We start from the raw sequence: 56531 nt of genomic DNA on the forward strand, positions 1-56531 counted from the left end.
TTCAAATCCAAATTGTCAAAGAACTGAACACAGAAGCGTTCACCCCGTTTCCGGGAACCGCAGACAACTAAACCGTTCGCTCTTGCGAGCTCCTCGCGGCTCAGTCGTTTTCGGCTGACCCGACAGCGCTTGGCGCCGTGTTTCCGTGGCGCCGCCGTCGATGGAGCGGTTTATAGCCAGACCCCTCAGAGGAGTCAACACAGATTGTCAAAAAAGATTCACAAGGCAGGAACCCCGCAGAAACGCTCAGGTTCACGCGGGCTGCCCCTGTGATTTGCGCCCCTTTTCCCCACAAGCCGGCTTAAAAAAATGCGGGCCGCCTGAAAAAGATATTCCCGTCCGCCTGCCAGCCCCGCCATCCGGCCGCAGGAGACGCGGGAAAGGCGCCTTCACACTGGCTCTGTCCCCCATCTATATATGGGCCAGCCATATTCATGCCTGAAACCGCGCTTATCGACCGCTTCACCCTCAGGTACGGGAACAACAGTGATATGGCAAAGCGCCTGCGCCGTTGACCTTTGCGGCGGCAGGCTGCATTTTCCGTCAGGTTCCGGATGGTTCCGGCCGGCGGAGGTTTCCGTGCAGTGCGTGGCCTTGCAAGGACAATGCGGGGCAGGACGACATGAACAGACAAGGCAACTGATGCATCTGGGCCCCTTTCAGTCTCACGCTCTTCCAGCGGTTGAACTTGGCACCATGCCGCCGCTCGTTGTCTATGACGAGCGGAACGCCTTGCCGGACCGCCGCAAGGTGAGCCTGCGCTGGCTGACCGGGACTGTTCTGACGGGCGTGACGTCGATCGTGTTGATGGGCGGCGCATTGGTAGCAGCCCTCGATGGACAATACCGCGTTGCCGCCGCGACCGCCCACACGCCCAGCCCTGAAATTCTGAACACCGCTGGCGCCGGGACGAAAGGGGACCGGATCAGCAAGGCCGCAGCCCAGTTCACCAGCAAGCGCATCATTCCGTTGAATGTCGTGACGCGCAGCGGTGATCAGGAACACATCAAGGCCAGACCATATACCTTTGTGAACACCACCCTGACCACCCGGCGCCTCACCGATGTGGAGGGCCGCATCCCGGCCTTCAATCCGCTGCAGATGTTTGCCGATCAGAAGCCGCTGGATGAGCGGACGGTCAGCGATGCGGTCTATTCCGCCAAATCGGAAGGTGAATTCACGCTGGCCCAGAGTGACTTTCCGGTCAACAGCCCGCTGATCGACACGGCCCTCACCCCTTCCGAGACGGAAGTGGAGCGGCAGGTCCGGGTTTCAGCCCAGTTTCTGAGCGAAAGCGGCATCCAGATCGCCTCGCGGACCATCGTTGACCCGGACCGTTTCGACTTCAACCTCGCCCGCCAGCCCGACTTTGCCCGGCTGTCCGTCCGGATCACCCAGGAAAACGTCTCCTTCGTTTCCAAGCAGGCGGGCACAGCCCCGGTGGCCGGCTTTGACGAGCGGATCATTCCGGTCGAGCAGGACATGGCCTTCAAGGACATTCTCCTCGACAATCAGGCATCTGATCCGGAGGCCGAGGCCATTCTGGCCGCCTTCCGCTTTGGCGCAGGCATTGTGGACCTGGCGCCGGGCGACAGGCTGCGTCTGGCGCTTGGCGCCGATCCGGCGGATCCAACAATCCCGCGCGTGGAGCGGGTCAGCATCTATAGCGAGAACCGGCACAAGGCGACCGTCGCCCGCTCCGACAACGGCATCTATGTGACCGCCAATGAGCCGGCCGGAGACTTGCTGGACGCCTTTGCCGAGGCTGACCGCAGCACCTTCAGCGGCAGCACCGGCGGCCCTTCGGTGTCGCTCTATGAAAGTGTCTATCAGACCGCGCTTGAGCAGCAGATCCCGGAAGACCTGATCAAGGAACTGATCGGCGCCTTCTCCTACGATGTGGATTTCAACGGCCGCGTCCAGCCGGGTGACTCGCTGGAAGTGTTCTATGGCGGCGGCGATGACGAGACTGGCGGGAACGGCGAGATCCTTTATGCCTCGCTGCACACCGGCTCCGCCGAGCGGCGGCTGTACCGCTTCCGCGCCCCGGACGACGGTTCGGTTGACTACTATGACGAGGAAGGCCGCAGCGCGAAGAAATTCCTGATGCGCAAGCCGCTCTCCGGCGGCACCTTCCGCTCGGGCTTCGGCATGCGCCAGCATCCGGTTTACGGCTTTGGCAAGATGCACACGGGCGTTGACTGGTCCGCCCCGCGCGGCACGCCGATCATGGCCTCCGGCAACGGCACCATCATCAAGGCCGGCTGGGAATCCGGCTATGGCAAGCGGGTGGAGCTGCGCCACGCCAATGGCTATGTCACCACCTACAATCACATGAACGACTTCGGCCCCGGCATCAAGGAAGGCGGGCGCGTCACACAGGGCCAGATCATCGGCTATGTGGGCTCCACCGGCCTCTCCACCGGACCGCACCTTCACTATGAGGTGCTGGTGAACAACAACTTCGTCGATCCGATGCGCATCCGCCTGCCGCGCGGCCGGGTGCTGGATGGCGACATGCTGGCGAATTTCGAGCAGGAGCGCACCCGTATCGACGCCCTGCTGGATCGCGGGCAGAAGCCTTCGCGCTTTGCGGCTGCATCCGCCTCAGAAACGGTGCGCTGACGCGGCAGCCTATTAAAAGGGCATCTTAAGGAAATTCACGGGAAAGATCACAATAACTTAGTAACATTATAATATAAATTGTCAACCTTATCTTGAAATTCAGCGTCATTAATTAAATGATCTGGAATCATACCGTGACAATTAATCAAAAAAAACTCGTAAATATCATCAGGAACTACATAATGCATCTCCAAGACTGACTGAGGCCCCGCAATCCAAGTAAGGCAGCCTTTCGAACGCATAGAAATTATAGTTGAATTATCGTAACTGCCCTTAAGCGTCCTCCTTCCTAGCTGACACATCTTATACAAGACACAAATCTCTTCCAAATTTAAAGATAAAACAGCCTTCTTTACAAATCCCCTTCGCCTTCTTTTATTAATAAAACGGCGAAATGAACCTATAGCAAAAAATAAAAAATCAGATGAAAGCCTTGCTATAGCCACCAAAAACATACAAAATACTATAAAACTATTTTCATTGGATAACTTCAATTGCGCCAAACCCACATGCTCAAGTGGAAAAAATAATAATAAAGCGCAAAAAAGAACCACGACTATCGCAGCATGTGGAGTTTTGACGTAAGCGAAGATAGTCGAAAAATCAGGCATGTTTTAGACCTTGAACCCGATAAAAGTATCATCCAGACTATTTTAGATAGAAACGTAAAATTTTTTCAAGAAATACTAGTCATAAATATTCAGTGATTTCGTATTCAGGAAAAATGCGACCCAACTCCTCATCGCCAGAATTCACGTTGCCAACTTGTCAAGCTAGCAAACATACCCGCCGGATCGCTCCGGCGGGTCCTTTTTTCATGACCTGGCGTTTTCAAGACTGGCGGCGCATCAGGCCGCCGCAGATTCGCCGGACGCCGGACCCGTGGCGAAGATCAGCCGGTCCGTTCCGGCGCTGACCGCCACGTGGTCGCCGTCCTTGACCGTGCCGGAGAGGATTTTCTCTGCCAGCGGGTCCTGCACATCCTTCTGGATCACCCGCTTCAGCGGCCGGGCGCCATAGGCGGCGTCATAGCCCTTCTGCGACAGCCAGCCGATGGCGCTGTCGTCCAGATCCAGCGTGATCTTGCGGTCGGCAAGCAAGGCCCGCAGCCGCTCCAGCTGGATCGAAACGATGGAAGCCATCTGGTTGCGCTGCAGCCGGTGGAAGAGCACGATCTCGTCCAGGCGGTTGAGGAATTCGGGCCGGAAATGGCCGCGCACCACACCCATCACCTCATCGCGTACCTTGTCCGTATCCTCGCCCTCCGGCTGGTTGACCAGATATTCGGCACCCAGATTCGAGGTCATGATGATCAGCGTGTTGCGGAAGTCCACGGTGCGGCCCTGACCATCGGTCAGGCGGCCGTCATCGAGCACCTGCAGAAGCACGTTGAACACATCCGTATGGGCCTTCTCGATCTCGTCGAAGAGCACGACCTGATAGGGCCGGCGGCGCACCGCCTCCGTCAGGGCCCCGCCCTCCTCATAGCCGACATAGCCCGGAGGCGCGCCGATGAGGCGGGAGACCGAATGCTTCTCCATGTATTCCGACATGTCGAGGCGGACCATCGCCGTGTCGTCATCGAAGAGGAAGGAAGCCAGCGCCTTGGTCAGCTCCGTCTTGCCCACGCCCGTGGGTCCGAGGAACATGAAGGAGCCGATCGGCCGGTTCGGATCCTGCAGCCCGGCGCGGGCGCGGCGGACGGCGGTGGAAACCGCATGGATCGCCTCGGCCTGGCCGATCACCCGGCCCGCCAGCACGTCTTCCATGCGCAAGAGCTTGTCACGCTCGCCTTCCAGCATCTTGTCGACCGGAATGCCCGTCCACTTGGAGACGACCTGCGCGATGTGGCTGGAGGTCACCGCCTCATCCAGCATCGCCCCCTTGGCACTGGCACCGGCCATATCGGCGAGCTTGCGCTCCAGTTCCGGAATGACGCCATAGGCCAGCTCGCCGGCCCGGGCAAGATTGCCCTGCCGCTGTGCCTTTTCCAGCTCGCTGCGGGCGCCGTCCAGCTGTTCCTTCAGCTTCTGCTCAAGGTTCAGCTTGTCCTTCTCGCCCTGCCAGCGCTGGGTGAGCGCATCGGATTCTTCCTCAAGCGACGTCAGCTCCTTCTCAAGCCGGACCAGACGGTCCTGCGCGGCCGGATCGCTCTCCTTCTTCAGCGCCTCACGCTCGATCTTGAGCTGGATGATGCGCCGGTCGAGCTCGTCAAGCTCCTCGGGCTTGGAATCCACCTGCATCCTGAGGCGGCTGGCCGCCTCGTCCATCAGGTCGATGGCCTTGTCCGGCAGGAACCGGTCGGTGATGTAGCGGTTCGACAGGGTTGCGGCGGAGACGATGGCCGAATCGGTGATGCGCACACCGTGATGCAGCTCATATTTCTCCTTGATGCCGCGCAGGATGGAGATGGTGTCCTCCACCGTCGGCTCGCTGACGAAAACCGGCTGGAACCGGCGGGCCAATGCCGCGTCCTTTTCCACGTGCTTGCGGTATTCGTCGAGCGTGGTTGCACCAACGCAATGCAGCTCACCGCGGGCAAGGGCCGGCTTCAGCAGGTTGGAGGCGTCCATCGCCCCGTCCGCCTTGCCTGCGCCGACCAGCGTGTGCATTTCGTCGATGAACAGAATGATGCCCCCCGCCGCCGTCTCGACTTCGGAGAGAACTGCCTTCAGGCGCTCCTCGAACTCGCCGCGGTATTTGGCACCGGCAATCAGCGATCCCATGTCGAGGGCGAGAAGCTGCTTGTCCTTCAGGCTTTCCGGCACATCGCCGTTGACGATGCGCAGGGCAAGGCCCTCGGCAATGGCCGTCTTGCCGACGCCCGGCTCACCGATCAGAACCGGATTGTTCTTGGTGCGGCGGGAGAGAACCTGAATGGTGCGGCGGATTTCCTCGTCGCGGCCGATCACCGGATCAAGCTTGCCGTCTCGGGCGGCCTGCGTCAGGTCACGGGCATATTTCTTCAGCGCATCATACTGGCTTTCGGCACTGGCAGAGGTGGCCGTGCGGCCCTTGCGCAGGGCATTGATCGCCTGGTTGAGGTTGGCCGGGGACACGCCCGCCTTGGCCAGCAGCTTGCCGGCCTCGCTGTCATTGTCCATGGCCAGAGCCAGCAGCATGCGCTCGACGGTGACGAAGCTGTCGCCCGCCTTGTCGGCCACCTTCTCGGCCTGCTCGAAGAAACGCGCCATGGCGGGAGACAGATAAAGCTGCCCCGAACCGCCGGAGACTTTCGGCAGACGGGAAATCGCCTGCTCGACGGCGATGCGGACATCCTGGGACGAGCCGCCCGCACGGTCGATCAGACCGGCGGCCATGCCTTCCGGATCATCGATCAGCACCTTGAGCAGATGTTCGGGGAGGAACTGCTGATGCCCCTGCCCCAGCGCAAAGGTCTGCGCAGACTGGATGAAGCCGCGCGCCCGTTCGGTGTATTTTTCCATATTCATTCGCAAAACTCCTTTCCGCCTGACCACCCGTAGCATGGCCGACGTGCTGGACTGCGGGCCCCATTCGGCAGGCAGCCTCGGCCTTGCGGCCGCAAGCTGCCCCAGCGGGCACCCGCGCCATCACTCGGATGGCAAGGCTCATATAGTGTTGCAAATTGACAACAAAAGGGGGTGTCCGGCAACTCCGGAAGGATCCTGATCCCCGGAGCTTTCGCGGGGCTCACCCTGCGCAGCCAGGCGCAAAGAGAAGATGGGCCGGCAAGCGCAAAGAGAAAGGGCGCCCCGAAGACCGGAGCGCCCTTTCGTATCTTTCTGTACCCTGCGGCCTGATCAGGCGTCGCTGGAAGTGGTTTCTTCCACATCCTTGGTGCGGCGCGGACGCGGCGTGCGCCGGGCGCGGGGCTTGGGCTCCTCACCGGCTTCCACCGGAGCGGCAGCCTCGGCCGGAGCCGGGGCAGGCGCGGCGGCGGCCTCTTCAGCCGGAGTTTCCTCGCCCTCACGGCGCTGGCCACGGCCACGGGTACCGCGCAGGCGGCGGCGCGGACGGCCATCCTCACCGTCTTCACCTTCGGCTCCGGGATAAACCGCAGCTTCCGTCTGAACCGGCTCGTCATGGACCGGACGGCTGATATGCCCCCCGTTCAGGCCCGGAACCGGCATGTGCTCGATGAAGGGCTGCGGCTCATCGGCCGCAACATATTCAACCGGGCGCGGTGCGCGTTCCTGGCGGTCGTCGCGGTCGCGGCGCTCATACCGGTCCTGACGGTTGCTGCGTTCGGAACGCTCCTGACGCATCGGGCGGTCACCCCGTTCGGGGCGCTCAGCACGCTCCTGACGGTCACCCCGGTCCTGACGGTCCCTGTCCTGGCGTTCGCCACGGTCCTGACGCCCGGGACGGTCCTGCCGCTCCATGCGCTCAGGACGTTCGGAACGTTCGGGCCGCTCCGGCTGGTCCTGACGGTCGGAACGCTCGTTGATCTCGGCGCCGTCGGCACCCTGATCCTCGCCATCCTCCTCGTCATAGCCGTTGTCGAACCGCAGGCCGCCGCTTGCCGCCATGTTGGGCTGAGCCGCCGCAACGATGCGGTAATAGTGCTCGGCATGCTGGAAATAGTTTTCCGACATGATCCGGTCACCGGCTGCCTGTGCGTCGCGGGCCAGCTGCTGGTACTTCTCGGCGATGTGCAGAGCCGTACCCCTGATCTTCACGTCCGGGCCGTTCGATTCAAACGTCCGGGTCAGCGGATTCGGTCCCTTACGGCCCCGGTTGTTCCGCATACGCTGCTTGTTTTGATTTCCTGGTCTCATCCTGCCGTTAACTCTTAAGGAACGGCGGCCGGCAAGGCCGGCCAATCAAAAGCGCGTCTGTATTCCCTGCGCTGGGGTTCCGGCTTTACCCGGCTCCAGTGAAGGGAGCATGACCGGCTGTGAACAATGAACCGCCACGACAGCCTCACCCGGCGAAGGGCAACGCAATCGTCATATTCTGCGACAGACCGACAGTCCGATTAATCAGAAAATGTTCGGTTTCCAAAACGCGTTGCGATCGTTCGGCCCATAATCCCTGCGTGGGCTGGATCGCCGATATGGCGAGAAACTCGCCCCGACCGCGTTATCCCGGCTTCGGCAAAGTGAAACTAGCCGGTTCGCGTCAGATTTCCAAGCCTTTTTTCAAGGATGTCCGCAGTCAACCCGATGCCGGCTTAATGCCCGTCACCACACGGTCATTTCCGCCGAGATCCTGAATGATTTCAAGATCCTGAAATCCGGCCTCAGCCATCAGGCCACAAACGGCCCCGCCCTGGTCAAAGCCAATCTCGAAGCCGAGCCGCCCGCCGGGGCGCAGCGCAGCCAGCGCTTGCGGCACGATTGCACGGTAAGCAACAAGCCCGTCAGGCCCGCCATCAAGCGCCAGGACCGGGTCATGCTTGCGCACATCTTCATCGAGCCCGGCGATCACATCCGAGGCGATATAGGGCGGATTGCTGACGATCCAGTCGAAGACAGGCGCAAGACTTTCCCCATAACTTGCCTGCGCAAAGCAAAGCCTGTCTTCCAGCCCGTGGCGCCCCGCATTGGCCCGCGCTGTCTCCAGTGCACCGCGTGACAGATCAATGGCCAGGCCACGTGCCTGCGGCAGCTCGTTGAGCAAGGCCAGAATGATGGCGCCCGTCCCCGTGCCGATGTCGGCAATCAGCGGACTGGAGAAGCCGCCAGTCCGCGCCAGCATCGCCTCCACCAGAATTTCCGTGTCGGGACGCGGCTCCAGCGTATCCGGGGAGAGGGCGAGATCCAGACCGAAGAACTGCCGCTCGCCCAGAATGCGGCCCACAGGCTCCCGCGCCTCGCGCCGCTGCGCATAGTGGCGGGCCAGCGCAGCCACAGCCCCGCTCACCGGATCATCACCGCGCAGCACCACATCACCAGGAGACAGGCCAGCGGCAGCGGCCACCAGCAGCCGGGCATCCAGCTCCGGCGAGGCAAGGCCTGCCTTGCGGAACCTGTCGCGCAGCGCGCGGTAAAGCGCCCCGAGAGTTAGCCCCTCCCCTGCCCCGGACATGGGATCAGCCCTCCTCGGCCGCCATCAGCGTTGCCTGATGATCGACGGTCAGCGCTTCCACCAGCTCGTTCAGCGCTTCGCCCGCCAGCACCTGCTCCAGCTTGTAGAGCGTCAGGCCGATGCGGTGATCGGTGACCCGGCCTTGCGGGAAATTATAGGTGCGGATGCGCTCCGACCGGTCGCCGGAGCCCACCTGCAGGCGCCGCGCCTCGGAACGCTCGTTCGCTGCCTTGTCGCGCTGCGCATCATAAATGCGGGCGCGCAGCAGCTGCAGGGCTCTCGCCCGGTTCTTGTGCTGGGAGCGTTCGTCCTGCACCGCCACCACAATCCCGGTGGGAAGATGGGTAATGCGCACGGCCGAATCGGTGGTGTTGACATGCTGGCCGCCCGCACCCGAGGCCCGGTAGGTGTCGATCTTCAGGTCCGATTCCTGCACATTCACATCCACCTCTTCGGCCTGCGGCAGCACGGCAACCGTCGCGGCAGAAGTATGAATGCGCCCGCCCGATTCGGTTTCAGGCACGCGCTGCACCCGGTGCACGCCTGATTCGAACTTGAGCCGGGCGAACACATTCTCGCCCGTGACGGAGGCGATCACTTCCTTGAAGCCGCCTGCCTCGCCTTCGCTGGCCGACAGCACCTCCACCTTCCAGCCCTGCAGCGCGGCATAGCGCTGGTACATGCGGAACAGGTCACCGGCAAAAAGCGCTGCCTCATCCCCGCCCGTTCCGGCCCGCACTTCCAGAATGGCGTCGTTCTTGTCGGCGCTGTCCTTGGGCAGAAGGCCGATGCGCACGGCCTGCGTCAGCTCCTCCACCTTCTGCGTCAGCTCATCGCGCTCCAGCTCAGCCAGTTCCCGCATTTCCCGGTCACTGCCCGCCTCGGCGATCAGCACCTCGGCCCCGGCCAGATCTTCTTCCGCCTTGCGCAGGGCCTGCACGGCGCGCACCAGCGGCTCCAGCTCGGCATATTCGCGCGACAAACGCACATATTCCCCCGCATCCGGACCGCAGGACATGCGGTGTTCGAGTTCGGCAAAGCGGTTCAGCAGTGTGTCGAGTTTTGCTTGCGCCAGCATGAGCGCATGTCTCCAGAGCCACGGGAGAAAGGGCCCTCCCGGCAGTAAACAGGATGAACGGCAGGCGCGGCGCTACAGCGCCACGTCCTGCTCTTCGGCAAAGCGCCGCAGGAAGGCACGGATTTCGTGATCCGGATGGCCATGATCAAGGCGCGGCAGCAGGCGTGCCGACAGGCGCCCCGCATCAAGGCTGCGCAGCATCGCCTTCACCGGGCCCAGCGAGGCCGGCGACATGGACAGGGACCGGTAGCCGATCCCGATCAGGGCCATGGCTTCCAATGGCTTGCCGGCGATCTCCCCGCAGAGCGTCACCGGCACATGGTGCCGCCCGGCCACATCCACGATCTGCTTCAGCGCCCGCAGGAAGCCGGGGCCGAGCGTGTCATAGCGGTCGGCAACACGGGTGTTGCCCCGGTCCACGGCACAGAAGAACTGGAACAGGTCGTTGGAGCCAATGGAGGCAAAGTCCACCGCCTGGAACAGTTCTTCCAGCTGGAACAGCAGCGAGGGCACCTCGATCATCACGCCGAGGCGGATGGAATCGGGCACGTCATGGCCATGGCGGCGGGCGTGTTTCAGCTCGCGCTCCACCAGTTCCTTCGCCCGGTGGAACTCGGAGACTTCCGAAACCATCGGGAACATGAGCTTCAGCTCGCGGCCTGCGGCTGCGCGCAGCAGCGCACGCACCTGGGTGCGCAGCAGGCCCGGCCGGTCAAGGCCGAGGCGCAGGGCGCGCCAGCCCATGGCCGGGTTCTCTTCCTGGATCGAGCGCAGATAGGGCAGCACCTTGTCGCCGCCGATATCGAGCGAGCGGAAAGTGACAGGCTTGCCATCCGCCGCATCCAGCACCTGCGTGTACTGGGCCTGCTGATCGGACAGGCGCGGGAAGGACGAAGCCACCATGAACTGCAGTTCGGTGCGGAACAGGCCAACCCCCACCGCCCCCGATTCGGTCAGATGCGGCAGATCGACCAGAAGGCCCGCATTCATCTGCAGCGCGATTTCCACCCCGTCCTTGGTGACGGAGGGCTTGTTGCGCAACCGGCGGAACTGGGCCTGACGGCGGGCGCGGAAGCGCACCTTTTCCGCATAGGCATCCTGCACGTCCGAAGCGGGGCGCAGATGCACCTCGCCGGTGCCGCCATCAACGATGATGGCATCGCCCGCATCCGCAAGGCTGACGATATCCTGCACCTGGCCGACAGCGGGAATGCCGAGAGCCCTCGCCACGATGGTGACGTGACTAGTCGGACCGCCCTCCTCCAGCACCACGCCGCGAATCCGGTCGCGGTCATAGTCGAGAAGCTCGGCGGCGCCCATGTTGCGGGCAACGATGATGGCATCCTGCGGCAGGCTGCCGGCGCCACCGCTGTGCTGGCGGCCCATGAGTTCGCGGATCAGCCGGTGCGCCAGATCGTCGAGGTCATGCAGGCGCTCGCGCAGATAAGGGTCCGTCTGGCGCAGCATGCGGGCGCGCATGTCGCTCTGCACCTTTTCCACGGCGGCTTCCGCCGTCAGGCCGTTGCGGATCGCCTCTTCGATCTTGCGGATCCAGCCCCGGTCATAGGCGAACATGCGATAGGCTTCGAGCACATCCCTGTGCTCACCCGTCTGCGCAAAGTCACCGGAGGCCAGCAAGCTGTCGATGGACAGGCGCAACCGGTCGATCGCGCCCTCAAGGCGGCCCGTCTCGTGGTCAGTATCCTCGGCAATGAGATTGGTGACGACGACCCGCGGCTCATGCAGAACCACGTGGCCGAGCCCCACACCCTCCGCCAGCCCGACGGCCGAAAAGCGGAAGGGACGGGAGAGGTCCAGCCCCGTGCCGGGCTTGGCGATGGCTTCCAGTTCGCCGGCAGCGACCATTTCCGCGATGACCATCGCGGTGGTCTGCAGTGCCTCGACCTCGTCCTCGTAATAGGTGCGGTGCGACTTGTTCTGCACCACCAGAACGCCGAGCGTGCGCCCGGCGCGCAGGACCGGCACACCCAGGAAGGAGTTATAGGCCTCTTCACCGGTTTCCGGCAGATAGGCGAAGGCGGGATGCGCCCGCGCATTGGGAAGATTGAGCGGCCGCGCTTCGGCGGCAATCAGGCCGACGAGGCCCTGCCCGACGCGCAGCGACGCCTGGTGCACGGCCTCGCGGTTGAGGCCTTCGGTGGCATAAAGCTCCAGAACGCCGTCAGCACGCAGAATATAGACGGAGCAGACCTCGGCGACCACATTCGCCGCGATCAGGACCACGATCTTGTCGAGCCGCTCCTGCGCGTTGATCGGCTCCGCCATGACTTCGCGAAGCCTGCGGAGCAACAGGCGCGGACCGGCCAGGTTGCTGCGCATGGGTCAGCTCCGTTCCTGTCGGCGCGGGCAGGCAGACACGGTCATCGCATCTGCCCGGCCCAGGCTGGTTATTACCCGTCCAAACCGTATAGCGAATGGAGAGTCCGGACCGCAAGTTCCGTGTAGGCGGAATCGATCAGCACCGAGATCTTGATTTCGGAAGTGGTGATCGCACGGATGTTGATGCCCTTCTCCGCAAGGCCGCGGAAACACTCGGCTGCAACGCCCGCGTGCGAGCGCATGCCGATGCCGATCACCGACACCTTCACCACATCGCGGGCGCCTTCCAGAGCACCGAAACCGAGTTCGGCGCGCCTGGCTTCCAGCGTGCTCATGGCCCGGTCGTATTCTGATTCGGGCACCGTGAAGGTGATGTCCGTCGTCTTGCCGTCCGGCGAGATGTTCTGGACGATCATGTCCACGTTGATGTTGGCGTCGGCCAGCGGGCCGAACACGGCACCGGCAACACCCGGCTTGTCGGGCACGTTGCGGATGGAGATCTGGGCTTCGTCCTTGGCAAAGGCGATGCCGGTCACGACTTGCTGTTCCACGAGTTCGTCCTCGTCGCAGATGAGAGTTCCGGGGGGAAGACCGTCCTTGCCCTCCTGCGGGGCATCGGGATCGTCAAAGCTTGAACGCACGAAGGTACGCACGCCATGCACCATGGCCATTTCGACCGAGCGCACCTGCAGCACCTTGGCGCCGAGCGAAGCCATTTCGAGCATTTCCTCGAAGGCGACGCGGTCAAGGCGGCGGGCTTTCGGCACGATGCGCGGATCGGTGGTGTAGACCCCGTCCACGTCCGTGTAGATGTCGCAGCGGTCGGCCTGAATGGCGGCGGCAATGGCCACGGCCGAAGTGTCGGAGCCGCCACGGCCCAGCGTGGAGATGCGGTTGTCCGGGGCAATGCCCTGGAAACCGGCCACCACGGCCACCTGGCCCTGTTTCAGCCGCTCCACCATGAAGGCGCCATCAATGCCCGCAATGCGGGCCGCGCCATGCGAGCCATCGGTCCGGATCGGGATCTGCCAGCCCTGCCAGGAGCGGGCATTGACGCCCATTTCCTGCAGCACGATGGCCAGAAGCCCCGAGGTAACCTGCTCGCCGGAGGCGACAACGGCATCATATTCGCGCGCGTCATGCATGGGAGCGGCTTCACGGCACCAGGCGACCAGCTGATTGGTCTGCCCGGCCATGGCCGACACGACGACGGCAACTTCATGGCCGGCGTCAACTTCCCGTTTCACATGGCGGGCTACATTGCGAATGCGTTCGATATTCGCGACGGACGTGCCGCCGAACTTCATAACCAGTCGGGCCATCGTGGTTTTTGTCTTCCCGTCGAGAGCCATATGGGCGCGAGCGCGCCCGGCGGATCGGCCGCAATCCATACAGCCACAACGCCGCATCTGCAACAGGGAGCCTTGACAAAGCGGCCCTGACGCGAAAGGTCACACCTCAGAGCGCAAGCCCCGCGCAAGACCTCATCCGGGAAGGACAGTCATGAGCACCGAGACCACGAGGGACCAGGCCGCAACCGGCAGCACCGTCGATGAGCGGGAAGTGGCCCGTTTTTCCGCCATGGCCGCCGAATGGTGGGACCCGGCCGGCAAGTTCAAGCCGCTGCACAAGTTCAATCCGGTGCGCCTTGCCTATATCAAGGAACAGGTCTGCGCCCGCTTCGGCCGCGACCCCAAGGCCAGTGACGCCTTCAAGGGCCTGCGCTTCCTCGACATCGGCTGCGGCGGCGGGCTCTTGAGCGAGCCCATGGCCCGTCTTGGCGCCGAAGTGGTGGGCGCCGACCCGTCGACGGTCAATATCGAGATCGCGAAGCTCCACGCAGCCCAGTCCGGCCTTGCCATCGACTACCGCGCCTCGACCGCCGAGGAACTGGCGGCAGCGGGCGAGACCTTTGACGTGGTGCTGAACATGGAAGTGGTGGAGCACGTCGCCGATGTGCCGCTGTTCCTCACCGAGGTGTCGCGCATGGTCCGCCCCGGCGGGCTGATGTTCGTGGCCACCATCAACCGCACCCTCAAGGCCTATGCGCTGGCCATCGTCGGCGCCGAATATGTGCTGCGCTGGCTGCCGAAAGGCACCCACTCCTACGAAAAGCTGGTCCGCCCGGAGGAAATCGAGCGCCCGGTGACCGCCGCTGGCCTCACGGTGACCGACCGCTGCGGCGTCACCTTCAACCCGCTCACCGACAGCTGGAACCGCTCGCGCGACATGGACGTGAACTACATGCTCCTCGCCAGCCGCTGAAGCAGCCACCCGGGACAGAGAAACGGTCAGATCAGGAAAACGGAATAGTGTCACGTGACGCTATTCCGTTTTCACCAAAAGCGTCACGCCTCTATTCTGCAGGCCATTCAGACATTTACCCGAGCACAGCCTGTCATGACGCCGGACCTGATCGCCGCCTTTATTCTTTACGCCTTCGTCTCCTCCATCACGCCGGGGCCGAACAACACCATGCTGCTGGCCTCGGGTGTGAACTTCGGCCTCAGGGCCTCCCTGCCGCATATTCTCGGCATCAATATCGGCTTCTCGATTCTGGTGCTGTCCTGCGGGCTGGGCATAGGCGCACTCTTCGAACTATGGCCCGCCCTCCATGACGTGCTGAAATATGCCGGTGCGCTTTACATGGCCTGGCTCGCCTGGAAGATCGCCCGCTCCGGCGCGCCGCAGACTGCGGGCGCCAAGCCGAAGCCTTTCACATTCCTGCAGGCGGCCGCCTTCCAGTGGGTCAATCCGAAGGCCTGGATCATGGCCATCGGCGCCATCGCTGCCTACACACCCGCAGACGGCTTCTTCACCAACGTGCTGATCATCACCCTGCTCTACAGCCTCACTGGCGGCCCCAGTTCTCTCGCCTGGGCGGCGGCGGGCACGCTGCTGCGCGGTTTCCTAGCGAACCCGAAGCGGCTGCAGGTCTTCAACATCGCCATGGCACTGCTGCTTCTGGCATCGCTTTATCCGGTCATGATCGATGCCGCGCAGGGCATTGGCCTGATGCTGCACTGACATCCTGCTTCTGCCGTCCATTGACTGTGGAAACAGCAACCATATGATCCTGGTCAATGCTTGAGACAGCGGATGCTCAAGATTGGCGGCATGACCAGTGACATGACCCTTGCAGGCTTCATCGGTGCCGTCTGTGTACTGCTGTTGACCCCCGGCCCGACCAACACGCTCATGAGCATTGCCGGAGCAAGCGCGGGCATGCGAAGGGTCGTGTCTCTGCTTCCGGCGGAGATACTGGGCTACCTCCTCACCATCGTTCCGCTCACCCTGCTCGGTTCAAGCCTGTTTGCCGCCTGGCCACAAGCGGCAACAGCCGTGAAGTTTCTGGCCGGCCTCTGGATCATGATACTCGCCCTGCGCCTCTGGCGTCTGCCGGACCCGGAATCAGCGAAGGGGCGTGTCACGCAGGGGCAGGTGTTCATCACCACCCTGTTGAACCCCAAAGCCCTGATCTTCGGCCTTGTCCTGATTCCCGGACCGCCGGATGCACGGTTTCTTCCCTACCTGACGGTCTTCTGCAGCCTCGTCATATCGATTGCCCTGCTTTGGGGCTTTGCTGGACGGCTGACGCAGACAGGGGCCGCTTCCGGACAAAAGCGGCTGCAGGTTTTTCAGCGGGCGGCAGCGCTCTGGCTCATGTTCATCTCGCTCTCGCTGATTGCCCGCACATTGACAGCCTGACACACCTCGCAGAGAAAGACTTCTGACTGGACACGTCAACACCAGCGGGAGATCCCCACGCATGACCGAGGCTGTCGTCTTCATTCCGGGCCTGCTCTGCACCGAGCTGCTGTTTGCCGCACAGATCGCCGCCTTCTCGGACCGGCCGATCCTCATCGGCGATCACCGGGAAGCGGACAGCATCAACACCATCGCGGAGGGCATTCTGGCAGCAGCACCTGAGCGCTTTGCCCTCGCCGGGCTTTCCATGGGCGGCTACATCGCCATGGAGATCATGCGCAAGGCGCCGGAGAAGGTGACGCGCCTGGCCCTGCTGGACACCAGCGCCCGGCCCGACATGCCGGAGCAGGGCGAGCGCCGCCGCGTTCTGATGCAGATGGCGCAGTCCGGCAAATTCGCCAAGGTGCCGCATCTGCTCTATCCGGGGCTGGTGGATGCCTCGCGCGCCGAAGATGAAACGCTGAAGGCCGTGGTGGTGGAAATGGCGGAAGACACGGGGCCCGAGGCTTTCGTGCGCCAGCAGACTGCCATCATGGCCCGGATCGACTCCCGCCCCTTCCTCGGCCAGATCGCCTGCCCCACGCTGGTTCTGGCAGGGGAAGGCGACACGCTGACTCCGCCCGCAATCGCCCGTGAGATCCACGAGGCCATCCCCGGCAGCAGCCTCAGCCTGATTGCCGGGGCCGGGCACCTCTCCACGCTGGAGGCCCCCGGCGCCGTCACCGCAGAGCTGCAGGCCTGGATGCGTGCCTGAGAGGTCAGGCCGGCCGCGTCACACTGCCGCAGGATTTGAGGGCCAATGCCGCAATCCCGCCGCAGACCGGGCATTTTCTTATGAGGCAGATCAAAACGGTTGTCACATTCCCTTGCTAACCTAGCGGCACGTGTGCATGCTGAGGTCTCACCCGCGGTAATTGCCAGCAGCATGCAGGCTACGGCCTGACAGACCGCAAGCAGCGGCAAGGCAGGCGTCTATCCTCTGAAGACGCGCAATCGACATCTGTGGGAGGTCGACATGACAAAAAACCGGATTGAACATGACACCGCCGGAAACGGCACCATGGGGCTCACCGCACCGTGGATGAATGTGGCATCCAGCAATTGGGCCAATAACTGGTCATGGGCCGAACGCTCTGACAAGCTGGGCGAACACACGCTCAGCGCCCTGGAAACCGCCAGCCGTCAGATGCTGGAAGGCAGCGAGAAGGCTTTCACCGGCCACATGGACTTCGTGAACCAGCGGCTCAAGGCAGATCTCGCCTGCTTCCGCTCGCTCGTGGCCTGCAAGGAACCGGCAGAAACCGCCAAGACCCTGCAGGGCTTCTTCCGTGACATGTGGCACGACTACGAAGCCCAGGCGCAGAAGACGCTGGAGCTGTTGCAGACCAGCCTCGCCGAAACCTCGAAGGCCGGGGATCTGGTCGTCGATACGGCGGCAGAGGTGGTCGAAGACATGGCCCAGCAGACCATGGAAGCGGCCTCCAAGGCCATGGAACCGGCCAACAGCAACGGCAGTGGCGAAACGGCAGCCCGCAAGGCCGCCCCGCGCGCAAAGCCGGCTGCCAGCGCCTGATCAGGCTCCATCCAACAACAGCCGGGCCACCCGTTCAAGCTGGCCCGGCTGCTGGCATGGACTGAGCGAAGGCAGCAATCAGTTGCGGTCTTCCGGCAGCACCGGAAGCGGGAGGATGCTGATGCCCTCTTCCAGCAGGGCCTGGGCATCATCCGGGCTGGTTTCGCCGTAAATGCTGCGATGATCCGCCTCGCCATAGTGCATCTTGCGGGCCTCATCGGCAAAGGACTGGCCCACATAATCGGCATTCGAGACGATCTGCTGGCGCAGTTCCCGGATCTTCTCAAGCAGCTCGGCGTGGCGCGAATCCGAGGCGATCATGGCCGAAGTTGCCCCGGCCCCGGCGGGCGCTGCAGGCGCGTCAACGGCTGCCGCCGCTTCCGCGCCGCCGCTGACAGGAGCAAGGCTCTCCCGCCGCTCCGAGGTGCTGACGGCAGGCGCCATCAGCGCCTTGGTCACCGCATCGGATCCGCAGGCCGGACAGCTCATCAGTCCTTGCGCCGTCTGGCGCTCGAAATCTCCGGAATTGCGGAACCAGCCCTCGAACTCATGGGCATTGTCGCAGCGGAGCGTGTAACGGATCACGCCTCAATCTCCTTGCCGGTCTGCGTCAGGGTGAAATCCCGCTCGTTGGCGATGGCGGGAATGCGCTGACGCGCCTTCTGCGTTTCTTCTGTGTCGATACGGGCGGTCACAAAGCCCGGTTCATCATGGTCAAGTTCCGCGATCACCGCGCCCCAGGGATTGACGATCAGGCTGTGGCCATAGGTCTCGCGCCCGTCCTCATGCTTGCCGCCCTGAGCGCTGGAGATGACGAAGGCGCCATTCTCGATCGCCCGCGCCCGCTGCAGCACATGCCAGTGCGCTTCGCCGGTCTGGCGGGTGAAGGCGGCCGGCATGGTCAGCACCTCGGCTCCGGCGCGCGCCTGCGCCCGGAACAGGGCCGGAAAGCGCACGTCATAGCACACGGCCATGCCGAGCCGTGCAATGGGCAGGTCCGCCACAAGGCTCTCGCAGCCGGGCCGGTAGGTGGCAGATTCCCGCCAGCTTTCGCCGTTGGGCAAATCCACGTCGAACATGTGGATCTTGTCGTATCTCGCCTTCAGGCTGCCATCGGGGCCAATGAGAAAGCCACGGTTTGCCGCCTTGCCCGGCTCCAGCAGAATGGCGAGCGAGCCAATATGCAGCCAGATGCCAAGCTCTGCGGCCAGCGCCCGGAACCGGGCCAGCGACGGATCGTCCGCCTCCACCCGGATCTTGGCCATCAGTTCCTCGCGGCTGCGCTCCAGCAGATTGGTCATCTCCGGCGTTTGCACATAGTCCGCCCCCGCTGCGGCCGCCTCGCGGATCAGCGCTTCGGCAGCGGCACTATTGGCAGCAACGTCCCGGCTGGAGCGAAGCTGTACGCAGGCGGCGGTAAAGATGGCCATCTGTCACAAGCTCCGGATCAGGCGGCGAGCATGGGATCGAGCTTGCCCGCCCGGTCCAGATCATGCAGGTCGTCACAGCCGCCCACATGCACCCCGCCGATGAAAATCTGCGGGAAGGTGCTGCGGCCATTGGCCTTGGCAATCATCTCGGCCCTGAGACCCGGATCAAAACTGGCGTCATGCTCGGTATAGACAACGCCCTTGCTGTCCAGAAGGCGCTTGGCCGCAGAACAGTAGCCGCACATCTGCCGGGTGTAGATGATGACTTCAACCACGTTTCAACTCCTTATGGGCAGCTCACCGCCCCTCAGGCCACTGACAGCCCTCACAATCGTCATCCCGGACGCAGCGAAGCGGAGATCCGGGACCGGAGAGCCAAGGCCTTCCGGCTGCAGCTCCCTGAAACAGCATATGCCCCGGCTCACCAGTCCCGGCTCAAGGCCGGGATGACGATGGAGGGGCATCAGCCTGTCAAGAATGCTCACAGACAGTCAAACTGCGCTTACCGGCTTATATCTGCCGGAACTTGCGCCGGACAAGCCCTGAAAATGGCCGTGGCCGGAGGGAAACCAGTCAGTCTGCAGTGAGCGAGGGATCGGCGATGGCGAAGGTGAGCACGTCCACCTGCCGCGCGCCGGCCCGCAGCAGCACCCGCGTGCAGGCCTCAACCGTTGATCCCGTTGTCAGAACATCATCCACCAGCACCACCGGCCGCCCGCTGATCTTCATCACCGCTTCCGGCCGGAGCGCAAAGGCACCGCGCACATTGCGGCTGCGCTCATCCGCATGCAGGCCCACCTGCTGGCGGGTACGGCGCCGCCGCTCCAGCATCAGCGGTTCAAAGCCCACACCCTTGATGCGCGCCACCTCCTGCCCCAGCAAGGCCGCCTGATTGAACCGCCGCTGCCAAAGGCGCGTGCGGTGGAGAGGCACGGGCAGAACCAGCGTGTCAGGCTGGAACAACTCACGCCCGGCAGCTGCCATCAGCCGCCCCATGGGGGCTGCCACCTCACGCCGCCCGCCGAATTTGAGCGCCAGCACCAAGTCCCGCGCCGGGCCGCCATAGAGGGTGGCAGCACGGGCCCGGTTGAAGAGGGGCGGCGAGGCGATGGCGCGGGCACTCAGTCCCTCCGGCCCCAGATCAAACGAGAGCGGCGTGCCATAGCGGGCGCACCAGGGCGCCTCGATGAAGGGCATCTGCCCCCAGCAGGAAGGACAAACGGCATCAGGCTCGGCAGCAGGGGCATCGCAGGTGAGGCAGCGCGGCGGCAGCAGAAAATCGAGCCCGGCGCGCCAGATCCGGCGCAATCCGCCCATCGAGCGGCGGCGCCAGTCAAGGCTGTGTAGGCCTGCATCCGGTTCCTGAAGCATCTGCCGCCTCTTGCAACCCGTGGTTCACGTCACCCTAGCAGCTTTTGACGGAAGCGGAAGGCTGGGCCTATAAGGCAGCATGCCCGGCACCCGGAAGGCACCCACATGACCCGCATCGATCTCATCGACCGTTCCCTCTTCGCCCAGCGGCGCAGCCGTGCCCTTGAGCGCCGGGCGGAAGGTGCCGACTTCCTGCTGGCCGCTGTCGCCGAAGATCTGGCGGACAGGATTGCGGCAGTGACGCGCGAATTCGGCACGGCGGTGGATCTGGGCGGCCACACCGGGCGGATTGCTGAGATCCTGCGCCAAAGCGGCAAGGCGGAGACGGTGCTGCGCGGTGACCTGTTCCTGCCCGACCCTGCCCTGCCTGCCCCGGACTTTGTCTGCGATGACGCGCTTTTGCCCTTGAGGGATGCGTCCGTGGGGCTGATCGTCTCGGCGCTCAGCCTGCAACTCGTCAACGACCTGCCGGGTGCGCTGATCCAGATCCGCCGGGCCTTGCGCCCGGACGGGCTGTTTCTGGGGGCGCTGCTGGGCGGGGATACCTTGAGCGAGTTGCGCGACTGCCTGATGCGGGCGGAGCTGGACGTGACCGGCGGCGCCGCACCCAGGGTCGTGCCCTTTGCCGACACGCGGGATCTTGGCGCCCTGCTGCAGCGCGCAGGCTTTGCCCTGCCGGTCACGGACACGGACAAGCTGACGGTGCGCTACGACAATATCTTCGCGCTGATGCGGGATCTGAAGATGATGGGCGCCACATCGGCGCTGAACGAGCGCAGCCGCAAGCCCCTGTCACGGGCCGTGTTTCTGAAGGCGGCAGAACTCTATGCAGCAGATTACAGCGATCCGGACGGGCGCATCCGCGCAACATTTCAGGTGATGTATCTGTCCGGCTGGGCGCCCCATGAAAGCCAGCAGAAGCCGCTGAAGCCGGGTTCCGCGAAGGCACGGCTGGCCGATGCGCTGAAAGTGCCGGAAGATAAAAGCGGGGCCTGATCAGCCGCCGCGCAGGGCCGTGCTGATGATGGAGAAGGCGGTACCGATATCCTGGCCAATGGACAGGAGGGTCGCCATGATCGCTGCGGAGATGAAGGCCACCATCAGGCCGTATTCCACGGCCGTTGCACCTTTCACGTCGTCCCGGAAGCGGGCCGCCAGATCAAGGCCGATCTGAACGCGCTTCCTGGCGGGGGCACCAAACATGCCTGCCGGATTTTCGTCCAGTCGCATTGCAACTCCTAACCAGCCAGATACGCGGCTGTTTGCCTGTCGGTCTACATCAGGCGCCGACCAACCCGATCAGATGGGGGATCAGCGGCTCATCGGCCGGTGGCATGGGGAATTCCCTGAGCTTGCCTGCCCGCACCCATTTCAGGGTCTGCCCTTCCTGGGCTGCGGGAGTTCCTTGCCATCGCCGACAAACATACAATGGCATGAGGAGGTGAAAATCTTCATAAGCGTGGCTGGCAAAGGTCAGAGGGGCTAGGCACTCTTCCTTAACGCTGATTCCAAGTTCCTCGGAAAGCTCGCGGATCAGGCAGGCTTCCGGCCTTTCTCCAGCTTCCACCTTGCCTCCGGGGAATTCCCAGAGCCCTGCCATGGACTTCCCCTCGGGCCGCTGCGCGATCAGGATACGCCCGTCCGCGTCAATGAGAGCACAGGCAACGACAAGAACCATCCGCATGGCATGTTCCAATTTTAGACAGTTTTGAGCGGGCTCTTAAAAATCTCAGAGCCCGCCCGGAAGAAAGTTTGACGGTTCAGCTGCGGTAATCGCCGTTGATCTCGACATAGGCCTTGGTCAGATCGCAAGTCCACACGGTGGCGGAGCCCTCGCCCAGACCAATCTCTGTGCGGATGACGATATGCTCGCGCTCCATCACGGCGGAAGCGGCCGCCTCCGAGTAATCCGGATCCCGTTCGCCATTGACGGCCACACGCACATCGCCGAACCAGATGGCCAGACGGTCACGGTCCGCCGGCTCACCTGCCTTGCCGACAGCCATGACGACACGGCCCCAGTTGGCATCCTCACCGGCAATGGCGGTCTTCACCAGCGGCGAGTTGGCGATGGACAGGGCAATGCGCTTGGCCGACGCATCGGACGAGGCACCCTCGACGCGCACTTCCACGAACTTGCGGGCGCCTTCGCCATCCCGGACGATCTGGTGGGCCAGATCCTGCATCACCTCGCCCAGTGCCTGACGGAAAGGCTCCAGACGCGGATCGGAAGCCTCAGTCACGCGCACAGCACCGCGTTCGGTTGCCTTGCCGGTGGCAAACAGCAGGGCCGTGTCGGAGGTGGAGGTGTCGCTGTCCACGGTGATGGCATTGAAGCTGCCGCCGACGGCGCCGGAGATCAGCTCCTGCAGCACAGGAGCTGCAACCGGAGCATCGGTGAAGAGGAAGGACAGCATGGTCGCCATGTCCGGGGCGATCATGCCCGCACCCTTGGCAATGCCGTTCAGCGTCACCGGCACACCGCCCAGATCCACCGTGCGGGTGGACACCTTCGGATAGGTGTCGGTGGTCATGATCGCCTTGGCCGTATCGAGCCAGGAACCGGCAACGGCATCAGACACCAGCCCGTCAACGACACCGGAGAACTTGTCCGCAGGCAGCGGTTCGCCGATCACGCCGGTGGAGGCGAGATAGATCTCGCCCTGGGCACAGCCGACCGCCTTGCTGACGATGTCCGCCGAAAGCTCGACCGCTGCCTTGCCCTTCTTGCCGGTGAAGGCATTGGCATTGCCGGAGTTGACCAGCAGCGCCCGGGCCTTGCCGGAAGGCAGATTGGCGCGGCACCAGTCCACCGGGGCGGAGGGGCAGAGCGAGCGGGTGAAGACACCGGCCACTTCCGTGCCCTCATCCATCAGCACAAGGAGCACATCCGTGCGGCCCTTGTACTTGATGCCGGCAGCCGCCGTGGCAAAACGCACGCCTTCGATGACGGGCATCTCAGGGTAGGACTTGGGGGCAAGCGGGGAAACTTCTGTCGACATGACGGCCTCTGGCACTCAAATGCAATGAGCCGCAGCCTTGCCCGATGGAAGGGGGGTGCGCAAGACCCATGACACCCCCTGAAACAGGAAATCCCCCGGCGGGGTGCCGGGGGATCCCTGTCAGACTGGAAGCGCTTTGACTTCCGAACCTTCTATCTTACTGCGCGGCGGGCTTTGCAGCCTCCCCAGCCGGGGCATCGGCAGCAGCATCCTGCTTGATGATTTCCACCGGATTTGCGGCCTTCAGCTCTTCGATCAGCGTTGCATAACGCTCACGCATCAGCATCTGGCGCAGGCCGTCGGAGACCTCTTCCAGCGACGGAGCGCTCTGGATGCGCTTGTCTTCGGATTTGATGATGTGCCAGCCGAACTGGCTCTCAACCGGCTCCTTGGTGTATTCACCCGGCTGCAGGGCAAAGGCAGCCGCCTCGAACTCCGGCACCATGCGGCCCTTGGTGAAATAGTCGAGGTCACCGCCATTGGCAGCCGAACCGTCGCTGGAATTGGCCTTGGCCAGCTCGGCAAAGTCGGCGCCGCCGTCCAGCTCCTTGATCAGCTTCTCGGCGTCTTCCTTGGAGGAAACGAGGATATGGCGGGCACGGACTTCTTCTTCGCCCTGGAAATCCTTGAATTCCTTGTCATAGGCCGCCTTGAGGTCGTCCTCGGTGATGGCGGCATCCAGCTTCTGCGCCACATAGGCATTGCGCAGGGCCTGCGTGGTCATGAAGCGGACCTGGCGCTGGAAGTCCTCATCCTTCTCAAGGCCTTCCTTCTTCGCCGCATCGGACAGAAGCGTCATGTCGATCATCACGTCCGTGAGAATCTGGCGCCACTGGGCCGGCGGGAAGCGCTGCAGCTGCGGGCCAAGGTCACGGGCGGCAAAGGCGATATCGGCTTCGGTGATTTCCGTGCTGCCGACCTTGGCAACAACGTCACCCGGTTCGGCCGCAGACAGGGCCGTGGCACCGAGGCTGAGCGCCGTTGCGGCGATCAGGACCGGGCGCAGGGGGCGGCTCATGAAAGAACGGAACATGTGGAGTCCTTAGGGTCAGAATTTGAACAGCTCTGCACCGCATGAGCGCGAGCTGCCGCAACCTTGCTGAAAGCGGCGGCGTTGACAAGCATCCTACCCCCTCTTATCTGTCGAACGTCCCGCGCCACCTTCAAGGGCGGGGCATCCATGGAACGGCAGCTTCGCAGCCCGCACGCGGGCAGGCAGGCGGACCGTGTACCGGAAATGAGATTTTTTTGAGGGCCGGCGACAGGGGCCTTGCACCTGATGCCGCCCGTCACTTGGAAGGACCGCCACATGGCCGGCCTTGGCGCATTAGCACGTAAGATTTTTGGCTCTCCGAGCGACCGCAAGATCAAGGCCATGAAGGCGAAGGTTGCGGCCATCAATGCTCTCGAAGCCGAAGTACAGGCATTGTCGGATGACGCGCTGCGCGCGCGCACCCAGACCTTCCGCGAGCAGCTGGCCAAAGGCGCCACGCTGGACGACATTCTGGCCCCTGCCTTCGCCACCGTGCGCGAGGCGGCCCGCCGCGCCCTCGGGCAGCGGCACTATGACGTCCAGCTGATCGGCGGCCTTGTCCTCAACTCCGGACAGATCTCCGAGATGCGCACCGGTGAAGGCAAGACGCTGGTCGCCACCGCGCCGGTCTACCTCAACGCTCTTGCTGGCAAGGGCGTTCACGTGGTCACCGTGAACGACTATCTGGCCCAGCGCGACGCCCAGATGATGGGCAAGGTCTACGGCTTCCTGGGCCTCAGCACAGGCGTCATCGTGCATGGCCTGTCCGATGAGGAGCGCCGCGCCGCCTATGCCGCCGACGTGACCTACGGCACCAACAACGAATTCGGCTTCGACTATCTGCGCGACAACATGAAGTACGAGCGCGCTTCGATGGTTCAGCGCGGCCACAACTTCGCCATCGTCGATGAAGTGGACTCGATCCTCATCGACGAGGCGCGCACGCCGCTGATCATCTCCGGCCCGCTGGAAGACCGCTCGGACTTCTACAACACGGTCGATGCCTTCATTCCGGCCCTGACGCCGGAAGATTACGAGATCGACGAGAAGCAGCGCTCGGCCACGTTCACCGAAAGCGGCAACGAAAAGCTGGAAAGCCTGCTGGGTGCAGCCAACCTGCTGCGCAGCGAGTCGCTTTATGACGTGGAAAACGTCAGCGCCGTGCATCACCTGCAGCAGGCGCTGAAGGCCCACAAGCTGTTCCAGCGCGACAAGGACTACATCGTCCGCAACGGCGAAGTGGTGATCATCGACGAATTCACCGGCCGCATGATGCCGGGCCGCCGTTATTCGGAAGGCCTGCATCAGGCGCTGGAAGCGAAGGAAAAGGTCCGCATCCAGCCGGAGAACCAGACCCTCGCCTCGATCACCTTCCAGAATTATTTCCGCATGTATGACAAGCTGGCCGGCATGACCGGTACGGCTGCGACCGAAGCGGACGAGTTCCAGGACATCTACGGGCTGGAAGTGGTCGAGATCCCGACCAACATGCCGGTCAAGCGCGTCGATGACGACGACGAGGTCTACCGGACCGCGGACGAGAAGTTCAACGCCATCGTGGCACTGATCGACGACTGCAAGTCCCGCCAGCAGCCGGTTCTGGTCGGCACCACCTCGATCGAAAAGTCGGAAATGCTGGCCGAACGCCTGCGCCAGCACGGCTACCGGCAGGTGGATGTGACCGATCCCAACGCCTTTGCGCCGCTGCAGAACGGCGATCAGGGCGGCAAGGAAGACAAGGTCTTCGCGGTGCTGAACGCCCGCTACCACGAGCAGGAAGCCTTCATCATCTCCCAGGCCGGTCTGCCCGGTGCCGTGACCATCGCCACCAACATGGCCGGCCGCGGCACGGACATCCAGCTTGGCGGCAATCCGGACATGCGCATCGAGCGCGAACTGGCGGACATGGAAGCCGGCCCCGAGCGTGATGCGCGCGTGGCCGCGATCCGCGCCGAAATCGAGGTCCTGAAGCAGAAGGCACTGACGGCCGGCGGTCTTTACGTCATCGGCACCGAACGCCACGAGAGCCGGCGCATCGACAACCAGTTGCGCGGCCGTTCGGGCCGTCAGGGCGACCCCGGCCATTCCAAGTTCTTCCTGTCGCTGCAGGACGACCTGATGCGCATCTTCGGTTCCGACCGGATGGACTCCATGCTGCAGAAGCTGGGCCTGAAGGACGGCGAGGCCATCATCCATCCCTGGATCAACCGGGCGCTGGCCAAGGCCCAGCAGAAGGTGGAAGCGCGCAACTTCGACATCCGCAAGAACCTGCTGAAGTTCGATGACGTGATGAACGACCAGCGCAAGGTGGTGTTCGAACAGCGCATCGACCTGATGGATGGCGAGGACCTCGGCCAGACCGTGACCGACATGCGTCACGAGATGATCGACAATCTCGTCTCGCGGCATATCCCCGAACGCGCCTATCCCGAACAGTGGGATACGGAAGGCCTGACTAAGGAAGTGCAGACCCTCCTCAACCTTGACCTGCCGATCGTCGACTGGGCCAAGGAAGAGGGCATTGCCGATGAGGAAGTGCGCGAGCGCCTCATGAAGGCCGCCGACGCCGTCATGGAAGACAAGCTCGGCCGTTTCGGCCAGCAGATCATGAGCCAGGTGGAAAAGGCCATCCTGCTGCAGACGCTGGACAATCTCTGGCGCGAGCATCTGGCGAACCTCGATCATCTGCGTTCGGTCATCGGCTTCCGCGGCTATGCCCAGCGTGACCCGCTGCAGGAATACAAGACCGAAGCCTTCAACCTGTTCGAGACCATGCTGACCCAGCTGCGCCAGATCACCACCTCCCAGCTGATGCGGGTGGAACTGGTGACCCAGCAGGCGCCGCAAATGCCGGAAGAGCCGCGCGAGATGCATCCCCATCACCTTGACCCGGTGACGGGCGAGGACGAGATGGCCGATGAGCGGCCGTCGGGCGGTTTTGCTGCCACCGGCATTGCCCGCGACCCGAATGATCCCGCGACCTGGGGCAAGGTCGGCCGCAACGAGGTCTGCCCCTGCGGCTCGGGCAAGAAGTACAAGCACTGCCACGGCGTGCTGAGCTGACAAGAAGCAGATGCCTCCGGCCCGGCCGGGGGCATTTTTCCTGACGGGCCGCCCAGCGGCGTGACCCCGTCCAGAATCCGAATGTGGGATGCCTTCACCATGGACTTCCCGCCCTCAGCGGCCAGCCAGTCCGTCTATCTGGAGCGGCGTGCCGCCCGGCGCCCCTCCCGCCCGCTCTTGTCCATCGTTGTACCCGTCTACAACGAAGCCGAAGTGCTGGATATTTTCCTCACCGAAACTCAGGCAGCCCTTGCCGGCCTTCCCGCGGTGAGCGAATTCATCTTCATTGATGATGGCAGCAGCGACGATACGGCCCGCATCATCTGCCGCCATCTGTCGGAGGGCCTTCCCGGGAAGCTGATCGGCCTGTCGCGCAATTTCGGCAAGGAAGCTGCCCTCACCGCAGGTCTTGACCACGCCAAGGGTGACATTCTCGTCATTCTCGACGCTGACTTGCAGGATCCGCCCGGCCTCATCCCCGAAATGCTGGAACTCTGGAAGCAAGGCTATGACGTGATCTATGGCCTCAGGGTGGACCGGTCGCAGGACACCCTGATGAAGCGCAGCACGGCCAGCATGTTCTACCGGCTCTTCGACCGGCTGACGAATATCCACATGCCGGCCAATGCGGGAGACTTCCGCCTGATCGACCGCAGCGTGGCAGAGTCCCTAGGGCGCCTGCCGGAGCGCAGCCGCTTCATGAAAGGCCTTTTTGCCTGGGTTGGCCATCCCACCACCTTCCTGCCCTACGAGCGCCCGCCGCGGCGGGCCGGGGAAGGCAAGTGGAACTACTGGAAGCTCTGGAACTTCGCCCTTGACGGCCTTGCCAGCTTCACCAGCGTGCCCCTGCGGGTCTGGCTCTATTGCGGCGGGCTCATCGCAACAGCGGCATTTGCCTATGCCATGGTTCTGGTGGCACGGGTCATCCTCTATGGCATCGATGTGCCGGGCTATGCCTCGCTGATGGTGAGTGTCCTGTTCTTCTCGGGGCTGCAATTGCTGTCCATCGGCATCATTGGCGAATACATCGGACGGCTCTTCATCGAAACGAAGCAGCGGCCGGTCTATCTGGTGCAGGACATCATTGAATCGTCCGCAACACCAGCGGGTGCAAATCCCTCCGGCGGGGAGAGCGCATGATGACCCGGGAACGGCAGCAGCGGCTTCTGCGGGAGTTCGCCACCATCGCCCGTTTCGGCATCGTCGGCGTATCGGCCGCCGTTGTGCACGCCTGTGTGGCCGTCGGCCTGCTGGAACTTGCCCATGTGCCGCCGATGCTCTCCAACATCGGCGGGTTTCTGGTCGCCTTCATCGTCTCGTTCACCGGCCATCACGCCTGGAGCTTCCGCTCTGACGATGAGGTACAGACCGGCCAGCGCATGCGCCGCTTCTTCGTGCTGGCTGCCGCCGGCTTCGTGCTGAACAACGGTGCTCTGGCGGCCCTGCTGAAATTCACCCAGCTGCCCGGCGCGGTGGGCATCATCATTGCGATCTTCGTGGTTCCGCCGCTCACCTTCCTCGGCGCCCGGCTCTGGGCCTTTGCCGAACCGTCAAATCCTGCCTCCCGATGACCGGACGACCGATGATGTCAGCCGCCCGCGCAACCCTTCTCTACTGCCTTGCCATCTGCCTGCTCTGGGCCCTGGTGCCGAGTGTGCTGTTTCCCAATCCGCCGCTGGATGTGGTGGAGGGCTTTGCCTGGGGCCGGGATCTGGCGCTCGGCTACACCAAGCACCCGCCGCTGCAGGCCTGGCTGCTGGAGGGGAGCTATCATCTGACCGGCGGCCATGCCTTCGGCGCCTACTGGCTGAGCCAGATCTGCTACGCCCTCACCTATCTGGCGATCTGGCTGCTGGGGCGGGACATGGGCCTTGCGCCCTGGCAGCGGTTCTGGGCCATTGCGGCCACCAGCTGCGCCTTCTACTTCACCCTGCCCGCGCCGGAGTTCAACCCGAACATCCTGCAGATCCCCGTCTGGGCCGGCATGCTGCTGTTCTTCCACCGGGGCCTTGCCCATGGCCGGCTGGCGGACTGGCTGCTGCTCGGCCTTACTGCGGCGCTCGGGCTCTATGCCAAATATTTCACCGGCCTGCTCATCGGCTGCATCGGCCTCTATGCACTGCCCTTCCGCGATGCGCGCCGCTGCCTTGCAACGCCCGGCCCCTATCTGGCCATGGTGCTGGCGCTGGTGCTTTTTGCGCCGCATGTCCGGTGGCTGCTGGAGACGGATTTTCTGACCTTCACCTATGCCGCAAGCCGCAGCGTTCCGGCAGAAGGCATCGCAGACCACATTCTCAACCCGGTCAACTTCCTGCTCGGCCAGTTTGGCAGCATGGCGCCGGTGCTGATCCCCATTTTCGCCGGGCTCGGTCTGGCGGGCCTGCGCGGCACGGCGCCAGAAGGTGAGCCGCCCCGGGGCAGTTCGGCGGATCTGCGGTTCCTGCTGTGGTTCACCCTGCTGCCCGCCCTTGTCGTTATGCTGGTCTCCGGCATCACCGGCAATGCCTTCAAGCAGATGTGGGGCGCGTCCATGTTCACGCTGGCGGGGCTCTTGCTGGTGCGCTTCGCCTCAGCCCGCAACGGCAACTGGTCCATCCGCCGCGCGCTGGCCGCAGCCGCTGCAGTGCAGGTGATCTTCCTCAGCGTCGCAGCCGGGCAGGCGCTGGTGGAGCCGCTGATCAAGAAAAAGCCGACGCGCATTCACTTTCCCGGAGCGGAAGTGGCGGCACAAGCTGAAGCGGCCTGGCGCGAGGCAACCGGCACGCCGCTCACCTATGTGGCAGGCGACATGTGGCCGGCGGCCCATGTCACCCTGTACTCTGCGGACAGGCCGCATCTCTTCACCGATCACATCCCGGCCATCGCCCCGTGGATCAGCATAGAGGACGTGAAGAAGACCGGCGTTCTGGTGATCTGGACCGGTGACAGCGAAACGCCCACCGGCTCGCTGGCCGCGCTCTATCCGGGCCGCCTGCGCGATGGCTTTGCCGATATCCCCTACGCCGCCCCGGCCAAGTGGCCGCCGCTGCGCCTCAACTGGCTGATCGTCCGGCCCGGCGAGGTCGCCGGCGGGTAAGACCGGTTGGTGTTTGCTCCAGCCATCTCCCTTCTCTCCGTCATGCCATGACCTGATCATGGCATCCATGCCGTTTCGGCCCGGCAAGGAGAGAAGCCAGACATGGGTGCAGGGAGATGCCCCACTCCCGGAAAGGACACGGAGTGGATGCCATGATCAAAGCCATGGCAGGACGAAGCCTATTGAGTTTTCTCGTATTTTTCTCGCAAGACGCCGCCTGTTGTTCGCCCCGGCCATCTCCTTCTCTCCGTCATGCCATGACTTGATCATGGCATCCATGCCGTTTCGCCACGGCAAGCGGAGAAGCCAGACATGGGTGCAGAGAGATGCCCCACACCCGGAGACGACACGGGGTGGATGCCATGGTCAAAGCCATGGCATGACGAAACTCATTGAGTTTTCCCGTAGTCTCCTCTGGAGAGCCTCAGCGGATCACCACCTTGGCGCCCACGGAAACCTCGCTGTAGAGGTGCTCCACGTCATCGTTCCACATGCGGAAGCAGCCGGAGGAGACGGCCTGGCCGATGCTCCAGTCCTCGTTGGTGCCGTGAATGCGGTAGACCGTGTTGCCCAGATACAGCGCACGGGCGCCCATCGGGTTCTGCGGGCCGCCAGCCATGAAGGCAGGCAGCTTGCGGCCTTTCTTGCGCTCGCGGGCGATCATTTCCGGCGGCGGCGTCCAGCCCGGCCACTCGGCCTTGCGGGTGACCTTTTCCTCGCCCTTCCAGGTGAAGCCGTCCCGGCCGACGCCGATGCCGTAACGCATGGCCTTGCCGTTCCCCAGCACGTGGTAAAGGCGGCGCTCCGTGGTGTCGACGATGATCGTGCCGGGCGCCTCCGGGCCGCGGTAATCCACCGTCTTGCGCTTGTATTCCCGGCGGGCGATCTTCGCCGCCACTTCCGGGGTCAGCTTCATTTCCAGCCACTGGCGCGTGACCGGATCATAATAGGTGTTGTCATAGGCCGATGCGGGCACGGCAGAAAATGCGCTCAAGGCGATGCCGGCAGCAGCAGCCATGAAGGTCAGGCGGGACAGACGGTGCATGGGAAGGCTCGCTGGAAGGTTTCGGTTGGATCAAACACAGGAACGCAACGGGAGTGCCCGCACGGTGACGGGCTGAAACTCCAGTATTTCTAGCGTTTTCGTGGTGAAGAAACCGTTACATGTCCAGGCGGAAAGCCTCAGCCTGCTTTTCCGGCCAGAAATGCTTCCACATCCGCCCGGCGCGGCAGCGGCGCGACCGCGCCATAGCCGGTGACAGAGAGCGCTGCCGCCGCATTGGCATGGGCCGCAGCCGCAAATGCATCGCCGCTGCGCAGATACTCAGCCAGGAACGCACCGTCAAAGGCGTCGCCTGCACCCGTCGCATCCACGGCCTTCACCTTGTGGGCCGCCAGCGTCTCGCGGCGCTCTGCCGTAGCAACCAGCACGCCATCGCCGCCCATGGTCAGCGCCACCACCTTGGCCCCAAGACCCAGCAGCTCATCGGCAATGCCATCGGCATCCTGCGCATGGCAGATCTGGCGGGCGTCATCGAGGCCCGGCAGAATGATATCCGTCATGCCGATGGTGGAGCGGATGACGGCACGGGCGCGGGCCAGCGGCCACAAAGCAAGGCGCAGGTTGGTGTCGTAAGAGATCAGGCCGCCCGCAGCGCGCACCTGTTCGACGGCCGCAAAGCAGGCGTCGCAGGCAGACGCTGAAATCGCCTGGCTGATGGCGGAGAAATGCAGCACGCGGGTGCTGGCCAGCATGTCCTTCGGCAGGTCGCGCGGCTGGTAGAGGCTGGCGGCAGAGCCTGCCCGGCGGTAGGAGAAGCGGTGGCCATCGGCGCCGTGGGTGACGAAATAGATGCCGGTCGGCGCATCCGGGTTGGCCTTGACCTCGCTGTCGTCCACGCCTTCCGCCTTCCACATGGCGCGCAGGCTGTCGCCGAACACATCGGTGCCCAGAGCCGTCGCCAGTGCCACGCGGGCACCCTGACGGGCCGCAGCGACAGCGGCGTTGGACACATCGCCGCCAAAACCGGGATGATAGGCACCACCGGCCTCATGCTGGTTCAGCTCAACCATGGGCTCGCCAAGGCAAACGATATCCACCGCGCTCGTCATCTGAAAATCACCCTGAAACAAAGAGGTTTGCCGCTTCTAGACCAGCCGGAGAGCAATGAGAAGCATCTTTCAATCGATTTAATCCGGCAGCAGCCGTGAAGTCCATCCCCTTGAACGGCCACCTCCGCCCGCCATTCGGGCGGCTAGGCAGAGCGGAACCGGGACGTTATCTAGAGGCAAACTCATCCAGCGCCGGAAAGCCGCCATGTCCATCAGCCTGAAGCCCGATCTCCCCGCCCACCTGCCCTATGCCGAGCAGGGCACGGACCAGACCGGTACACCCCTGGTGCTGCTGCATGGCTTTGGCGGCGACCGGCAGGGCTGGCTGAACATCCAGACCGGTCTTTCCACCCGCCTGCGCAGCATCGCCTTTGATCTGCCGGGTCACGGCACGGCCGTGGGCTGGCCGCGCATCGGCAATGCCGGCATCTCGGCCAAGGCTGTCAGCCAGTCTCTCGACGCGCTGGAACTGGAAAAGGTGCATCTGGCGGGCCACTCCATGGGCGGCGCCGTTGCCGCGCTCATCGCGCTGCGCATGCCGGAGCGCATCGCCAGCCTGACACTGGTCGGCCCCGGCGGTTTCGGGCCGCAGATCAATGCGGACCTGCTGCGCCGCTACGCCTCGGCGGCGGAGGAAGAGGAGCTTGCCGCCCTGTTGCCGGAATTCTTCGCCCCCTCCTTCCGCATGCCGCGCCAGCTCGCCCGCCACGCCTCGGAAGCAAGGTCACGGCCGGGTGCTGTCGAAGCGCTGCAGGAGATCGTCGAAGAGATCCTTGACGGTGACGGGCAGAAGACCCTGCCGCTTGGAGATGTCGCGGCGCTGCCCCTGCCGGTTCAGGTGATCTGGGGCCTTGAGGACGGCGTGCTGCCCGTGAGCCAGAGCGCGGGCCTGCCGGACAGCATCGCCGTGCACCGCCTCGCAGACACCGGCCATATGCCGCATCTGGAGCAGCCGCGCGACGTCATCCGCCTCATCGCGGAGATCACCGGCGGGCGCTGACGCCCGCTGGCGGGACAAACAGAAGGCGCCTCAAGCAGGGGGCAGAAGATCTTCGCGCCAGGCTTCGCCGATGGTCCGGCGGGCCATCATGTGCGAGCGCGGGGCATTGACGCTGTCCACGGCAATCAGGCGGCCGTCCTTCAGATAGGCAACGTAGAACTTTGCTTCCGCAGGCTCGCCCACCGTAATGGTCTGGTCATAGCCTTCGGACAGGCCCGCGATCTGCAGCTTGACGTGATACTGATCCGACCAGAACCAGGGCAGCGGATCATAGTCCACCGGCTGGCCCAGAATGGCCTGCGCCACCGCCTTGGCCTGATCGATGGCGTTCTGCACGCTTTCCAGCCGCACATCGCGGCCATAGCGGGCGGAGCGGAAGCGGGTGCAGTCGCCGCAGGCATAGACGTCCGGATCGCTGGTGCGGCCGGAAGCATCCACGAGAATGCCGCCATCCACATCCAGCCCGGCATCTGCCGCAAGCTCCGTATTCGGCAGGGCGCCAACGGCGATCAGCACCAGATCCGCCTCGACGAGGCTGCCATCGGCCAGCCGTACGCCGGTTACTGCCGCTTCACCCTCAATCCCGGCAACGCCTGCGTTCAGGCGCAGATCGACGCCCTGCTCCCGGTGAAGACCTTCGTAGAAGGCTGAGATAACAGGTGACACGACGCGCTTCAGCACCCGGTCCTGCGCCTCGATCACGGTCACCGCCTTGCCCATGGCGCGGGCAACGGCAGCCACTTCAAGGCCGATGTAACCGGCACCGATGACAGCCAGACGGGAATGGGCGGAGAGCGCCTTGCGGATATGGTCCACATCGGCAATCGAGCGCAGGCTCAGGACACCCGGCAGATTGCTGCCCGGCAGCGGCACAGCGCGGGCGCGGGTGCCGGTGGCAATGATCAGCTTGCTGTAGGCCAGCTCCTCACCGCTCGACAGAACCACGGTCTTGCCTGTGCGGTCGATGGCGGTCGCCTGGACGCCGGTCCTCAGGCCGATGCCCTGCGTTTCATAGAAGGCTGCCGGGCGCAGCCACAGGCCTTCTGCATCGGTCTCGCCGGAGAGAAATTTCTTGGACAGCGGCGGCCGCTGATACGGGGGATGCGGCTCGTCACCCAGAAGATGGATGGCACCTGCAAATCCGCCCTGGCGAAGGGACTGCGCCACCTGCGCGCCAGCCTGGCCCGCACCGATGATGACGATACTCTCCTGCATGACAACTCCCGGCCCGCGGCCCGATATATTCTTTGGGGCCTATCGATAGCGGGAAAAGCCGGGTAAGGCAAAGGCCCTTGCCGGACAAGCTTCACACAAGGTTCACGTGGAAGGATTTGTCCGCAAAAAGAAAAACATGGGCGGGAAACCCCACCCATGTTGAAAGACCGGTTCAGGCCCCATCGCCCTGGTTCAATCAATCCGGACGCATCGTTAGGGCCGTCTCGTTCAGGCCGCGCGCACACCTTCAAGGAAGCTGCGGATTTCCTTGCGCAGAACACCGGCCTGCTCGGACAGAAGCTGCGACAGGCGGTCAACCTCGTCTCCGCTGGAACGTGCGTGCTGCGTGGCATTGACAACGGCAGACATACGCTCGGCCCCTTCTTCCGACCGGCTGGACGCATCGGCAACATTCGCCGCAATACCGCTGACGGCCGCTTCCTGCTGCTCGACGGCAGCAGCGACGGCAACAGCCAGATTGTCCATGTCGGAAATGATGTCCCGCACTTCCGAGATGGCCGTCACGGCGCCGGCAGACGCATTCTGGATCGCCTCCACCTGCGCGGCGATATCCTCGGTTGCCTTGGACGTCTGGTTGGCCAGCGCCTTCACCTCGGCCGCCACGACCGCAAACCCCTTGCCCGCCTCTCCGGCGCGGGCCGCTTCGATGGTGGCATTGAGGGCGAGAAGATTGGTCTGGTTGGCGATATCCCGAATGAGACTCATCACGGCGCCGATCCGGTCCGCCGCGCTCGAAAGCGCCTGCATGGTGGAGAAGGTGGATTCTGCCCCGGCCACAGCCTGCTTGGCGACCTTCGTCGACCGGTCAGCCTGATTGGCAATTTCCTTGATGGAAGCTGCCAGTTCTTCCGTTGCCCCGGCTGCGGACGTCACATTCTGGGCCGCGACGCGCACGCTCTGGCCGGCATTGCCGGCCTGTGCCGCCACCTCATCGGAGGCATGTTCCACGGCGGACGAAGCCTGGCCGAGATCCTTTGATGCGGCATCGAGACTGTCGAGCGCGCGCTGAACGGTCTGCTCGAAGGTGCCGATGATGGCTTCCAGCCGGCGCACACGCTCATCACGTGCCGCATTCTCCTCGGCCTGCGCAGCTTCGAGGCGGATACGCTCGGCCGCATTGTCACGGAACACCCGGACAGTGCGCACCATGGCTGCAATCTCATCGCGGGAATTGCTCTGCGGCAGCTCCACATCCGTCTGGCCGCTGGCAAGACGCTCCATGGATGTCTGCAGCCGAGTCAGGGGGCCGGATACGGAGCGCCCGATGGCAAAGGCAAGCGCCGGCAGGCCAACCAGCATGGCCAGAATGATGCCGTAGACCACAAGCGAGGACAGCTGACGCACATCAGCCAGCTGCGCAGCCGCTTCAGCATCGCCTGCCCGTGCCGCACTGATCAGCGCCTCGATATGCGGCGGCAGCAGCATGAACAGGTCTTCAACCAGGGTGATCTTGTCCGAGCGCACCACCAGCGCATCCGCATAGGCATCGAAGGCGGACTTGTAACCCGTCATGCTGGTCTCGATCTCGGCTTTCACCTCATTGGGAATATAGGCCCGGCCCAGCATCTTGGTGTACATGGCAAAGGCCTCATCGAACTCCTCGCGCGGCCCGCCTCCCGAAAGGGTGAACTTGCGCTCGGCGAGCTGCACTTCCATGACCGTACGCACGAGCTTTTCAAAATCGGAAGCACCACCGAACTTGAGCTCGTCATTGATCCGGTTCTTCGCCTTGTCAGCAAGGACGGTCAGATCCGCCCTGAGGCCCGAGCTGCCGTCAAAACCGATCTTCTCCTGAATGGCATGCAGCTCCGCGAAAGCACCGCCAATGGCCGAGACCGTATCCTGCACATCCGCCGTCTCGTTCGACAGGGGCTTGGCGGCGGGCATGGCGGCAATCCCGGCAATACCGGCTTCGGCCTTCGCTGCCTCCGCCTTGAAACTGTCAAAGACGGCAGCAGAGGGGGCCGAGAGATAGAGCTTTTCCTCGATCTGCATCTGTTTGGCGATACCGGCAAAATCATAGGCCGCGCGCGCCAGGTTGGTGTTCGCCTCGGAGGCCCGGAAAGCATCCTCCACCTTGGACTGGCTCCACCAGAAGGCAGCCCCCACCACCAGCAGGCCCACGGCCGTGATAAGACTGATGGACAAGATCCGCGCACGTACTGTAAGCCCGTTCGCGGACCGGCCTCCGCCACCGGTTTGTGCAGAAAGGGCCTGTTCTGGAATGGTGTGTGTGTTCCGGATCATTCAGACGTTTCCCATCAGGTGACAGCCACTACACGCTGGCTCGGTATTCTTAACAGCAAGAGCCGTTAATGCGGGCTGAATACACCTCTAGGAACAGGCGCCTTTGCTGATTAAATTTTCACCACGCATGCACTTCTTGACACCACAAACCGCAACCCGGCAGACATATGTCTATACAAACACAGAAACTCGCCCCAATTGCGTTCATTTCACTTTGGTCGACCGGGTTTATCGGCTCCAAACTTGGAGCACCGTTCATTGAACCTTTTGTTTTTCTGGCTCTGAGATACGCTTTCGCCGTTCCGTTGCTGATTGGCCTTGGCGTTTTGCTGGGCTCCGGCCGGCGCCTGCCGGTGAAAACCGCGATTCACTGCATGGTCACCGGCATTCTTGTGCATGGCATCTATCTGGGCGGTGTGTTCTGGGCCATCCGGCAAGGGTTGCCCGCAGGTGCAGCCGCGCTGATGGTCGGCGTGCAGCCGGTTGTGACCGCACTCGCGGCCGGCTGGCTTTTGAAAGAGCAGATCACCTGGCGCCACTGGCTGGGCTTTGCCGGTGGCTCTGCCGGCCTTCTCCTGGTGCTGCTGCCCAAGCTTGGCGAAGCGGCCTCCGGCATCACCTCCGTGACCGTCTCCGTCATGCTGGTGTCCGTCATCGCCATCAGCCTGGGCACGGTCTACCAGAAGCGCTTCGTGCAAGGCGCAGACCACGTGACCGGCACCACCTGGCAATATGCCGGCGCATTGCTCTTCACGGTGCCGCTGACCTTCACCGAAACCTGGGAGATCACCTGGTCGCCCCAGCTCATTTTTGCAATGGCCTGGCTTGTGCTGGTGCTGTCCATCGGCGCCATCCTGTTGCTGATGTACATGATCCGCACCGGATCGGCTGCAGAAGTCGGATCCCTGTTCTATCTGGTGCCCGCCGCCACGACGCTGGAAAGCTATTTCCTGTTTGGCGAAACGCTCACCCTTGTCCAGATCGCAGGCATGGTGCTGATCATGGCGGCGATCCTGTTCATCCGCCGGAAGCCCCGTCCGGCGTGACCCGGCGCGCCGCCCTGCGCTGCGCCAGCGTCCTCTGGCGCAGGATGGCGGCATTCAGCTCACCCCCGATCAGCAGCAGCACGGCAAGAATGTAGAGAAAGACCAGCGCCGACATGACGCCGGCCAGACCGGCATAGGTGGAGACGTAATCCGCGTAGCCCGCCAGATACCAGCCGAAGACCGTGCCGGACGCCACCCAGAGCACCAGCGTCAACACCACCCCCGGCAGCGCATCCATCATGCTGCGGTGCCCGGCCGGAAGCAGCCAGTGAATGGCATAAAGGCCGGCAAAGCCGAGGAAACCGGCGATGACATAGCGGGTCAGGTGCAGTTCCTGGAAGACTTCCGCCAGCCCCGGAAACCACTTGAGGGCCGCCGACAGGACCAGCGGCGCCAGCACCACGAGAAAGGTGAAGGCAATCAGCGCCACCGAGCCAAGGATCACGATCAGGATCGCCTGCAGCCGCAGCCAGATGAAGGACCGTGTCTCCCGCACCCGGTAGGCCCGGTTGAGTGCCAGCCGCACCGCGCTGACCCCGTTGGAGGCAAACCACAGGGCCGCCACGGCGCCAAAGGTCAGGAGGTCACCACGGCGCACTGTCAGCACCTTGTTGATCTCATCGGCGACAGGGGCCGCCACACTCTCCGGCCAGGCATCAAAAATCAGCGCCGAGACCTGATCGGCCACGCCCGAGAGCCCCAGAAAACCGGTGAGGGCGGCGATGAAGATCAGGAACGGGAACAGCGCCAGCAGCGTCGACAGCGCCACATGGCTGGCCATGGCCCAGCCATCATCCGTATTGAAGTGGCTGACCGCATCCCACAGGACGCGGAAGCTGGCGGGCAGAGACTTTATCAGTTTCATATCCCCGATGTGGCCCGTTTGGCGTGCAGGCGTCAAGCCCATGTTGCCTTTGCGGCACTGTCTGCTTGGCCGAAAGGCGTAGAGCTGTGGCCTCGACAAAGCCGCAGGTGCAGCGCAACATGCTTTCCAGAATGCGACGCAACAAACAACAAATGCAAAGGGACGGACGGATGGGCATGGCTCTGGGACAAAAGACAGCCAGTGGGGCAGCCGGTGAGGACAGTGCAGTGGAACATCTGTTTGCGCAAACGGGAGAGGCCGTAGCCGCGCTGGACACCTTGCTGGATGCCGCCACCCGTGCCGTGCGGGCGAAGGTGACGGACGGCAAGGGCCTGTCTGCCGAGGCCATGGACCGGCACCAGCACGCCACCCACGGGCTCGCCTGGCTTGCGACCTATGTGGAAGCCCTGCGGCAGATGGATGCCTATGGCCAGCGCCTGCGGACGGAAGGGCGCCTCGGACGCCTTGAGGAACTGACCCTCCGCCTCGGCTTCAGCGAATATCTGGCACAGATTCTGGGCGGCATTCCGATGAACCAGGGCGAGTTCATCCGCCTTGCCAGCCTCGGCCTTGGAGAAGCGGACACCGCCGCCCTGCGGTCCTGTTCTGCTGACCTGATTGCACAGGGCTCCAGCCCGGAGCTGCGGGCAGAACTTGCAGAGCTCATCCGTCATCAGGAAGGCCATTCGATTTTCGGCGACAGCGGCCTTGATGAAACGCTGGAGCAGATCCGCAGCGAAATGCGCCGCTTCGCCGATGACAAGGTAAGCCCCCATGCGCATCAGTGGCACCTCGACAACGACTATATCCCGCTCGGCGTCATCACCCAGATGGCGGAACTCGGCGTCTTTGGCCTGACCATTCCGGAAGAATACGGCGGGATGGGCCTTGGCAAGCAGAGCATGGTTGTCGTCTCGGAGGAACTGTCACGCGCCTATATCGGCGTCGGCTCGCTCGGCACCCGCTCGGAAATTGCGGCAGAGCTGATCCTGTGCGGCGGCACCGAAGAGCAGAAGGCGCACTGGCTGCCGAAGATCGCCTCGGGCGAGATCCTGCCCACCGCCGTCTTCACCGAGCCCAACACCGGCTCCGACCTTGCCTCGCTGCGCACCCGCGCCGTGAAGGAGGGGGACGTGTGGAAGGTTTCCGGCAACAAGACCTGGATCACCCATCCGGTGCGTGCCGACATCATGACGCTGCTGGCCCGCACCAACCCGGACGAGCCGGGCTACAAGGGCCTGTCCATGTTCATCGCCGAGAAGCCGCGCGGCACGGATGAGGATCCCTTCCCTGCGCCCGGCATGTCCGGCGGCGAGATCGAGGTGCTCGGCTACCGGGGCATGAAGGAATACGAGATCGCCTTTGACGGCTTCGAGGTGAAGGCGGAGAACCTGCTCGGCGGCGAAACCGGTCAGGGCTTCAAGCAGCTGATGCAGACCTTCGAGGGCGCCCGCATCCAGACCGCTGCCCGCGCCCTGGGTGTTGCGCAAGCCGCACTCGACCTCGGGCTTCGCTATGCGCAGGAGCGCATCCAGTTCGGCAAGCCTCTGATCAGCTTCCCGCGCGTTTCCGACAAGCTGGCGCTGATGGCGGCCGAACTGATGCTGGCCCGCCAGCTGACCTATTTCTCCGCCGCCGAGAAGGACTCCGGCCGCCGCTGCGATCTGGAAGCAGGCATGGCCAAGCTGCTGGGCGCGCGTGTTGCCTGGGCAGCGGCGGACAATGCCCTGCAGATCCACGGCGGCAATGGCTTTGCACTGGAGTATCAGATTTCCCGCGTGCTCTGCGACGCCCGGATCCTCAACATCTTCGAGGGTGCGGCGGAAATCCAGGCCCAGGTCATCGCCCGGCGCGTGCTGGAAACCCGGGCGCTCTGACGGGCGTCCGGCTGCCATCCCTTGAGGCTGCAGCGCGGCGCCACCATATTCTGTCCGTAGCCGGCAAGCACAAGAAGCACCGGCTGCGGAGAGGATGGCCATGACGCATCATACCGAAGCATCCGGCTTTGATCCGGAAATCCTTGGGCCGGAGCTGGGCACGGACGAGCAGAAGTCCCGCCGTGTCCGGGAGAAGCTGCTGGAGACGCTGCGCAAGGCGGCCCGGCAGGTGCCCTTCATGGAAGATGTGGTGGCCGCCTACTTCTGTGCGCTTGATCCGGCAACCCCGCGCAAGGTGCGCGCCACGCTGCTGGCGGCACTCGCCTATTTCGTCCTGCCGCTGGACCTGGTGCCGGATTTCATCCTCGGCATCGGCTTTGGCGATGATGCCACCGTGCTGATGGGCGCCATCGCCATGGTACGCGCCCATATGCGGCCGGAACATACCGAGGCTGCGAAAGACGTGCTCGCGGGCAACAGGCCGCTCTGATCCGGACGGAACTTCAAAGCAGCCTCAGCCCGGCCTGTCGGCCGTGCTTCTCCAGCAGCCGGATGTGCGCCCGGCAATCACCCAGTAGATGATGCCGCCGGTAAAGCCGGAGGCCAGCGCCACCGTGGTACCCGGCAGCCACCCGCTGCGGCCATTGGCGACGAGGCTGCTGTCCCCCATGATCCAGAGCCCGGCCGCGATCAGCCCCGCCAGCCCCACGTGATAGACGATGCTGCGCAGCCGCAGCACTTCGGCAAGAGCGATGGCGATGAAAGAAGGCGCGAAGGCAAGCGCACCCAGAAAGGCCGCAGAGACGAGCGCCGTGCCGGTGACCGCACCGGCCATCACCGGATCCTGCTGCGCAAACACATCCCGGAAAAAGCCGAAGGCCAGAAAGCCCGCCGCCCCCAGCAGCCCCAGAATGAAACCGGTCACTGCCTTGACCACCTGCAGCACCAGCAAACCGCCGTCAATCATGCCTTCTGTCCCTGCCTGAAACCGGTCCCAGCCTGCCGCGCCAACTGGCCCGTTTCAAGGCAGGCCAGTTGCACACCCCTTTACGCGGCCAGCGGAAAGGCTTCCTCGACAAGATAGGGTCCGCCGCCGATGCTGGCACGGGAGGAGAACAGGACAAAGCGCCCGGCAAGGAAAGTTGGCGCCTGAAAACTGCCGCGCTCCGTCAGCCAGCGGGCAACGTCAGCGTTGCTGGCCGTCTTGCAGCGGGCAATCGTGACATGCGGCATGTATTTGCGCCGCTCCGGCGGCAGCCCCAGCCGCTGCAGGATACGCTCCTGCTCGGCCTGAAGCTCGGCCAGCTGGGCGGAAGGTTCCACCCGCGCCCAGATGGAATGCGGCTTGCCATTGCCGAAGGAGCCAAGGCCGTTGAGCCGGATTTCGATTGGGTCCCGCCGGATGCGCGACAGGGCATCGGCCACCTCGTCAGCCGTGCGGTCATCGATATCGCCGATGAAGCGCAGGGTGATGTGGTAGTTTTCGGGATCAATCCAGCGGGCGCCCCGCAGGCCTCCGCGGAGCATGGACAGGTGCAGGCCGGTTTGGGCCGGAATTTCGAGACCTGTAAACAATCGCGGCATCGGGCAACCCTCCGCTGTCGCTGGTCCCTCCATCAGGGGACATCTTGCCGCACTGCGCAAGGAAATTCGCAAAGGCCTTGAAAAGACGGGGCTTTGCGCTCCCGAAATGAAGCGCGGCGCAAAACGCGCCGCACAAGTTGTTGATTCGCAGGCTCTCCCTGCCCTTGCGGCAGCCATGTCACAGGCCACCACACAGATCAGGGCGAAGTGTTGCCATGCATCTGGTGCAGCAGGTCGATCTTGCCGATCAGCTCCGGCGAAAGCTTCACATCCGCCGCGCCGATGGCCACCTGCAACTGCGCCATGGAGGTTGCTCCGATGATCACCGAGGTCATGAAGCTGCGGGTCAGCGGGAAGACGATGGCGAGCTGGGCCGGATCCATGCCGGCCGAACGGGCCAGTTCCACATAGGCGCGGATGGCTTCTTCGGCGCCCGGCTTCTCATAGCGCTGCAGGCGGTTGTAGAGCTGCTTGCGCGATCCGGCCGGCAGCGCGCCATCCAGATACTTGCCCGTCAGCGCGCCTTGCGCCAGCGGCGAATAGCCGAGCAGGCCGACATCCTCGCGCAAGGAGACTTCGGCCAGCCCCGTCTCGAAGGTGCGGTTCAGCATGTTGTAGGCGTTCTGGATCGACACCGGCCGGGCAAGGCCTTCGGTCTCGGCCAGCTTCAGATAGGTCATCGTGCCCCAGGCGCTTTCGTTCGACAGGCCGATGTGGCGCACCTTGCCTTCCTTGACGAGTTCACTCAGGGCCGCCAGCGTTTCGGCAATCGGCGTCTCGTCCGCAGCGGGCGCCGGATCGTTCCAGCGGGTGGGGTTGGAGCCGAAGCCGGGGACCGTGCGGTCCGGCCAGTGCACCTGATAGAGATCGACGTAATCGGTCTGCAGGTTGTTCAGGCTGCGCTCGATCGCCTCACGGATCTGCGGGCGGGTGAGGCGCACCTCTTCACCGGACTTGCGGTAGTAGGTGCTGTCCGAACGGCCCGCCACCTTGGTGGCCAGAACAATCTTGTCCCGGTTGCCGCGCGCCTTCAGCCAGGTGCCGATGATGCGCTCGGTCCGCCCCTGCGTCTCGCCGCTGGGCGGGATCGGATACATCTCGGCGGTGTCGAAGAAGTTGACGCCATGGTCCAGCGCATAGTCGAGCTGGGCATGACCTTCAGCTTCCGTGTTCTGCTCGCCAAAGGTCATGGTGCCAAGGCAGATCGAGCTGACCATGATATCCGTGCGGCCAAGACGGCGTTGATCCATCGGAACATCCCTCGTGTTTCGAAAGGTCTTTGTTCAAGACGTTGTTCAAGACAATGTGGCAGGTGCGGCAAGCCGCGAAAGGCAGGACCCGGCGGGGCAGAAGATTATTTCTGCCGGGCGCGGGCAACGAGATCCTGCACGAGAGGTAGCACATTGGCAACGATGACCGAAACCCCTTCCCCAGTGGGGTGCATGCCGTCAGCCAGATTGAGTTCCGGCCTCATCGCCACACCTTCGAGGAAAAACGGATAGAGCAGCGCATCATGCGCCCCGGCCACATCCGCGAAGATCGGGTCGAAGGCGGCGGCATAGTCCTCACCCAGATTGCGCGGCGCCATCATGCCGGCCACCAGCACCTCGACACCCCGCTCCCGCAGGCGGGAGACGATGGCCTCGATATTCTTGCGGGTGGCAGCCGGATCAATGCCGCGCAGGGCGTCGTTTGCGCCCAGTTCCACGATCACCGCATCCGCCTCCGGCGGCACCGACCAGTCGAGCCGCGACAGGCCGCCGGAGGAGGTATCACCGGAGACACCCGCGTTGATCACGGTGACGTTCTCACCCTTCTCCTTCAGCGCCTTTTCCAGCTGCACCGGAAAGGCCTCATCGGGGGCGAGCTGATAGCCGGCCGACAGGCTGTCCCCGAGGACAACAATCTTCACAGCTGCGTCATTGGCAAGCGCATGGCCGGAAGAAAGGCTTGCAGACACCGCAATTGCGACAAACAGATACACAAACTTGAACATGGCGGTCTGGATCACTCCGTGACAGGGCCCCATATGCACCCGAAACCCGCAGGCTGCGGGACCATACTTTTTGTTGCCCGATGGGCTGGCACCGCAGTGAAACGGCAGCGGCACCGCTCAGATCCCATCCAGGCACCCAACCTATATAGGGTCACACATGACGACTGGACCAGCCATTGCGCTCAAGGGAGTTCACCTCAGCCTCGGAGACGGCGCAGGCCGGGTTCACATTCTCAAAGGTGTCGATCTGGAAATCGAGGCCGGCAGCTCGACCGGTCTGGTTGGCCCATCGGGTTCCGGCAAGTCCACCCTGCTGATGGTGATGGCCGGGCTGGAGCGGGCAGACAAGGGCTCGGTCATCGTGGCTGGCTCCGAGCTGACGCCGCTGAACGAAGATCAACTGGCCCGCTTCCGCGGCCGCAATGTCGGCATCATCTTCCAGTCCTTCCATCTGGTGCCCAACATGACGGCGCTGGAAAATGTCGCCGTGCCGCTGGAGCTTGCCGGCGATCCCAAGGCCTTCGACAAGGCCCGCGCGGAGCTTGAAGCCGTGGGCCTCGGCCACCGCCTCACCCACTATCCGGCGCAGATGTCCGGCGGCGAGCAGCAGCGCGTGGCCGTTGCACGGGCGCTGGTGGTGGAGCCGGAAATCCTCATCGCCGACGAGCCGACCGGCAACCTCGACGCTGCAACCGGCGAGCAGATCGTCGAGCTGATGTTTGCAGCCATTGCCCGCCGCCGCACCACGCTGGTGCTGGTGACCCATGACCCGGCGCTGGCCGAACGCTGCGACCGGGTGGTGCGCATGCGCTCCGGCCAGGTGGAGGAGGAGCATCACGCCTCCCCGGCGGAGGCCCGCGCATGACGGCCTTTGCTCCGGCCCCGTCAGGCGGCAACAGCTCGCTCGCCCTCGCCTTCCGCTTTGCCCTGCGGGAACTGCGCGGCGGCTTGAGGGGCTTTTACATCTTCATCGCCTGCATTGCCCTTGGCGTTGCCGCCATCGCGGGCGTTGCCTCGGTATCGCGGGCGCTGACGGAAGGCATTTCCAACGAGGGACAGGCGATCCTCGGCGGCGACATGTCCTTCCGCCTCGTCCACCGCGAGGCCGATGCCGCCGAATATGCCTATGTGCAGAGCCTTGGCGAAATCACCCGCACCGCGACCCTGCGCGCCATGGCCCGCAAGACCGACGGCAGCGATCAGGCGCTTGTCGAGCTGAAGTCCATTGATGGCGCCTATCCGCTCTACGGTACTCTTTCACTTGCAGGCGGCACCAATCCTGCCGAGGCCATGGGCCGCCAGCCGGATGGCAATTTTGGCGCCGTCGCCGATGCTTCGCTGCTCGCCCGCCTCGGGCTTGAACCCGGTGACAAGCTCTCCATCGGCCGCGCCACCGTCACCCTCACCGGCGTGATCGCCACCGAACCGGACAAGCTCTCCGGCGGGCTGGAATTCGGCCCGCGCCTGATGCTGAGCGAAGCGGCACTGCCGGAAACGGCGCTCGTCCAGCCCGGCAGCCTCGTCACCTGGTCCTACATGGTGAAGCTGCCCCCCGGCACCACGGACGAAGGCATCATCCGCCTCATCGAGCAATCGCGTGAGCAGTTTCCGCAAGCCGGCTGGCGCATCCAGTCCCGCGCCAGCGCCTCGCCGGGGCTGGAGAACAACATCCAGCGCTTCACCCAATTCCTGACGCTGGTGGGCCTTACCGCACTGGTCGTCGGCGGCGTCGGTGTTGCCAATGCGGTGCGGGCATTCCTTGAAAGCAAGCGCGAGGTGATCGCCAGCTTCAAGTGCCTCGGCGCCAGCAATGATCTCGTCTTCCGCATCTATCTGATCCAGATGATGATCATTGCCGCCATCGGCATCGCCATCGGGCTTGTGGCAGGTGCCATCATCCCCTTCGCGGCAGCCGGGGCCATTTCCGGCCTTCTGCCAGTGAAGCTGGCGGTGTCCGTCTACCCGGCGGAGCTTGGGCTCGGCCTGCTCTATGGCCTGCTGACGGCCCTTGCCTTTGCCATCTGGCCGCTGGGCCGCGCACATGACGTGCCGCCGACAGCCCTCTTCCGCGATCAGGTGACGGGCGCCAAGGTCTGGCCGCGCAAGCGCTATCTGGCCGCAACGCTGATCGCCGCCGTGTCGCTGGCAAGCATCGCCATCTTCCTGGCCGAAGACCGGCGCATTGCCTCGATCTATGTGGTGGCCTCCACCGCTTCCTTCCTGCTGCTGGGCGGGGTGGCGCGGCTGATGATGCTTGCCGCGCGCAAGGCGCCGCAGGTGCGCTCCACCGGCCTCAGGCTCGCCATTGCCAACATCCACCGGCCCGGCGCGCTCACCTCTTCCGTGGTGCTGTCGCTCGGCCTTGGCCTCACCCTGCTGGTGTCACTGGCCCTCATCGACGGCAACCTGCGCCGGGAGCTGACGGCGACGATTGCCGAAAAAGCCCCGAGCTTCTTCTTCATCGACATCCAGAGCACCGAGCGCGATGCCTTCGCCACCTTGCTGCAGCAGGACGCCGGGGACGCGAAGATCCAGAGCGTGCCCATGCTGCGCGGCCGCCTCGTCAGCCTCAAGGATGTGCCGGTCAACCAGATCACCCCGCCGGCCAGCGCCGCCTGGGTGCTGCGCGGCGACCGGGGCATCACCTATCAGGACAGCCTGCCGGCCAATTCCACCCTGATGAAGGGCGAATGGTGGCCGGAGGGCTACAGCGGCGAGCCGCTGGTCTCCTTCGATGATGAACTGGCAACCGAGCTGGGGCTGGCCGTCGGCGACCGGATCACCGTCAACGTGCTGGGCCGGGAAATCACCGCGAAGATCGCCAACACCCGCAAGGTGGAATGGGAATCGCTCGCCATCAATTTCGTGATGGTCTTCTCCTCCAACACCTTCGCCGGTGCCCCGCACGCCTTCCTGATGACCGTGACCTGGGACCCGGATGCGCCGGCCGAGCGTGAGCTGGGCCTTTTGAAGACCGTCTCCTCCGCCTTCCCCACCGTGACGGCCATCCGCGTCAAGGATGCGCTGGCGCAGGTGAATGATCTCGTCGCCCAGCTTGCCGTCGCCATCAGGGCGGCCTCCGCCATCACACTCATCTCCAGCATTCTGGTGCTGGCCGGAGCGCTGGCGGCCGGAAACCGCAGCCGCATCTATGACGCGGTGATCCTGAAGACGCTGGGCGCCACCCGCGCCCGGCTGACCGGCGCCTATGCGATGGAATATGCGATGCTCGGCCTCGGCACGGCGGTCTTTGCAGTGCTGGCCGGGTCCATTGCCGCGTGGTTCGTGATTACGCAGGTGATGAACGGGTCCTTCACGCTGCTCCCGGGCACCGCAGTCACGGCGGCCCTTGCCGCTCTGGTGCTGACCGTCGGCTTCGGTCTCATCGGCACATGGCGCGTGCTGGGCAAGAAACCTGCGCCGGTGCTGCGCAATCTGTGACCATAACAGACGGTCTTCCGGCGCCTTTTCACCGGCGCCGGGCGCCTCAGATGGAGATTTTGTAATCTTCCCGGAAGCGTTTTTTGGCCATTTGCCCTTGTGCGATGGCAGAACCCCGCCCATATTCTTCTGCAAACGGACTTGCTCCGTCGAGGCGGTTTGGGAGTGTCCCTCCCGCGTAACCTAATGAAGGGGAAACACTATATGTCGACGTTCGACCGGAAAAATGAAGCACCGTACGCGGTCGCCGGCCGCTACGCCGATGCCGGCATTGACCAGGGCCTGCGCTCTTACATGCTGGGCGTCTACAACTACATGACCATCGGTCTTGCCATCACGGGTTTCATCGCCCTGGGCCTTGCCCAGTTTGCGACGACCACTGATCCGGCAGCCGCCGCTGCCGTTCTCGGCAATGGCACGATGCTCTCGCAGCTTGGCTATGCGCTCTATGCCTCGCCGCTGAAGTGGCTGATCATGCTGGCTCCGCTGGGGATGGTGTTCTTCCTCTCCATGCGCATCCAGTCCATGAGTGCCTCGACCGCGCAGGTCAGCTTCTGGGTCTATGCCGCCCTCATGGGTGCGTCCCTGTCCTCGATCTTCCTCGTCTACACGGGCGGATCGATCGCACGCGTGTTCTTCATCACCGCAGCTTCCTTCGGTGCGCTGAGCCTCTATGGCTACACCACCAAGAAGGACCTGTCGGGCTGGGGCTCGTTCCTGCTGATGGGCCTGATCGGCATCATCATCGCCTCGGTGGTCAACATCTTCCTGGCGTCTTCCGCCCTGCAGTTCGCTGTCTCGGTGATCGGCGTGCTGGTGTTCGCAGGCCTCACCGCCTATGACACCCAGCAGATCAAGGAAATGTACTACGAAGGCGACACCGGCGAAGTGGCCACGAAGAAGTCGATCATGGGTGCCCTGCGCCTCTACCTCGACTTCATCAACCTCTTCCTCATGCTGCTGCAGCTCTTCGGCAACCGCGAATAACCGCGGCACACAGCAGAAAAGTTCAAGGGCGCGGATTACCTCCGCGCCCTTTCCATTTTCTGAAGCACCCGGAAATCGCCATCACCGGCCATTGATTGAACACAAATCAGTTCTGGACGATACGGAAAGCCTGTTTCTGTTTTTTTCCAGGGCTGACATGCGTAAACACACCCATTTTCTGCGCTCCGCGCTTCTCGGCGCCACGGCGGTTACCACTTTCTCGCTGTCCATCGCGGCATCGCATGCAGCCCCGCTGCTGCCTGTCAACGAATATGGTGCCCAGTGGGGTCTGCTGATGACCGGCGCCCCGATTGCCCATTCCCGTGGCTACACCGGAGCCGGTGTCACAATCGGCGTCCTCGACAGCGGCATCCTGGCCAGCCATCCGGATCTCATCGCCAACCTCAGCGCCCTGAACTATAACGGCGCCGAGGAGATGGCGACCTTCACCGACGCCAATGGCCACGGCACCCATGTGGCCGGCATCATCGGCGCATCGGCCAATGGCACCGGCATGATGGGCGTTGCGCCGGGTGTGAGGCTCGCCAATCTTGCCATCATGGACAGCGCCGGTGACATCGAAAACGAATATGTCGCCCGTGTGCTTGACTATGCCCTGGACAATGGCATCCGCATTTTCAACAATTCCTGGGGCAGCTATGTCTACACCCCGACCGGCGATCTGGCGATGGACCGGACAACCTTCGAAGCCGACAACGCGGTGCTGCTGGCCGCTGTGCGGGATGCAGCCAGCCGCGGCGCGGTGATGGTCTGGGCGACAGGCAACGACGGCGCGACGGATGCAGGCATTGAATCGGCCCTGCCCTATCTCTATCCGGAACTGAAGGCCAGCTGGATCTCGGTAACCGCCGTCGGCCAGAACGGCATCACCCCCGCCTATTCCAACCACTGTGGCGTGACCATGATGTGGTGCATGGCCGCACCGGGCGGCGATGACGACGAGACAACGGGCGGCATCTACTCCACCGCCAACACCGGTGGTTACGTGCGCATGTCGGGCACCTCGATGGCCACGCCGCATGTCACGGGTGCGCTGGCGATCGCCCAGCAGATGTATCCCAACGCCACGCCGCAGGAATTGGCACGCCTCGTCCTGATGACTGCCACGGACATTGGTGCAGCCGGCATCGACAGCCAGTATGGCTGGGGCCTGCTGAGCCTCGACAGGCTGACCAGCACCAATGACGTGAAGAAGGTTGCCGCCTTCTCCCAGACCGCACAGGTGCAGACGCAGGCGGTCAACACGGTGATGGGCATCACCGAACAGCGCGCCAGCTCGCTGCTGGATCCCGCCGGTCCGGCCGTCGCCGTCTCCACCAATGGCGCAGCACCCAGTGAGGCGAACCGCCGCTTCTGGGCCCAGTCGCTGGCCGGCATCAGCCTGATGGACGGTACCTCCACCTCCGCCTCCTCCACCAGCCGCAGCGCAGGCCTGCTGGTGGGCGGTGAATTCATCGCAACAGAGAATCTGCGCCTTGGCGCCGCCGGCGGCTTCAGCACCTCCTCGATGCGCAGCGCCGGTGACCGCGCCCGGATCAACGGCCTGCATGCCCTGATCTATGGCGGCTACACCTACGACCGGTATTTCCTGGAAGCCGCTTCCAGCTTCTCGCGCTTCGAGAACACCCTCGACCGCAAGAACATCACCGGCTCGGGCACCAGCGTGACCGTCAACGGCCAGACCAAGACCACCGACCTCGGCCTCTCCGCCTCCGCCCGTATCGGCATGACCTTCGAGACTGAAGGCCTGCTGGCCCGGCCCTATGTCCATGGCCGTGTGCGCCACCAGTGGCTCGGGTCCGGCAGCGAAACGGGCGCCGACGTGTTCAACGTCAGCCTGCGCAGCTCCACCTCCACCGGTTCGGAAACCGGTGTTGGCCTGCGCCTGTCGGCCATGCCGATCGCCTTCGGCAGCTACAGCGTGACGCCGATGATGGATCTCGCCTATGCCCGCGCCCTGGGTCCGGTTGCCGCGGGCCGCAAGGTTCAGCTGCTCGGCAGCTCGGTCAACAGCGCTGCCCCGGATCTTGGCCGCGATATCGGACGGCTCAACCTTGGCGTTGCCGCCACCAATGCCAGCCAGAAGCTGACCGGCAAGCTCTCCTACGGCGGCGAACTGCGCCGCAACGCCCAGTCCCATTCGGTCAATGCCGAGTTGAGCCTGCGCTTCTGAGACTTAAAGAAAAAGCTGGAAGAAAAGCCCCCGGATCAGACGGTCCGGGGGCTTCGTATCCGTCACGGGCAATCTGCCTGCGCTCAGGCATCCACCAGCCGCAGATGGCGTTTCTTTTCGAAGACCTTGAGAACAGATGCCAGCTCGTGCCCGCGCTTGAGCACCATGCCGCCCGTGGCCACCACGCTGTAGGCGCCCTGGCGGCGGGCAAGCTTCGGGTCCTTCTCGATCCGGTAAAGCGGCATTTCGCTGCTGCGGCGGAAGACGGAGAACACGGCCCGGTCCTTCATCAGATCGATGGCATAGTCCCGCCACTCTCCATCCGCGACCATGCGGCCATAGATGCGCAGGATCTGGTCCAGCTCACGCCGGTCAAAGGCAACGACGGGTTTCGCCGGGATCTGCGGGACGGTGGGCTGGGCAGCACCGTGCTGGGGAGCATTGATCTGGGAACTGGAACCGGGCGGACTGTCCGGCCGGACGGGCATCTCAGAGGGAAAGCCTTGCGGCTGTCCGGCTGCATCTCCTTCGCTCTCGCTCATGCCACCTCCCGTCAACCTTGCTGCGGAATCAGACCTGCTGATGCCTGCCGGCGAGGATATGTCATTGACTTGTCATGATGCCCCTTGCGGACCTCACTGGCAAGCCTGCGTGTGGCAGGGTTTTTAGGCCGCAGGAATGCTGAAAAGATACCTTGCTTTTGCCTCAATTGAGCCCTTCACACGCCACGTTGGCCCACCATCTTATGATCATACCCGTTCGGCCTGAACGGTTCTGGTTCCGGTACGCATTAGCCCCCAGCCCCCCGGAACGGAGCTGATCAGGTTGAGTGCTGAAGTACATTCGAACGGGCACCTGAAGGGCCAGCACTCGTGCTGGCCCTTTTCATTTGCCGTTGCGGAAGACGGCGCACTTCCCTCTTCATTGCCTGCTTCCTGTTTGCCTCCCGCCCGGCTATCATCTGCCCATGACGACGAGCCTCGTGGAACTGCGCCCCGCACGACATGATGACGCGGCCAGCCTTGCGGCCGTGCATGCGCAGGCGTGGCGCCTTGCCTACCGGGGCATGCTCGACGGGCTGGACCTGGAACGTTTTGTCGCGCGCCGCAGCGGCGGCTGGTGGCATGACGCCATCGACAAGGGTGTCGAGATCGAAGTGCTGGAAGTGGCAGGCGAGGTGGCAGGCTATGCCAGCTATGGGCCCTGCCGCATGCGGGGCACCGGCTGCGCCGGGGAGCTGTACGAGCTTTATCTCAAGCCGGAATATCAGGGCCTCGGCTTTGGCCGCAAATTGTTTGCCAGCGTCAGAACCTGCCTTGAGCGGCGCGGCCTCAAGGGCCTTGCGGTGCGCGTCCTGACGGACAATGAACCGGCCTGCGGCTTCTATGCCGCACTTGGCGGCGTACTGACCGGCCGCTCCTGGCACCAGACGGGCGGCAAGCGGCTGGAGCTGTCCATCTATTGCTGGCACGAGGCGGAGCGCTGAACCGCGCCTGCCGGATCTGTCACCCAGCGGCACCGGAAAGCCCGGATTTCAACGCTTTACCACACTTGCCCCTTGCTTCGCGGCGCGGTCCCTGCAATAGACCTGCGCAGCAACTCAAGGAGCAAGCTCATGCGTATTGATGCGGTGCCGATCGGCAAGAACCCGCCGGAAGACATCAACGTCATCATCGAAGTTCCGGTCGGCGGCGAGCCGATCAAGTACGAGATGGACAAGGCAGCAGGTGCCATGTACGTGGACCGCTTCCTCTACACCCCGATGCGCTATCCGGGGAACTATGGCTTCGTGCCCCACACCCTGTGCGGCGATGGCGACCCCATCGACGTGATGGTGATCAACCAGCGCCCGATCGTGCCCGGCGCCATCATGAGCTGCCGTCCCATCGGCGTGTTGCTGATGGAAGACGAGAGCGGCCAGGATGAGAAGATCATCGCCGTTCCCAGCACCAAGCTGACCCGCCGCTACGAGAACGTGAAGTCGGTCGACGATCTGCCGGCGATCACCATGGAGCAGGTGAAGCACTTCTTCGAGCACTACAAGGATCTGGAGCCCGGCAAGTGGGTGAAGATCACCGGCATCGAAGGCCCGGAAAGGGCGCGTCAGCTGATCATCGAGTCGATCGAGCGCGCCAAGGCCGAAGAGAAGTAAGACACTGCTGCCGGGAGCAACGCCCCGCGCAGACAGTCAACAACGAGGCCGCGCGGGTCAGCCCGCTGCGGCCTCGATTGCTTCCATGTCCTCATCCGACAGGCCGAAGTGATGGCCGATCTCATGCACCAGAACATGGGTCACCACATCACCCAGCTGTTCCTCGTGCTCGGCCCAGTAATCGAGAATGGGACGGCGGAACAGCCAGACCCGGTTCGGATGCTGCCCGGTGTGAAAGAAGTCGCCGCCCTGTGCGAGGCCAATGCCCTGAAACAGGCCCATCAGTTCAAACGGATCCTCAAGGCCGACGCTTTCCAGCATCTCCTCATCGGCGAAATCGGCGACCGTGATCACCACGCCTTCGCAAAGCGCCTGAAATTCTTCGGGAAGCTGCGCATAGGCCTGACGGGCAATGATCTCGAAAGCATCCAGCCCCGGGGCCACCATGGCCGCGATGGCTGCAATCTGCGGGTCTGGCGCCTCTGTCCGGTCACTCATCAAATCGCCCCTTGTGAACCTGCGGTTCACATCAGATAGGCGCTGACCAGATAGATGACCAGCCCGACCGCGAACAGCAGCCCCGCCATGCGGCCGATGCGCGTGCCCCAGACCTCGATCCGGTCGTTCTGGTTCTTGTCGGCGGCACCGAAATGACGCTGGGCATGGCTGGCCATGCGGCTGGTGGCGGAGCCCAGGATGGTTTCGCTCTCGGCCTGGACCCGCGACAGGGCCCGTCTGGCTTCGTCTTCCTTGGCTTTAGCCCGCCGTTCCCGCTCACCCATGGCCGTGTCCCCTCTCAGCCCTTGCGGGCCTGATAGCCTGCAAACAGCGCCAGAACGGCCACTGCGGCGGAGGCCACCATGTTCCAGCCCGCAAAGGACAGGCCGAACATGCGCCAACTGGCTTCCGTGCAGGAGACGACGCGGGTGTTCTGCAGCGCCTGCAGCATGTTGGCCGCAGATTTGGGCGTGGCACCGCCGCCGCCGCAGTCGGATGGCCCCATCCAGAAGCCCCATTCGGCCCCGGCCTGATAGGCGCCAAGTCCGGCCCCATAGGCAAAGACCGCCGCCACGAGAAGCAGCAGCACCGTGGCAATGCCGGTGCGGCGGGTCAGGAGAGCAAGCAGCGCCAGCACACCCAGCGGCAGCCCCACATAATAGGGGACGCGCTGCTCAAGACACAGCTTGCAGGGCAGATACCCGCCAATGAGCTGGAAGCCCCAGGCGGCCGCAATGGAAGCCGTGCCCCCCAGAAGCAGAAGCAGATTGGCCGCCCTGGCCCGCTGAAGCGACGTCATTTCAGATCCTCACGCGATGTCACAGCAGCTTGATAGCAGCGAAGCCGCCAACAAGCAGAATCACAAATACCGTGAAGACGAGGCCAAGGCGCTTCTCGATGAAGTTGCGGATCGGCTCACCGAAGAGATACAGCAGCCCGGCGACCGCAAAGAAGCGCAGCCCGCGTGACACGATGCTGGCGATGACAAAGACCGGCATGGAAAGGCCCGTGACGCCAGCGGCGATGGTGATCACCTTGTAGGGAAACGGCGTCAGCCCGGCAATGAACACAAACCACCAGCCCCAGGCATTGAAGATCTCGCTGAAGCGGTCGAACTTGTCCATGTAGCCATAGAAGGTCAGGATCGGCTCTGCGATCTGATGGAACAGGAAAGCGCCGATCAGATAGCCGAAAATGCCGCCCAGCACCGACATGACCGTGGCGATGGCCGCGTAGAACCAAGCCTTGCGCCGGTTCGCGACCACCATGGGGATCAACAGCAGATCCGGTGGAATCGGAAAGAACGAGCTTTCAATGAATGAGACCGCCCCCAGCGCGTGCGGTGCGCGCGGGCCAGAGGCGAGGGACAAGGTCCAGTCGTAAAGTTTTCTCAGCATAATGGCATTCTGCATAGCCGCCGCCGGAGCTTTTGTCATCGGGAGAACGGTGGCAGCAGCCGGATATTTTCGCAGTGCAGCAGACAATTGCCAATTGGAGCGGGGAAAGCCCCGGGCAGTGGATTGACGGCAAAGCCAGTCTGGCTATAGTCGCGGCTCCAAGGACGCTGCCCCTGTGGCGGAACTGGTAGACGCGACGGATTCAAAATCCGTTTCCCGTGAGGGAGTGCCCGTTCGATTCGGGCCAGGGGCACCATACTTTCCAGCGCCATTTCCAGGCACGCTGCATCAGTTCAGCGCCCCCGCTTCAGCGCCCCCTTCAGCGCGTTGCCCTGCGCCCCTCCCCTTCATTTGCATCACCGGCCTTGAGCTTCAGGGATAAGTCTTTAATCTGCCGCTCGATTTACAGTCTGAAGCGAGAGGGAGACGCCGCGTGGGGCAGGCAAAACGCAAGAAGGACGCTGGCGCCCGCATATCCTGGTGCCGCACCTGCACCTATTGCTGCGAGCTCCCCGAGATCGGCCCGCTGGACAAGCCGATGTACCGGCCCTGCGCCAGCATCAAGGACCATGGCTGCGCCATCTTCGGCCAGCCGGAACGCCCTTCTGCCTGCCTTGCCTATCAATGCGCCTATCTCTCCGCCCGGCTGGCGAACAGCCCGGACCGCAACCGCATCCCCCATCCGCTGGATGCCGGCGCCTATTTCCACCGCGATCCGATCGAGCGCATCTATGTGATGTTCGTCGATCCGGCCCGCCCGCTCGCCTGGAAGACCAGCGATCTCGTGCCCTATCTGCGCGCCCGCCTGCAGGAAGGCTTCGAGCTGCTGATCCTTGACCGGGGCCGGCGGATGGCCGTAACGTCAGTGCTTCTGTTTGACGCGATCCTCGCCCGTGACATGGTGGCCTTTGCCGATCAGGAAGGCCGCCCGCATGACATCGAGAGCTGGCCCGCCGAAGCGGCACGCTATTCGCGCGAAAGCTAATCAATCCGGTGACCGGCGGTTAACTGCATTTGCAACTTCGGGATCTTGCAGCGCTGCGGTTAAACCACGCGGCAACGGGCGCTATGGCATAAGCTCAACAACCGCAGGCGCCCGCAGACAAAGAGGCGCCGCCGGACAGGAGAAGGCTGGGCATCATGGCACTGATCGAGAATGGCAGCATCGGCAAACCGCAGGACGGGGGCTCTGCAACGCAGGAAAACCGGTCCGGCAGCGCAACCCCGGCCTTCCGTTATGCGACCCTCAACACCGCCGCCATGCGCAGCGCGCCGATCCGCCCGGAGTGGATCATCGAGGGCACGCCGCAGGCCCGGCTCGCCAGCCTGTCGACCGGCACCAACGGCTGGTCTTCGACCGACCATTGGGAGTGCACCGCCGGCACGTTCCACTGGCACTTCTTCTGGGACGAAACGGTGCTCTTCCTTGAAGGCGAGGTGCATATCACCGACGAGGCTGGCAACACCTATGAAGGCCGCCCCGGCGTCAGCATGCTGTTTCCCGCAGGCACCCGCGCGGTCTGGCATGTGCCGGTCTATGTGCGCAAGATCGCCTTCAACCGCCGCCCCATGCCCTGGACCGTTTCCT

At 63.7% G+C, this 56531-nt stretch carries 52 protein-coding genes and 1 tRNA gene (1 of these 53 running past the window's edge); 24 read left to right on the top strand and 29 right to left on the bottom strand.

Annotated elements, in window-relative coordinates; translation table 11 throughout:
* The first annotated feature begins 696 nt into the window (after positions 1–696).
* On the top strand, positions 697–2625 hold the full coding sequence (locus AC0CMF_RS19540; RefSeq protein ID WP_374630344.1) for a M23 family metallopeptidase: 1929 nt from the start codon (positions 697–699) through the stop codon (positions 2623–2625).
* A 47-nt stretch (positions 2626–2672) separates the two neighbouring features.
* On the opposite strand, the gene AC0CMF_RS19545 is transcribed toward AC0CMF_RS19540, so the two are convergent.
* The 7 genes from AC0CMF_RS19545 to AC0CMF_RS19575 form a co-directional block, all read right to left on the bottom strand.
* Positions 2673–3236 carry a super-infection exclusion protein B gene (locus AC0CMF_RS19545; protein ID WP_374630343.1) on the bottom strand — a complete coding sequence of 188 codons (564 nt, stop codon included), beginning with the start codon at positions 3234–3236 and terminating at the stop codon, positions 2673–2675.
* A gap of 237 nt (positions 3237–3473) precedes the next feature.
* Positions 3474–6077 (bottom strand): ATP-dependent chaperone ClpB, encoded by a 2604-nt coding sequence (gene clpB, locus AC0CMF_RS19550; RefSeq protein ID WP_374630342.1) that lies wholly within the window; start codon positions 6075–6077, stop codon positions 3474–3476.
* Positions 6078–6407: 330 nt separating this feature from the next.
* Complete coding sequence (locus tag AC0CMF_RS19555) at positions 6408–7385, bottom strand: DUF4167 domain-containing protein (protein ID WP_472482430.1); 978 nt, start codon at positions 7383–7385, stop codon at positions 6408–6410.
* 379 nt (positions 7386–7764) lie between these two features.
* Positions 7765–8637, bottom strand: a complete 873-nt coding sequence (gene prmC / locus AC0CMF_RS19560) for a peptide chain release factor N(5)-glutamine methyltransferase (protein WP_374630340.1) — start codon at positions 8635–8637, stop codon at positions 7765–7767.
* A gap of 4 nt (positions 8638–8641) precedes the next feature.
* Positions 8642–9715: a peptide chain release factor 1 gene (prfA, locus tag AC0CMF_RS19565; protein WP_374630339.1), complete on the bottom strand. Its 1074-nt coding sequence runs from the start codon at positions 9713–9715 to the stop codon at positions 8642–8644.
* 72 nt (positions 9716–9787) lie between these two features.
* On the bottom strand, positions 9788–12055 hold the full coding sequence (gene ptsP, locus AC0CMF_RS19570) for a phosphoenolpyruvate--protein phosphotransferase (protein WP_374630338.1): 2268 nt from the start codon (positions 12053–12055) through the stop codon (positions 9788–9790).
* A gap of 71 nt (positions 12056–12126) precedes the next feature.
* Positions 12127–13377, bottom strand: a complete 1251-nt coding sequence (locus AC0CMF_RS19575) for an aspartate kinase (protein WP_058898649.1) — start codon at positions 13375–13377, stop codon at positions 12127–12129.
* Between the two features lie 181 nt (positions 13378–13558).
* Between AC0CMF_RS19575 and ubiG the strand changes: the two genes are divergently transcribed.
* The 5 genes from ubiG to AC0CMF_RS19600 all read left to right on the top strand — a co-directional run bounded on the left by ubiG (position 13559) and on the right by AC0CMF_RS19600 (position 17336).
* Positions 13559–14320 (top strand): bifunctional 2-polyprenyl-6-hydroxyphenol methylase/3-demethylubiquinol 3-O-methyltransferase UbiG, encoded by a 762-nt coding sequence (gene ubiG, locus AC0CMF_RS19580; RefSeq protein WP_058898648.1) that lies wholly within the window; start codon positions 13559–13561, stop codon positions 14318–14320.
* A gap of 135 nt (positions 14321–14455) precedes the next feature.
* On the top strand, positions 14456–15082 hold the full coding sequence (locus tag AC0CMF_RS19585; protein WP_050475144.1) for a LysE family translocator: 627 nt from the start codon (positions 14456–14458) through the stop codon (positions 15080–15082).
* A gap of 90 nt (positions 15083–15172) precedes the next feature.
* Positions 15173–15763, top strand: a complete 591-nt coding sequence (locus AC0CMF_RS19590) for a LysE family translocator (protein WP_244284680.1) — start codon at positions 15173–15175, stop codon at positions 15761–15763.
* A 61-nt stretch (positions 15764–15824) separates the two neighbouring features.
* Positions 15825–16517 (top strand): alpha/beta fold hydrolase, encoded by a 693-nt coding sequence (locus tag AC0CMF_RS19595; RefSeq protein ID WP_122523058.1) that lies wholly within the window; start codon positions 15825–15827, stop codon positions 16515–16517.
* 261 nt (positions 16518–16778) lie between these two features.
* Complete coding sequence (locus tag AC0CMF_RS19600; protein ID WP_050475142.1) at positions 16779–17336, top strand: phasin family protein; 558 nt, start codon at positions 16779–16781, stop codon at positions 17334–17336.
* Positions 17337–17414: 78 nt separating this feature from the next.
* Here AC0CMF_RS19600 and AC0CMF_RS19605 read toward each other — a convergent pair whose 3' ends face one another.
* The 4 genes from AC0CMF_RS19605 to AC0CMF_RS19620 form a co-directional block, all read right to left on the bottom strand.
* Positions 17415–17921 carry a DUF1178 family protein gene (locus AC0CMF_RS19605; protein ID WP_050475141.1) on the bottom strand — a complete coding sequence of 169 codons (507 nt, stop codon included), beginning with the start codon at positions 17919–17921 and terminating at the stop codon, positions 17415–17417.
* A complete protein-coding gene (locus AC0CMF_RS19610) occupies positions 17918–18766 on the bottom strand; it encodes a carbon-nitrogen hydrolase family protein (RefSeq protein WP_374630337.1) in 849 nt (282 codons plus the stop codon). The genes AC0CMF_RS19605 and AC0CMF_RS19610 overlap by 4 nt, the downstream gene beginning before the upstream one ends.
* Positions 18767–18783: 17 nt before the next feature.
* Positions 18784–19041 carry a glutaredoxin 3 gene (gene grxC / locus AC0CMF_RS19615; RefSeq protein ID WP_072242718.1) on the bottom strand — a complete coding sequence of 86 codons (258 nt, stop codon included), beginning with the start codon at positions 19039–19041 and terminating at the stop codon, positions 18784–18786.
* 298 nt (positions 19042–19339) lie between these two features.
* Positions 19340–20137 (bottom strand): ComF family protein, encoded by a 798-nt coding sequence (locus AC0CMF_RS19620; protein ID WP_374630336.1) that lies wholly within the window; start codon positions 20135–20137, stop codon positions 19340–19342.
* Positions 20138–20242: 105 nt separating this feature from the next.
* On the opposite strand from AC0CMF_RS19620, the gene AC0CMF_RS19625 reads away from it, so the two are divergent.
* Positions 20243–21133, top strand: a complete 891-nt coding sequence (locus tag AC0CMF_RS19625; RefSeq protein ID WP_122523050.1) for a methyltransferase domain-containing protein — start codon at positions 20243–20245, stop codon at positions 21131–21133.
* Here AC0CMF_RS19625 and AC0CMF_RS19630 read toward each other — a convergent pair whose 3' ends face one another.
* The 4 genes from AC0CMF_RS19630 to AC0CMF_RS19645 all read right to left on the bottom strand — a co-directional run bounded on the left by AC0CMF_RS19630 (position 21134) and on the right by AC0CMF_RS19645 (position 24172).
* On the bottom strand, positions 21134–21367 hold the full coding sequence (locus AC0CMF_RS19630) for a Flp family type IVb pilin (protein ID WP_197717536.1): 234 nt from the start codon (positions 21365–21367) through the stop codon (positions 21134–21136).
* A 49-nt stretch (positions 21368–21416) separates the two neighbouring features.
* Positions 21417–21821 (bottom strand): 8-oxo-dGTP diphosphatase MutT, encoded by a 405-nt coding sequence (gene mutT, locus AC0CMF_RS19635; RefSeq protein WP_050475137.1) that lies wholly within the window; start codon positions 21819–21821, stop codon positions 21417–21419.
* Positions 21822–21897: 76 nt separating this feature from the next.
* Positions 21898–23139 (bottom strand): bifunctional glutamate N-acetyltransferase/amino-acid acetyltransferase ArgJ, encoded by a 1242-nt coding sequence (gene argJ / locus AC0CMF_RS19640; protein WP_374630335.1) that lies wholly within the window; start codon positions 23137–23139, stop codon positions 21898–21900.
* 157 nt (positions 23140–23296) lie between these two features.
* A complete protein-coding gene (locus AC0CMF_RS19645) occupies positions 23297–24172 on the bottom strand; it encodes a peptidylprolyl isomerase (protein ID WP_050475135.1) in 876 nt (291 codons plus the stop codon).
* Positions 24173–24448: 276 nt separating this feature from the next.
* Here AC0CMF_RS19645 and secA point away from each other — a divergent pair, with 276 nt between their 5' ends.
* The 4 genes from secA to AC0CMF_RS19665 all read left to right on the top strand — a co-directional run bounded on the left by secA (position 24449) and on the right by AC0CMF_RS19665 (position 30311).
* Positions 24449–27235, top strand: coding sequence for a preprotein translocase subunit SecA (gene secA / locus AC0CMF_RS19650; protein WP_050475134.1), 2787 nt, complete (start codon positions 24449–24451; stop codon positions 27233–27235).
* Between the two features lie 99 nt (positions 27236–27334).
* Entirely contained in the window at positions 27335–28375 is a 1041-nt protein-coding gene (locus tag AC0CMF_RS19655) for a glycosyltransferase family 2 protein (protein WP_374630334.1), read from the top strand.
* Positions 28372–28806 (top strand): GtrA family protein, encoded by a 435-nt coding sequence (locus AC0CMF_RS19660; protein ID WP_050475133.1) that lies wholly within the window; start codon positions 28372–28374, stop codon positions 28804–28806. The genes AC0CMF_RS19655 and AC0CMF_RS19660 overlap by 4 nt, the downstream gene beginning before the upstream one ends.
* Before the next feature lie 11 nt (positions 28807–28817).
* Complete coding sequence (locus tag AC0CMF_RS19665) at positions 28818–30311, top strand: glycosyltransferase family 39 protein (RefSeq protein ID WP_374630333.1); 1494 nt, start codon at positions 28818–28820, stop codon at positions 30309–30311.
* A gap of 424 nt (positions 30312–30735) precedes the next feature.
* On the opposite strand, the gene AC0CMF_RS19670 is transcribed toward AC0CMF_RS19665, so the two are convergent.
* Both AC0CMF_RS19670 and AC0CMF_RS19675 read right to left on the bottom strand, forming a co-directional pair.
* The gene (locus tag AC0CMF_RS19670) at positions 30736–31356 is read right to left on the bottom strand and encodes a L,D-transpeptidase (RefSeq protein WP_119396692.1); all 621 of its coding nucleotides are present in this window, start codon (positions 31354–31356) and stop codon (positions 30736–30738) included.
* 137 nt (positions 31357–31493) lie between these two features.
* Positions 31494–32423, bottom strand: coding sequence for a sugar kinase (locus tag AC0CMF_RS19675; RefSeq protein ID WP_374630332.1), 930 nt, complete (start codon positions 32421–32423; stop codon positions 31494–31496).
* Positions 32424–32628: 205 nt separating this feature from the next.
* Between AC0CMF_RS19675 and AC0CMF_RS19680 the strand changes: the two genes are divergently transcribed.
* Positions 32629–33423 (top strand): alpha/beta fold hydrolase, encoded by a 795-nt coding sequence (locus AC0CMF_RS19680; protein WP_374630331.1) that lies wholly within the window; start codon positions 32629–32631, stop codon positions 33421–33423.
* Positions 33424–33453: 30 nt separating this feature from the next.
* Here the strand turns inward: AC0CMF_RS19680 and AC0CMF_RS19685 are convergent, their stop codons facing one another.
* Positions 33454–34638 carry an NAD(P)/FAD-dependent oxidoreductase gene (locus AC0CMF_RS19685; RefSeq protein ID WP_374630330.1) on the bottom strand — a complete coding sequence of 395 codons (1185 nt, stop codon included), beginning with the start codon at positions 34636–34638 and terminating at the stop codon, positions 33454–33456.
* Between the two features lie 228 nt (positions 34639–34866).
* Positions 34867–36807, bottom strand: a complete 1941-nt coding sequence (locus tag AC0CMF_RS19690) for a methyl-accepting chemotaxis protein (RefSeq protein WP_374630329.1) — start codon at positions 36805–36807, stop codon at positions 34867–34869.
* Between the two features lie 266 nt (positions 36808–37073).
* On the opposite strand from AC0CMF_RS19690, the gene AC0CMF_RS19695 reads away from it, so the two are divergent.
* Positions 37074–37952 (top strand): DMT family transporter, encoded by an 879-nt coding sequence (locus tag AC0CMF_RS19695; RefSeq protein WP_050475126.1) that lies wholly within the window; start codon positions 37074–37076, stop codon positions 37950–37952.
* Here the strand turns inward: AC0CMF_RS19695 and AC0CMF_RS19700 are convergent.
* The gene (locus AC0CMF_RS19700; protein WP_058898632.1) at positions 37924–38817 is read right to left on the bottom strand and encodes a YihY/virulence factor BrkB family protein; all 894 of its coding nucleotides are present in this window, start codon (positions 38815–38817) and stop codon (positions 37924–37926) included. The genes AC0CMF_RS19695 and AC0CMF_RS19700 overlap by 29 nt on opposite strands.
* 170 nt (positions 38818–38987) lie before the next feature.
* Here AC0CMF_RS19700 and AC0CMF_RS19705 point away from each other — a divergent pair, with 170 nt between their 5' ends.
* On the top strand, positions 38988–40694 hold the full coding sequence (locus tag AC0CMF_RS19705) for an acyl-CoA dehydrogenase family protein (RefSeq protein WP_374630328.1): 1707 nt from the start codon (positions 38988–38990) through the stop codon (positions 40692–40694).
* Between the two features lie 94 nt (positions 40695–40788).
* On the top strand, positions 40789–41184 hold the full coding sequence (locus tag AC0CMF_RS19710) for a YkvA family protein (RefSeq protein WP_082675925.1): 396 nt from the start codon (positions 40789–40791) through the stop codon (positions 41182–41184).
* A 24-nt stretch (positions 41185–41208) separates the two neighbouring features.
* Here the strand turns inward: AC0CMF_RS19710 and AC0CMF_RS19715 are convergent, their stop codons facing one another.
* The 4 genes from AC0CMF_RS19715 to AC0CMF_RS19730 all read right to left on the bottom strand — a co-directional run bounded on the left by AC0CMF_RS19715 (position 41209) and on the right by AC0CMF_RS19730 (position 44274).
* Positions 41209–41661, bottom strand: coding sequence for a translation initiation factor IF-3 (locus tag AC0CMF_RS19715; RefSeq protein WP_122523028.1), 453 nt, complete (start codon positions 41659–41661; stop codon positions 41209–41211).
* 80 nt (positions 41662–41741) lie between these two features.
* Positions 41742–42278 (bottom strand): RNA 2',3'-cyclic phosphodiesterase, encoded by a 537-nt coding sequence (gene thpR, locus AC0CMF_RS19720; protein WP_050475124.1) that lies wholly within the window; start codon positions 42276–42278, stop codon positions 41742–41744.
* A gap of 197 nt (positions 42279–42475) precedes the next feature.
* Positions 42476–43528: an aldo/keto reductase gene (locus tag AC0CMF_RS19725; RefSeq protein WP_374630327.1), complete on the bottom strand. Its 1053-nt coding sequence runs from the start codon at positions 43526–43528 to the stop codon at positions 42476–42478.
* 104 nt (positions 43529–43632) lie between these two features.
* Positions 43633–44274, bottom strand: a complete 642-nt coding sequence (locus AC0CMF_RS19730) for an arylesterase (protein ID WP_472482431.1) — start codon at positions 44272–44274, stop codon at positions 43633–43635.
* Positions 44275–44431: 157 nt separating this feature from the next.
* Between AC0CMF_RS19730 and AC0CMF_RS19735 the strand changes: the two genes are divergently transcribed.
* The 4 genes from AC0CMF_RS19735 to AC0CMF_RS19750 all read left to right on the top strand — a co-directional run bounded on the left by AC0CMF_RS19735 (position 44432) and on the right by AC0CMF_RS19750 (position 50896).
* Positions 44432–45139: an ABC transporter ATP-binding protein gene (locus AC0CMF_RS19735; RefSeq protein WP_050475121.1), complete on the top strand. Its 708-nt coding sequence runs from the start codon at positions 44432–44434 to the stop codon at positions 45137–45139.
* Entirely contained in the window at positions 45136–47715 is a 2580-nt protein-coding gene (locus AC0CMF_RS19740) for an ABC transporter permease (RefSeq protein ID WP_472482432.1), read from the top strand. The genes AC0CMF_RS19735 and AC0CMF_RS19740 overlap by 4 nt, the downstream gene beginning before the upstream one ends.
* Positions 47716–47919: 204 nt before the next feature.
* Positions 47920–48702: a Bax inhibitor-1/YccA family protein gene (locus tag AC0CMF_RS19745; protein ID WP_050475119.1), complete on the top strand. Its 783-nt coding sequence runs from the start codon at positions 47920–47922 to the stop codon at positions 48700–48702.
* A gap of 157 nt (positions 48703–48859) precedes the next feature.
* A complete protein-coding gene (locus AC0CMF_RS19750; RefSeq protein WP_472482433.1) occupies positions 48860–50896 on the top strand; it encodes a S8 family serine peptidase in 2037 nt (678 codons plus the stop codon).
* Between the two features lie 83 nt (positions 50897–50979).
* Here AC0CMF_RS19750 and AC0CMF_RS19755 read toward each other — a convergent pair whose 3' ends face one another.
* Positions 50980–51438, bottom strand: a complete 459-nt coding sequence (locus tag AC0CMF_RS19755) for a DUF2794 domain-containing protein (protein WP_058898626.1) — start codon at positions 51436–51438, stop codon at positions 50980–50982.
* Between the two features lie 425 nt (positions 51439–51863).
* On the opposite strand from AC0CMF_RS19755, the gene AC0CMF_RS19760 reads away from it, so the two are divergent.
* Both AC0CMF_RS19760 and ppa read left to right on the top strand, forming a co-directional pair.
* Complete coding sequence (locus tag AC0CMF_RS19760; RefSeq protein WP_374630325.1) at positions 51864–52382, top strand: GNAT family N-acetyltransferase; 519 nt, start codon at positions 51864–51866, stop codon at positions 52380–52382.
* Between the two features lie 129 nt (positions 52383–52511).
* A complete protein-coding gene (ppa, locus tag AC0CMF_RS19765; RefSeq protein WP_050475115.1) occupies positions 52512–53048 on the top strand; it encodes an inorganic diphosphatase in 537 nt (178 codons plus the stop codon).
* Positions 53049–53105: 57 nt separating this feature from the next.
* Here ppa and AC0CMF_RS19770 read toward each other — a convergent pair whose 3' ends face one another.
* From AC0CMF_RS19770 to AC0CMF_RS19785, 4 genes are read right to left on the bottom strand one after another with little or no spacing between them, the layout of a single operon-like run.
* A complete protein-coding gene (locus AC0CMF_RS19770; protein ID WP_374630324.1) occupies positions 53106–53546 on the bottom strand; it encodes a metallopeptidase family protein in 441 nt (146 codons plus the stop codon).
* 26 nt (positions 53547–53572) lie between these two features.
* Positions 53573–53830 carry a hypothetical protein gene (locus tag AC0CMF_RS19775; RefSeq protein ID WP_186392449.1) on the bottom strand — a complete coding sequence of 86 codons (258 nt, stop codon included), beginning with the start codon at positions 53828–53830 and terminating at the stop codon, positions 53573–53575.
* Between the two features lie 14 nt (positions 53831–53844).
* Positions 53845–54345 carry a disulfide bond formation protein B gene (locus tag AC0CMF_RS19780; RefSeq protein WP_374630323.1) on the bottom strand — a complete coding sequence of 167 codons (501 nt, stop codon included), beginning with the start codon at positions 54343–54345 and terminating at the stop codon, positions 53845–53847.
* Positions 54346–54364: 19 nt separating this feature from the next.
* Positions 54365–54943 carry a YqaA family protein gene (locus AC0CMF_RS19785; protein WP_050475156.1) on the bottom strand — a complete coding sequence of 193 codons (579 nt, stop codon included), beginning with the start codon at positions 54941–54943 and terminating at the stop codon, positions 54365–54367.
* A gap of 169 nt (positions 54944–55112) precedes the next feature.
* On the opposite strand from AC0CMF_RS19785, the gene AC0CMF_RS19790 reads away from it, so the two are divergent.
* The 3 genes from AC0CMF_RS19790 to AC0CMF_RS19800 all read left to right on the top strand — a co-directional run.
* Positions 55113–55199, top strand: a tRNA-Leu gene (locus AC0CMF_RS19790).
* Positions 55200–55376: 177 nt separating this feature from the next.
* Positions 55377–55928, top strand: coding sequence for a hypothetical protein (locus AC0CMF_RS19795; protein WP_374630322.1), 552 nt, complete (start codon positions 55377–55379; stop codon positions 55926–55928).
* 155 nt (positions 55929–56083) lie between these two features.
* Positions 56084–56531, top strand: the 5' portion of a protein-coding gene (locus AC0CMF_RS19800; RefSeq protein ID WP_058898623.1) for a cupin domain-containing protein. It continues 50 nt past the right edge of the window; 448 of the gene's 498 nt are visible here — the first part of the coding sequence; the start codon lies at positions 56084–56086; its stop codon lies off the right edge, out of view.

The sequence above is a fragment of the Pannonibacter sp. CBAS1226 genome, assembly GCF_055685825.1.

Coding starts and splice junctions, on each gene's coding strand:
- thpR (WP_050475124.1), bottom strand. CDS start 42,278: ATGCCGCGATTGTTTACAGGTCTCGAAATTCCGGCCCAAACCGGCCTG.
- AC0CMF_RS19645 (WP_050475135.1), bottom strand. CDS start 24,172: ATGTTCCGTTCTTTCATGAGCCGCCCCCTGCGCCCGGTCCTGATCGCC.
- AC0CMF_RS19540 (WP_374630344.1), top strand. CDS start 697: ATGCCGCCGCTCGTTGTCTATGACGAGCGGAACGCCTTGCCGGACCGC.
- AC0CMF_RS19780 (WP_374630323.1), bottom strand. CDS start 54,345: ATGACGTCGCTTCAGCGGGCCAGGGCGGCCAATCTGCTTCTGCTTCTG.
- AC0CMF_RS19655 (WP_374630334.1), top strand. CDS start 27,335: ATGGACTTCCCGCCCTCAGCGGCCAGCCAGTCCGTCTATCTGGAGCGG.
- AC0CMF_RS19575 (WP_058898649.1), bottom strand. CDS start 13,377: ATGGCCCGACTGGTTATGAAGTTCGGCGGCACGTCCGTCGCGAATATC.
- AC0CMF_RS19725 (WP_374630327.1), bottom strand. CDS start 43,528: ATGGATCAACGCCGTCTTGGCCGCACGGATATCATGGTCAGCTCGATC.
- AC0CMF_RS19750 (WP_472482433.1), top strand. CDS start 48,860: ATGCGTAAACACACCCATTTTCTGCGCTCCGCGCTTCTCGGCGCCACG.
- AC0CMF_RS19620 (WP_374630336.1), bottom strand. CDS start 20,137: ATGCTTCAGGAACCGGATGCAGGCCTACACAGCCTTGACTGGCGCCGC.
- AC0CMF_RS19630 (WP_197717536.1), bottom strand. CDS start 21,367: ATGCGACTGGACGAAAATCCGGCAGGCATGTTTGGTGCCCCCGCCAGG.
- AC0CMF_RS19545 (WP_374630343.1), bottom strand. CDS start 3,236: ATGCCTGATTTTTCGACTATCTTCGCTTACGTCAAAACTCCACATGCT.
- AC0CMF_RS19600 (WP_050475142.1), top strand. CDS start 16,779: ATGACAAAAAACCGGATTGAACATGACACCGCCGGAAACGGCACCATG.
- AC0CMF_RS19735 (WP_050475121.1), top strand. CDS start 44,432: ATGACGACTGGACCAGCCATTGCGCTCAAGGGAGTTCACCTCAGCCTC.
- AC0CMF_RS19745 (WP_050475119.1), top strand. CDS start 47,920: ATGTCGACGTTCGACCGGAAAAATGAAGCACCGTACGCGGTCGCCGGC.
- AC0CMF_RS19700 (WP_058898632.1), bottom strand. CDS start 38,817: ATGAAACTGATAAAGTCTCTGCCCGCCAGCTTCCGCGTCCTGTGGGAT.
- AC0CMF_RS19775 (WP_186392449.1), bottom strand. CDS start 53,830: ATGGGTGAGCGGGAACGGCGGGCTAAAGCCAAGGAAGACGAAGCCAGA.
- AC0CMF_RS19760 (WP_374630325.1), top strand. CDS start 51,864: ATGACGACGAGCCTCGTGGAACTGCGCCCCGCACGACATGATGACGCG.
- AC0CMF_RS19755 (WP_058898626.1), bottom strand. CDS start 51,438: ATGAGCGAGAGCGAAGGAGATGCAGCCGGACAGCCGCAAGGCTTTCCC.
- AC0CMF_RS19680 (WP_374630331.1), top strand. CDS start 32,629: ATGTCCATCAGCCTGAAGCCCGATCTCCCCGCCCACCTGCCCTATGCC.
- AC0CMF_RS19685 (WP_374630330.1), bottom strand. CDS start 34,638: ATGCAGGAGAGTATCGTCATCATCGGTGCGGGCCAGGCTGGCGCGCAG.
- secA (WP_050475134.1), top strand. CDS start 24,449: ATGGCCGGCCTTGGCGCATTAGCACGTAAGATTTTTGGCTCTCCGAGC.
- ubiG (WP_058898648.1), top strand. CDS start 13,559: ATGAGCACCGAGACCACGAGGGACCAGGCCGCAACCGGCAGCACCGTC.
- clpB (WP_374630342.1), bottom strand. CDS start 6,077: ATGAATATGGAAAAATACACCGAACGGGCGCGCGGCTTCATCCAGTCT.
- AC0CMF_RS19660 (WP_050475133.1), top strand. CDS start 28,372: ATGATGACCCGGGAACGGCAGCAGCGGCTTCTGCGGGAGTTCGCCACC.
- AC0CMF_RS19730 (WP_472482431.1), bottom strand. CDS start 44,274: ATGTTCAAGTTTGTGTATCTGTTTGTCGCAATTGCGGTGTCTGCAAGC.
- AC0CMF_RS19665 (WP_374630333.1), top strand. CDS start 28,818: ATGATGTCAGCCGCCCGCGCAACCCTTCTCTACTGCCTTGCCATCTGC.
- AC0CMF_RS19705 (WP_374630328.1), top strand. CDS start 38,988: ATGGGCATGGCTCTGGGACAAAAGACAGCCAGTGGGGCAGCCGGTGAG.
- AC0CMF_RS19585 (WP_050475144.1), top strand. CDS start 14,456: ATGACGCCGGACCTGATCGCCGCCTTTATTCTTTACGCCTTCGTCTCC.
- AC0CMF_RS19695 (WP_050475126.1), top strand. CDS start 37,074: ATGTCTATACAAACACAGAAACTCGCCCCAATTGCGTTCATTTCACTT.
- AC0CMF_RS19715 (WP_122523028.1), bottom strand. CDS start 41,661: ATGATTGACGGCGGTTTGCTGGTGCTGCAGGTGGTCAAGGCAGTGACC.
- AC0CMF_RS19595 (WP_122523058.1), top strand. CDS start 15,825: ATGACCGAGGCTGTCGTCTTCATTCCGGGCCTGCTCTGCACCGAGCTG.
- prfA (WP_374630339.1), bottom strand. CDS start 9,715: ATGCTGGCGCAAGCAAAACTCGACACACTGCTGAACCGCTTTGCCGAA.
- ppa (WP_050475115.1), top strand. CDS start 52,512: ATGCGTATTGATGCGGTGCCGATCGGCAAGAACCCGCCGGAAGACATC.
- mutT (WP_050475137.1), bottom strand. CDS start 21,821: ATGCGGATGGTTCTTGTCGTTGCCTGTGCTCTCATTGACGCGGACGGG.
- AC0CMF_RS19785 (WP_050475156.1), bottom strand. CDS start 54,943: ATGCTGAGAAAACTTTACGACTGGACCTTGTCCCTCGCCTCTGGCCCG.
- AC0CMF_RS19670 (WP_119396692.1), bottom strand. CDS start 31,356: ATGCACCGTCTGTCCCGCCTGACCTTCATGGCTGCTGCTGCCGGCATC.
- AC0CMF_RS19675 (WP_374630332.1), bottom strand. CDS start 32,423: ATGACGAGCGCGGTGGATATCGTTTGCCTTGGCGAGCCCATGGTTGAG.
- AC0CMF_RS19740 (WP_472482432.1), top strand. CDS start 45,136: ATGACGGCCTTTGCTCCGGCCCCGTCAGGCGGCAACAGCTCGCTCGCC.
- argJ (WP_374630335.1), bottom strand. CDS start 23,139: ATGTCGACAGAAGTTTCCCCGCTTGCCCCCAAGTCCTACCCTGAGATG.
- AC0CMF_RS19610 (WP_374630337.1), bottom strand. CDS start 18,766: ATGGCCATCTTTACCGCCGCCTGCGTACAGCTTCGCTCCAGCCGGGAC.
- ptsP (WP_374630338.1), bottom strand. CDS start 12,055: ATGCGCAGCAACCTGGCCGGTCCGCGCCTGTTGCTCCGCAGGCTTCGC.
- AC0CMF_RS19555 (WP_472482430.1), bottom strand. CDS start 7,385: ATGAGACCAGGAAATCAAAACAAGCAGCGTATGCGGAACAACCGGGGC.
- AC0CMF_RS19625 (WP_122523050.1), top strand. CDS start 20,243: ATGACCCGCATCGATCTCATCGACCGTTCCCTCTTCGCCCAGCGGCGC.
- AC0CMF_RS19710 (WP_082675925.1), top strand. CDS start 40,789: ATGGCCATGACGCATCATACCGAAGCATCCGGCTTTGATCCGGAAATC.
- AC0CMF_RS19590 (WP_244284680.1), top strand. CDS start 15,173: ATGACCAGTGACATGACCCTTGCAGGCTTCATCGGTGCCGTCTGTGTA.
- prmC (WP_374630340.1), bottom strand. CDS start 8,637: ATGTCCGGGGCAGGGGAGGGGCTAACTCTCGGGGCGCTTTACCGCGCG.
- AC0CMF_RS19770 (WP_374630324.1), bottom strand. CDS start 53,546: ATGAGTGACCGGACAGAGGCGCCAGACCCGCAGATTGCAGCCATCGCG.